Source organism: Paenirhizobium naphthalenivorans (assembly GCF_007992095.1).
Taxonomy (GTDB): domain Bacteria; phylum Pseudomonadota; class Alphaproteobacteria; order Rhizobiales; family Rhizobiaceae; genus Allorhizobium; species Allorhizobium naphthalenivorans.
The window spans coordinates 1-57,671 of sequence record NZ_BJZP01000028.1 but is presented as its reverse complement, the minus strand read 5'-3'; the positions used below and the strand labels follow the sequence as shown (position 1 = coordinate 57,671).

Genomic DNA, 57,671 nt, shown 5'->3' with positions numbered 1-57,671 from the left:
CAGGCCTCGGCAGAGGCGGCCGCAGCCTTCGGTGACGGCGGGCTCTATATCGAAAAGGTCATCACCAAGGCGCGTCATGTCGAGGTGCAGATCTTTGGCGACGGCGAGAATTTCGTCCATTTCTTCGAGCGCGAATGCTCGCTGCAACGCCGCCGGCAGAAGGTCTGGGAAGAGGCTCCCGCCTTCCTTCTGCCAGGGCCGATCCGCGAGGCGCTGTGCGAAAGCGCCGTGGCGCTTGCCCGTTCGGTGAACTATCGCGGCGCCGGCACCGTCGAGTATCTCTACGACGAGGACACCCAGGAATTTTACTTCATCGAGGTCAACACGCGCATCCAGGTCGAGCATCCGGTCACAGAAATGATCACCGGCGTTGATCTGGTGCAGGAGATGTTCAAGGTCGCTGGCGGCGCGCCGCTTTCGGTGCGCCAGGGCCAGATTGCCGTTAATGGTCACGCGATCGAGTGCCGCATCAATGCCGAGGATCCCGCTCGGGGCTTCATGCCATCGCCGGGACGGATCAATCAGCTGGTCGTGCCGACTGGCGAGGGGATCCGCTTCGATACGATGCTTTACGAGGGCTATACGATCCCGCCGTTTTACGATTCCCTGCTCGGCAAGCTGATTGTATGGGCCGAGACGCGTGATGCTTGCCTCGACAGATTGAAGACGGCGCTCGAGGGCCTTCAGGTGGTCGGCGTGCCGACGACGATCCCGTTGCATCTGGCGTTGGCCGGCGATGAAAGTATCCGTCGCGGCGATTATCATACACGGTTTCTCGAGACATGGCTTGAAACGCAATGCGCGCCGCAAGGCGCCCCGAAAGCGGAGGTTGCCTGATGCAGACCCGGTACACATTCGGTGGCGACGAACATCTGTTCGTCGAATGCAGCGATGAAATGTCGCTTGAGGCCTTCTTCAAAAGCCTGTCGATGGCTAATGGCGTGCGCGCAAGCGGGATAAAGGGTGTGACGGAAATCTGCCCGGCCAATGCCTCATTCCAGATCAAGTTCAATCCTGACATCATCCATCCAGACGATATCCTCAGAGAGGTCCAGACGATTGAGGGGGCAGCCGAAAAGGCCGAGCCGGTGATCAAGACCCGTATCGTCGAGATACCGGTCTTCTACAACGATCCCTGGACGCACGAGACTCTGATGCGCTTTCGCGAGCGCCACCAGGACCCGACAGGCACTGATCTGGAATACGCTGCCCGTATAAACGATTTCCCATCGGTTGATGACTTCATCGAGGCGCATTCCGGCTCGCCTTGGTTCGTGTCGATGGTCGGTTTCGTCGCCGGTCTGCCGTTCATGTACCAGATGGTCGAGCGTCAGCGGCAAATCGAAGTGCCGAAATATCTGCGACCCCGCACCGACACGCCACGGCTGACCGTCGGCCATGGTGGCTGCTTCGGTTGCATCTATTCGGTGCGCGGTGCGGGCGGTTATCAGATGTTCGGCATCACCCCGATGCCGATCTACGATCCGACCCAGACAACAAGCTATCTGCGAGACTTCATGGTGTTCTTCCGCCCCGGCGACATCGTCAAGTTCAAGCCGATCGGCCGCGATGAATATGATCAGGCTGTCGAGGAGGTCGACAAGGGCACGTTTGCCCCGCCGATCCGCGAGGTCCGCTTCGACCTCAGGGAATTCCAAAAGGACATCGACGGCACAAATGCCAAACTGGAGGGCATGCTCAATGGCCATTAAAGTTTTGCACCACGGATTGTCGACCACCATCCAGGATCTCGGGCGACCCGGCTATTTTCATCTTGGCATTCCGCTCGGCGGCGCCATGGACCGTCTGGCGCTGCGGGCCGCCAATATGCTGGTTGGCAATGATGAGGGGGCTGCCGGTTTCGAGGCCGTCTTCATGGGGCCAAAGCTCGAGTTCACTGAAGATGCTCTGGTGGCGGTGACCGGTGCCAATATGCCCGCTAAGGTCGACGGCGTTGTCCAGCCGGGCTGGAAGGCCTTCAAGGTCAAGGCCGGCCAGGTTTTGAGCTTCGACTTCCTGAAAACCGGTGCCCGCATTTACATTGCTGTTTCCGGTGGCATCGACGTGCCGCTGGCGCTTGGCAGCCGCTCGACCTATCCGATTGGCGCACTGGGCGGCTACAAGGGGCGTGCCATAGCCATCGGAGATGAACTGCCGGTCGGCGAGGGGTCTCTTGCGACCGAAGGTCGGGTTGTCGCGGAAGAGTTCCGGCGCAAGCCGGGCACGCCTGCCGAACTGCGCGTCTTGCCGGGTCTTTACTGGGACCGGCTGGCTGATGAGGCCAAGGAGAGCTTCTTCGCCGACGAATGGAAGGTGGCCCCTGAGGCCGACCGCATGGGCTATCGCTTCCGTGGTGGCAACAAGCTCTCCTTTGTGGAACGCAAGCAGCCCTTCGGTGCTGGCTCCGATCCGTCCAACATCGTCGACAGCTGTTACCCTTACGGCTCAATCCAGGTGCCAGGCGGCACAGAGCCGATCATTCTGCATCGCGATGCCGTTTCAGGCGGCGGATACTTCATGGTCGGCACCGTCATATCCGCCGATATGGATCTGATTGGCCAGCTCCAACCGCACACACCAAGCCGTTTTGTCAAGGTGACGATGGCCGAAGCGCTTGAGGCCCGCAAGGAGCGAGCAGATCTGCTCGACCGATTGAGGGCGTCCTTTCACTGACCGTCGCATTCAAGCCAATTACAAGAGGGAACGAACATGAAGACAGCATTGAAATACGCACTCGCCACCACTGTTCTTGCCATGGCACTCAATGCCCCGGCACGCGCCGACAGCTGGTATCCCTATCCGGCCCAGGCGATCGAGCCTCCTTTCTCCGCAGACGGCAAGTCGGTCGATGTCGACTACACACCGGTTGCCAAGGCCGAAAAGCCCTGGAATATCTGCGTATCCTTCCCGCACATGAAGGACGCCTACTGGCTGGGCGTTGATTATGGTGTGACAGAGCAGGCCAAGGACGCCGGCGTCAAGCTGAACGTCGTGGAAGCCGGCGGTTATACCGAGCTTGCCAAGCAGATAAGCCAGATCGAGGATTGCGTTGCCGGTGGTGCGCAGGCCGTGGTCATCGGGGCGATCTCCTTTGACGGCCTCAACAATCTGGTGAGCGAAATCACCAAGAAGGGCATTCCGGTCATCGACGTCATCAACGGCATTTCCTCGCCGGACGTGACGGCAAAGTCGCTGGTCTCCTTCTACACGATGGGTCAGGAAACCGGCGCTTATCTCGCCAAAAAGCACCCGGCCGGCAGCGAGCCGGTCAAGGTTGGCTGGTTCCCGGGGCCGGCTGGTGCCGGCTGGGTCGAGGCTGCCAACAAGGGCTTCCTTGAAGCGGTCAAGGGTTCTGCCGTTGAGGTTCTCGATCCGAAATTCGGCGATACCGGCAAGGAAGCCCAGCTGAAACTGGTCGAAGACGTGCTGCAGGCCGAACCTGATGTTCGCTACATCGCGGGCACTGCGGTGACTGCCGAAGCCGCCCAGGGCCTGATCCGCGAACGTGGCCTCAAAGGCAAGGTTGACCTTCTGGCTTTCTACATGACGCCCGGCGTCTATGAGGGGATCAAGCGCGGTTTCATCCTTGCTGCTCCGGCCGATTCCGTTGTCATTCAGGGGCGTGTCGCTGTCGACCAGGCGATCCGCGCGCTCGAAGGCAAGGAACTGGTCAAGCATGTCGGCCCGAAGATCTTCGTCGTTGATCCGTCGAATATCGCAACCGTGTCGCAGACCAACATCCTGCCGCCGGACGGCTTCAAGCCGGTGTTCTCGGTTAACTGATCGCCTGTTTCGTTAACAGGACCGGCCTCGGCAAGTGCCGCGGCCGGTCCCTATCAGGAGCCAGGTGATGTCCACATTCACACCGCCGCTCGTCCAGATGACGGGCATTTGCAAGACCTTTCCCGGCGTCAGAGCGCTGGACGGTGTCGATTTCACTCTTTTGAGCGGCGAGGTCCATGTCCTGTTCGGCGAAAACGGCGCCGGCAAATCCACTCTGATTTCCATTCTGTCCGGCGTCTATCCGCAGACCGAAGGCACTCTGGCAATTAAGGGGAAGACCGTTACGTTCTCCTCGGTCCATGACGCCAAGGACCATGGTGTCGCCGCCGTATTTCAGGAGTTCTCGCTGGTCCCGACGCTCAGCGTTGCCGAGAACATCTTTCTCGGTTCGGAACCGATGTGGGGCCCCTTCGTCGACAGAAAGGCGATGGTTCGCGCGGCAAGAGATCTGTTTGCAGGCCTCGACTTCCAGATCGATGTGCGTGCCAAGGTCGTCTCGCTCTCGCGCGCCGAGCAGCAGATGGTCGAGATTGCCAAGGCGATCCACTCGGATGCCAAGATCCTTATTCTGGACGAACCGACCGCGTCGCTGACGGAGCGGGAAACCGAAGCGCTGTTTCGGATCATTCGCGAAGCCAAGGCGCAAGGCGTTGGCATTGTCTATATCTCCCACCGCATTCAGGAATTCTCGACCGTCGCCGATCGCATCACCGTCCTGCGGGACGGCAAACTGATCGGCACCGTTGGCGTCAACGACCTGTCGCATGCCGGCCTGGTCGAGATGATGACCGGCCGTGCCATCGACGAGATTTATCCGCAGATCGCCAGCATTCCCGATGGAGACGTCGTGCTCTCCATCCGCGGCCTCAAGGCTTGGGGTGTGAATGGCGTCGACATCGACATCCGCGCCGGTGAGGTTCTGGGGATTGCCGGCCTGGTCGGCAGCGGAAAATCGCGCGCCTGGCGTGCGGCGCTGGGTATTATCCCGATGCAGGCCGGAAGCGTGTTACTGAAGGGCCGCGACGTCAGCGGTCAACCAACCCGTCGCTTCGTGCGTGACGGTGTTTTCTATCTACCGCCCGACCGCAAGAGCGAGGGATTGATGCTGGGAGCAACGACCCGTCAGAACATCAATCTCGGATTGCTCGACCGCGAGGATGTGTCGGGTGCCATGGGCGGGCTGTCGCCCCGGCGGTTGCGCGACCTGTCGGATGGCATTGGCCGGAAAGTCGATCTGGCGGATGCCTATATGGACCGCACGATTTCCAACCTGTCTGGTGGCAACCAGCAGAAAGCTCTGTTCGGTCGCGGGTTCGGTCAGGACTATGATCTTTACATCTTCGATGAGCCGACTGTCGGCGTCGATATGGGCACTCGAGCCGCTCTCTATCGTCTGATCAAGGATATTGCCGAGGCCGGCAAGGCTGTCGTGGTGATCTCTTCGGATCTGCCGGAGGTGATGAACCTTGCCCATCGACTGATCGTGTTTTCCGCCGGAACTATTTCCGCCGAGCTGTCGGGCGAAGGCATTGACGAACAGATCATTCTCAAGTCCTTCTTTTCCCATGAAAGGCAAACCGCATGACCACCGAACGTCTCGCCGCTCCGGCTATTGACGCCAAAGCTCCTTTCTCGCCGCTGGCGTTTGTCAAAAACCTGTTTGTCCGCGCAGGGGTTCTGCCGTTCTTTCTGGTCGCCGCCTTGGTCATCTTCGCCGTCGCATCCAGCCAGTTTCTAACCTTGCAGAACATCACCAACGTGGCGCGCCAGTCGGTCTATCTCATTCTGGTGTCGCTTGGCCAAATGCTGGTGTTGATCACTGGCGGCTTCGATCTGTCGGTGGGGACCTCCATTGCCATAACGTCGGTTGTCTCTGCGACCGTCATGGTCGCCTTGGTTGGGGTTTTCCCGGATGCCGTCTGGCTGGCGATCACCATAGGGCTGATGGCGGGCTTTGGTGCAGCTTTGGTCATGGGATCGCTCAACGGCCTCGGTATTGCTGGCTTCAGCGTCTCGCCCTTCATCATGACGCTCGGCGTGCAATCCATCGGCGCCGGTATCGGCCTGTTCCTGACTGGCGGCGTTCCGGTCTCCGGTCTGCCCTATGAATTTTCCGATTTCTTTGGCTTCGGGCGGATCTTCGGTGTGCCGGTTCCGGTCCTTGTGGCCATTCTTGCCATCATCGCCATGTGGGTGCTGATGAACCGGACGCGAACCGGTGCGCAGATCTATGCGATCGGCGGTAACATCAAGGCTGCCCATTTGTCGGGCATCAACACCAAGCGCACGTTGTTTGTCGCCTATATCATCTGCGCATTGTTGGCCTCGCTGGCGGGTATATTGCTCACGGCCAGGGTGGAAAGTGGCGAAACCAATCTCGGTGGTACGATTGCGCTGGAATCCATCGCGGCCTGCGTCATTGCCGGCGTCTCGCTTCGCGGCGGCATTGGCCGGGTGGAAAGCGTGGTGCTCGGTGCTTTCTTCATCGTCCTGGTGCAGAACGGCATGAACCTGATGCAGATCGGCTCCTACATGCAGATGGTGCTGCTCGGCAGCCTGCTGGTGCTGGCGGTCGTCATCGACCAGCTGCGCTACAAGATGCTGGTCGGCAATCGCTGACCAGCGCTCGGAGTACGCAGTCAGGGGGCAGTGTTCGCCCCCTTTTCAAGACGCTCGCGACCGGATTCCATCAGAGTGTGGGTCTGTGATCCAAGATAGACACAAACATGCCGAAACGTGTCGGCGGTCAGCCGGAGAAGTTGCCGCAGCCGGAGCCTTTCTTTCCGTCGTGTGAAAGAAACAGAACCGACAGGCCGATTAGCTTGGCAAGGTCCAAACCTCGTTCTTCGCCCAGCACCATCATCGCCGTTGCCCAGGCATCGGCGCTCATGCAGTCGCGTGCCAGAACCGTTACCGAAGCCGGCGAGGCTGCGAGTGGCATGCCGCGCCTGGGGTCCATAGTGTGGGCAAGCCGGCGATCACCGATCTGTACCCAATGGCGATAATCGCCCGAGGTCGCGACGGCCATGTCCGTCAACTCGATGATAGAATGGGGTGTGCGCTCGTGAAGATCGGGCTTCTCGACCGCAATCGCCCAACCGCTGCCATCCGGCTGCGAGCCAAGCGCGCGAAGTTCGCCATCAATGGCGAAGAGACCTGCTTCTATACCGTGCAGTCTGGCGGTTTCAGCAAGTCGATCAACACCGTAACCCTTGGCGATGCCGCTGAGGTCGAGGCGCATGTCGGCATGCTTGCGTGCTCTTCGATTGGTGGGATCGAGCTCCAGCATGTCATGGGCCGGGTTGCGGCGTGCGAGGCGGGCAGCCTTTATGGCGGCTTCGTCGGCTTCCGCACCACCGAAACCCCAGGCGGCGACGGCGTCGCCCATGCCGATGTCGAAGGCGCCGCCAGACGCCTCGCCGATGGCAAGGCCTGCCTGCAGCACCTTCATCAGTTGTTCGGGGAGGACGACCCATTCGCCGGAGGGCGCGGCGTTCAGGTGGTTGAGATCGCTTTCCGGCTTCCATGTGGACATCTGCCGATCGACCGTCGCGACGGCGTCCGCCATCGCGACGCGGACCTCGTCCGTTTCGAAGTCGCCTGGCATGTGGAAGAGCGCTGACCAGCGCGTCCCCATGGTCGGACCGTTCAGGGTATGGCGGGCGAGATCAGTAAACGTCTTCGGCATAGCGGCCCTCCGCTTTGAGTGTTGCGAGGCTGACACCCTGTGGCATCAGAATCTCGGAGAGAGCGGCTGCCACTCCTGCCGCCATGTCACGTCCTCCGCAGACGAGGACCTGACCGCCGGCAGCAATGAGTTTGCCGATCCGAGCCGCGTCCTTGCGCAGGATGTCCTGAACATAGGCGGGGTTCGCGCTTCGAGAGAAGGCCGTAGAGATGCCTGCCAGTCGACCATCCTCTTTCCAGTCCGATAGTTCTTCCGCATAGAGAGCGTCGCTCGCTGGGTGCCGAGTCCCGAAATAGAGATACATGGGTCGGTGCGCTTGGTTGGCACGGGCAAAGCCCGCAAGAGGTCCAATGCCGGTGCCCGCGCCGATCAGGATGACAGGTTTGCGGCCGCGTGCGGGCCTGAAGCTCAGGTTGGGGCGGACGAAGGCCGTCACCGTCTGCCCGGGTTCCAACGCGGTGAGTTGCCCGGAGCAAAGGCCGCCCGGCTGTTTGCGGACGCAGATTTCGAGGAAGCCGTCCTTTGTGCTCGAAGCAAGCGAATAGAAGCGGGGCACCTCGGAACCTTCGGGCACCACGCCGACCAGATCGCCGGCTTCGAACCAGGGAGACGCTTTGCCGGTTACGCGCTGCCAGAGCGAGGCCTTAGGCAGGGCAAAGCGCAGAATGGCGGTGGTCGCTTGAACACTTGCACCATAGTCGCGGCGAGAAAGCAGAGAAAACTCGCAGGTCTTCAGCTTGGCGGGCTGGTGGTTGAGCTCGAAGGCGAGCCCGAGCGCCTCTGCCAGACCACGACCCCAGCGGGAAAAATCCTGCGGCGACTGGCGATCCACAGTGTCGAACGGTAGCAGCATCTCCCAGCCTTTGCCCTCCGCCGCTTGAGTGATGTCGGCGGCGAAACCGCAATAGGCGGGGAAGCTGCGGTCGCCGAAGCCGAGAATGGCAAGCGAAAGCCCCTGCCGGACCGGTGTGTGCCGGAAGCGTTCCAGAAAGCCGCGTGCTGAGACTGGGGCCTCGCCGTCACCATAGGTCGCGGTGAGGAGGATGAGCCGTTTCGCCTTGGCCCACTGTTCAGGATTGAAGGTCGACATTGGCCCGACATGCACGTGAATGCCCTGTCCGGAGAGGGTGCTTCGCAGTGTCTCCGCGAAGCCCCAGGTCGTGCCACCCTCGCTGCCAACGAGGACGATGGTATCAGCCTCGCTTGCGGAAACGGACACCCTCTTCCGCTTGCCGCGGCCTTTGAGCCAGACGGCAAGGCCGGTCCAGCCGAGGACGGGAACGGCAAGCGCGGAGAGGCCGAGAAGCAGGCCGAGCCATGCCATGCCCTGACCGGTATGCAGCATGGTGAGAAAGCCGGTCAGGCGATCGACCCAGTTTGCCTCGTTCCAGGCGAGCAGGCCGCCGTTACCTTGGTCGATATAGCCCTCGCCAGCATCGGTCTTGAGCGTGAACGCGTCGGTAGCATCGCCGGCAGCCGGAAAGCTGAGGGAGCGGAATGTGTCTACCGGGGTCTCTTGCAATACGGTTATGGAGGCGACCGGAATGCCCGTCGCACCGCTCACCTCCGATGGAAAGGGTGGGGCGCCGGCACCTTCCGGTAAATAGCCGAAGGTTGCGGCGGTCATCCACAGCGCCGTCAGCGATGACAGAAGAAGGCCAGGCAGCGCGAGCCGTGAGATGATCGCATGAAGCTGTCCGTTGCCTGTCCCCTTGGCGGGCTTCAGGATATAGCGCCAGCCGCCTGCGCGGCGTGCCAGCAGGAAGAGGCCGGACAGGGTCAGCGTCAGCATCGCCGCCGCACCTCCAGCGACGACGAGCCGACCGGCATCGTCGAGAAAGAGCGAGCGATGCAGATTGGTGAGCCAACGCTGGAGAGCCGACGTGTCGGCGTTGCCGACCGGTGTACCCGTTGCAGGGTCAATGATCGACGATGCCGGCTGGTCGCCCTCGAAGTAGTATGCCGTGATGCGGCCGGAGGGAGTACGTCTGATCTGCTCCACCGAGGGCTCCGCAGCCTGGACCCGCGCGGCGAGTTCCGCGACGCTGATTTGCTGGGCGGCAGGGTTGATGAGCGCCTCGGAGGCCGGGAAGACCGAGAGTGCCGTACCGCTCAAGGCGATGACGGTAACAAGCACTGCGGCGATCAGCCCGAACCAGCGGTGGAGCGACCGGATCATGACAATTTTCCTTCGTGATTAACGCGTATAGGTGAAGTTGGCGATGTAGCGGCTGCCCTTGACCGCCTGACCCGATCCAGCCGAGGTCAACGGCACGACGATTTCGTTGGGGCTGTCACGCATGTCTTCGACGGCAGAGTCGATATGTAGTTCGTAGCCGGCGTCAAAAAGTGTGTCTGCCAAATCGAGCGTGATTTTCAGCGCGCGGCCGGAGCCGACGCTGGCTCCGGTGATACCGCTGATCTCCGAGGTGTTACCACCGGTGGCGCGATACCAGCCGCTCAGGTGCTCATAATATCGCGTCTTGCCGCCGGCCATCCACAGGCTGCCTGCGTATTTGCCCTGCGCGTCGGTTACGTAATAGGCCAGATACGCGCCGTCGCCGCCGTAGTTGCGCATGTTAGTGGTGAGGGTCACTTGGCCTGCAAGCGCGAGGCCTGGAATGGTGAGTGCCGTGGTGACGGCCAGCATGGCAAGAATGGATTTTATTTTCATTGTGTTTCTCCTTGGAGTGTTTCTGCCGGTCAGTTCATCTGAGCGCGCGGCTTGGAACCAGGCGTGAACAGGCCGTTGCTCGGCGGATTCGCGTTCTGCTGCATGGGTACACCGCGACCGCCACAGGCAGCATCACCGTCGTCATCATCCTCGTCATCCCCGCGGCAGTCATTGGCGGCGTAGCGGCCGTCTTCGGTGCCATACCGGCGATGCCCCTCATGGTGGCCTTTGCCCCGATGCTCGTCGTAATCCGCATTCACGACGTCGGTGGTCGCGCCATCGATTCTCAGCGCATGGAGAGGCAATGCCTGGCTGGCGAAAGCGGCAAGAATGGCTGCGCCGGCAACTGCGGCAAGAAGAAGCTTGCGATTAGTCATGGTGTGGTCTCCTTTGGGGGATTGGTAAGAACAGGGATCACCGGTGGCCGTGGTGTTCCTCGATTTCGATGACATCGAGCGTCACGGGATCAATCTTCGCTTCGAAGCGACGGCCGGTTTCGTCCGTGCCGTAAACCTCGTAACAGCCATCATCGATTTTGATGCGTCTCAGTGTCCAACCGCGCTCCTCGGCAAGTGCACGAACGGCCTCACGGCCTTTCCAGTCACGGGTTGGAGCATCGCAGTCTTGCCTTGCTTGGGCGGATGTTGCCGCCAGGATAGCAAGGGCCACGGCTGGCAGGATGCCGGTCTTCATCGTCGTTTCCTCTCGTTGTCGGACCCATAATTCATCGGATAAGCTGACCGTCGCCTGACAGGCGACAAGACTTTGCTTCAGCTTCCCGTAAGCTGGCTGGTGGACTACAGAAGAGGCAAAGGAAGGATTCCGGCATGAGAGTTTTGCTGATCGAGGACGACACGGCACTGGGGGCGGCCATCCGCGACCAGATCGTCGCGGATGGTCATTCCGTCGATTGGATGAAACGCCTCGATGAGGCGCGCGACGCGATCGCCTCGGCCGCCTACGATCTGGTGCTGCTCGATCTGATGTTGCCCGATGGCCTCGGTATTCCTTTCCTCAAGGTTTTGAGGGCGCAGGGCGATGTGACGCCCGTGATCATATTGACGGCGCTTGACCAGGTTTCCGACCGGATCGCCGGGTTAAACGCCGGCGCTGACGACTATATGGTCAAACCCTTCGACCTTGCCGAACTGTCCGCGCGCATCGGCTCCGTTGCCCGTCGCTACACCGGCAACCCGAACCCGATCGTCACGCTTGGACCGTTGGAGATCGACCTTGCAGCCCGTAGCGTCAGGCTGAGCGGCAAACCGGTCGTTCTGACTGCGCGCGAATGGGTACTGTTTGAAGCCTTCGTCCAAAGGCCCGGCCAGTTGCTTTCGAAAGCGCAGCTTGAGGAACGACTCTATTCATTCGACCAGGAAGTCGACAGCAATGCCATCGAGGTTCATGTGAGCCGATTGCGCAAGAAACTCGGCGCGCACGTGATTGAGACCGAGCGAGGACTGGGTTACCGACTGGGGCGTCCATGACGATTTTCACTTCGCTTCGGGCGCGCTTGGCGATTGCGCTGGGGCTTTCCGTAACCCTCTTGTGGCTGGCCGCCGCCGCCGTTACCGCGCATCGCGTCGGGCAGGATATGGAAGAGGTCTATGATGATGGTTTGAAGGCCACCGCGCAACGCATCTTACCTATTGCCCGGCACGATCTGCGCGAAGGGCATTCCAGCCACGAGTCTTCCGGGGACGATGATGCCGATGGCCGCGGCGAGCGCTCCGATGGGCAAGCCCGCTATGGGGAAGAGGTCACATTCGTCGTGCGCGACCGGATGGGGCGTGTTCTGCTTGCTTCAAGCGGAGCGGATCCCTCGATCTTTCCTCCGTTTGAGGAAAAAGGGTTTCTTCACACCGAGACGCACCAGCTCTATTACGACGTGTCCTCCGACGGGAAGCTGACCATCGCCGTGGCCGAATCACTGGATCAGCGGCGCGAATTGTCGCGCAAGATGTTGATTGGCCTGCTCCTGCCCTTGCTGGTGGTGATTCCATTAAGCCTGCTGGCGATCCTGTTGGCCGTGCGCCACTCGCTGCGTCCTGTGCGCGATCTGCAAAGGGGGCTTTCCCTTCGCGGTGCGCAGGATTTGTCATCTTTGCCGGATAACGGTCTGCCGAGTGAGCTTCGACCGATTTCGGCGGGCATCAATCAGCTTCTCGGTCGTCTGGCGGCTGCATTCCAGGCCGAACGAGCTTTCGCGGCCAACGTGGCGCATGAACTTCGGACACCTGTTGCCGGTGCAATCGCACAGGCGCAACGTATCCGTTCGGAGACAAAAGACAAACTGACGGCACAACGCGCATATGAGATCGAAACGACGCTCAAGCGACTCATGCGCATATCAGAGAAGCTCATGCAGCTTGCGCGTGCAGAAGGCGGACGGCTACGCGCAGACGAGCCCTCCGATTTGCGGCCGGTGCTGCGTATGATCGTTCAGGACTTTGAACGCGCCGGTGAGGGACGTATTGAACTGACCATGCCGGACATGCCAGTGCTGTCGCCGCTCGATCCTGATGCGGTCGGTATTCTATCTCGCAATCTCGTGGAAAACGCGCTGAAGCACGGTGCGCAGGATCGTCCCGTTGAGGTGATGCTTGATCGGGACGGCGTGTTGTGCATTGCCAATGATGGGCCGACCCTCCCGCCCGAAGCCATGGACAGGTTGATGCGCCGGTTCGAGCGCGGGAGCGGCAAGATCAGCGGAGCGGGCCTCGGGCTCGCTATCGTCAAGGTGATCGCCGATCGTGCCGGGGCGACTGTTGATGTTGTCTCTCCCAGATTGGCCAGAAGCGAGGGAGTTGAGGTGCGGGTGAGATTACCGGTCGCATGAGAGGGCGGATTCGGCCTGACATTGCGCCATTTCCCGCGTTGCCCAAATCGGCATCCGCCATCACAAGAGCCTTGCGAGTCGGTGGCATTATCCGCAGATACGCAGGATAGGCACGTAGGTTGGATCACTGCCAGTTGCGTGTGTCGGCGTTTTCCTCCCGCTCTGGCAACTTTGCCAGACGGCGGTTAGAAAGGGGCCAATCCAGAGGGAGGGCAATCATGGTAAATCCGATCGACGTGGCCGAGGACGACAAAGAACGGGCACCGCGCAGTCAAACCCTGGTTCGCGGCCTCGAGATCCTCGATGCGGTCGCCAATCAGCCGCGCACCATCGCCGAGATCGCCACCATGACCGGCCTGACCTACAGCACGGTGCACCGCATCGTCTCGGTCCTGCTTGAGCGCCGCTATCTCAAGGCGGAAAATCCGCGCGAATTCGCGCTCGGCGCGCGATTGATTGAGTTGGGATTTGCCGCCTATTCGCGCACGGATCTAGTCCGCGTCTCACGCGCCCGGCTGGAGGGACTGGCGCGTGAGACGCGGGATACTATTCATCTCGCACAGCTCGACGGCGGGGAGGTCTCCTATCTCGACAAGTTGCGCGGAACCCGCCCCGTGGAGATCAGTTCGCGTATCGGCGGGCGTAAGCCGGTGATCTCTACGGGCGTAGGTAAGGCTTTGATCCTTGATGAACCGGAGAGTGCGTTGCTGCGTCTCTATCAGCGCGACCACCATCTGCTGCCCGGAAACATGTCCGAAGCCGACTGGCTGGCGCAGATGGCGGCCTATCGCGCCGGGGGCTACGCCTTCGACCTTGGCGAAGACGAGCCGTCCATTCGTTGTGTCGCTGCGCCGTTGCGAGACGCGATGGGCCGCATTGTCGGTGCAATTTCGGTTTCATCCACCGTCGAATACATGGCGCCTGAGCGCATGCGAGACCTCGTGCCCGAGGTCCAGCGTGTCGCGCGTGAGATCTCCTCCGACCTTGGGGCGCGGGTCTGACGGATAGCGCCCCTTCGTCTTCAGAGTACCTTGCCGGGATTGAGAATCCCCTTCGGGTCGAGGTTTCTTTTCAGCTGCCGCAACATGGCAAGCTCGCTCTCCGAGCGGCTGTAGGACAGCCACGGCTTCTTGTGCAGGCCGATGCCGTGCTCGGCCGAAACCGACCCTCCATAGGTACGGATGATCTCATAGACCGTCTTTTCAATTCCATGGCCGGTCGGATCAACTCCGTCGATCGGCCCCGCCACCAAGTGGATATTGCTGTCGCCGGCATGACCGAAGAAGATTGTCTTAAGGCCCGGATAGGTTGAAAGCAGTGCCGCACGAATTTCGTCGACGCAATCGCCGATTCGGACAAGCGGTACAGATACGTCGAAATTGATTGTTGGCGCCCGGCGCGACAGTATCTCGGCAACACCGTCACGCAGGCTCCAGAAATTTTCGACCTCGCGTTGTGATTGTGCGATTACGGCATCCGCCAGCAATTCGGCTTCGAAAGCCGCCTCCAGCATGGCCTCGAAAACCGGACGGTCGCCATCTGCGTCGGCGCCCTGCATTTCGATCAGCGCATAGACCGGATGCTCCGGCGCGATCGGCGCGCGGTGGCCCGTCTCAGATAACACCGCGCGATAGTAGTCGTTCCACATCAGTTCGAAAGCCGTGACGCGTCCCGATAGCGCGCGCTGCGCATGGCGCAGCAGGTTCGCCGCCGCGGCGAAATCGGCGACTGCCACAAGCGCCGCATTGGCGCCGCCGACGCCTGGATGCAGCTTCAGGACAGCGCGTGTAATGATGCCGAGCGTGCCTTCCGAACCGATGAAAAGATGCTTGAGGTCGAGGGCCGCATTATTCTTCGGCATGCGGTTCATCATTGGCAGGATAGTTCCGTCGGCCAGAACGACCTCGAGCCCCAAAACCAGGTCTCGCGTCATGCCATAGCGGATCACGCGGTTGCCGCCGGCATTGGTGGCGATATTGCCCCCGATCTGGCAGGTGCCGCGCGCGCCGAGGTCTAGCGGGAACGAGAGGCCTGCTTCGAACGCGGCCTCCTGGATTTTCTGCAAGATGCATCCGGCGCCGACCACCATCAGGCCCGAGGCTGCGTCGATCTCCTCGATCTGATCCAGGCCGGAGAGGGACAGGAGTACAGCACCTTCGGAGGGGACTGCTCCGCCGGCCAGACCGGACCGTCCGCCTTGGGGTACGACCGGCGCGTCATAGGCATGGCAGAGGCGCATAACTGCCGCGACCGCTTGCGTATCCCGTGGTGTGACCAGAGCCATAGGTGTGCCGCCGCGCTCGTCGCTCCAGTCGCGCAAGGCGACCTCTGGAATGTCCCGTCCCAACTTGAGATTGGTGGACCCTAGTGCACGCTCGAGAGCGGTGATGAGACCGACGGATGAATTTTCAATGTTCATGGGACCTCCCGAGAGCCATAGTTGTACGCTTCCTGCTGCAATTTTGCACATATTGCAAATAGATTTTACTATTTGACAACAACGAATGCCTTTGCTTAATTCCCCGCGCTGGGGGAGGAGCGGAGGCACCCGCCTTGCGCTCGGGTCCATCACAGAGCCCGGCATGAGTCAGTAGAGAGAACCGGAAGCGGTCTCTCCGTTACAGGGAGGACAGAAATGTCGCTTACAAAAACCGCGCACTCCGTGCGCGCAGGTTTCGTCGCCGCTTTCGCAACGGCCGCACTCTTCGGCACCGCAGTGCAGGCCGAACCGGAAATCACCTTCCGCGCCGCCCATTCCTCGGCGCCGACATCGACGGGGCACAAGGCCTTTGAATTCCTCGACAAGGAGCTGCGTGAAAAGACCGGTGGCCGCATCGGCCTCGAAATTTTTCCGAGCTCGCAGCTCGGCGGCGAGCGCGAACTGGTCGAGAACGTCCAGTTCGGCAATGTTGATCTGACCTTCGTATCCTCGGCGCCGGTCGCTTCCTTCGCGCCCCAGTTTTTCGCCTTCGATATTCCGTTCCTCTTTCAGGATCGCACCCAGGCCTATGCCGTGCTTGACGGTGACGTCGGCAAGGAAATCCTGAAGTCGCTGGACGACAAGGGTATGGTCGGTCTCGCCTATTGGGAAAACGGCTTCCGTCAGCTGACCAATGCGAAGAAAGAAATCCGCACTCCGGCCGATCTCGCTGGCCTGAAGATGCGGACCATGGAAAATGAAGTGCATATCGCTGCATGGCGCGCCGAAGGCGCCAACCCTGCGCCGCTGGCCTTCAACGAGCTGTTCACGGCCCTGCAGCAGGGCACTTTCGATGCGCAGGAAGGCCCGATCAACCTCTTCTACGACATGAAGTTCAACGAGGTGCAGAAGTTCATCTCGAAGACCAATCATATCTATTCGCCGTGGCCGCTGCTTGCTAATCCGGACAAGCTCGCCAGCCTTAGCCCTGAGGATCGGGCGATCTTCGACGAGGCCGTCAAGGCAGCGACCGACTACCAGCGCCAGTTGGCCAAGGAAGCCGACGACAAGGCTGAAGCTGCGATGACCGATGTCAAAATCACCACGCTGACGCCGGAAGAGCTGAAGGCCTTCGCAGATAAGGTCACGCCGATTGTTGACCTGGTCAAGGAAAAGGCCGGCGCCGATCTCGTTGACCGCCTGCTGGCCGCCGCCGGCAAGTAAGGCATCGCGTTCTGGAACCCGGCGGCTGACCGCCGGGTTCTTCGTCGTCAAGCCCGGCTCATTGGCAATCACTGAACTGGCGCCCCGGGGTCCACTCTGGCGTGGCGCGGGAGGAGTTCATGCTCAAACTCATTGACGCGCATTTCGAGGAAGCGATTGTTGTGGCCCTGATGGCCCTGATGTCGGTTCTCATCGGAGTGCAGATCTTCATGCGCTACGTGATGGGGGCCTCGCTCTCTTGGTCGGAGGAGCTGGCGCGCTATTTCTTCATTTGGATGACCTATGTTGGCGTCGCCTATGCGGTCCGCATGGATGCTCATATCCGCGTGACGATGGCCACCGATCTGCTGTCCCCCTCGGGTCGACTGTTTGTTCGGATTCTCACCCATGTGATCTTCGGCGCCTTTGCCCTCTTTGTCATGTATCAAGGCTGGTGGATGGTCGAGAAGACCTTCCGCTTCGGTCAGAAATCGGCCTCGCTCGGCATTCCGATGGGCCTTATCTACTTGGCTCCCTTCTCCGGCTTCCTGCTCACGGTCCTGCGGCTTTTCCAATCGATCGTGCTCGACCTGCGTGGCGTACGGCAGGGATCGATGTCATGATTTCGCTGATCCTGTTCGGGCTTCTCGCCCTTTTGCTGGTGCTGTCGGTGCCGATCGCGATCTCGCTCGGGATCGCCTCGACGGTGGCACTGCTCGTTTCCGGCAAGGTTTCCGGTTCGTACGTGCCGCAAGGCCTTGTCACCTCGATCGACAGTTTCCCGCTGATGGCTGTGCCGTTCTTCATCCTGGCGGGTGACCTGATGGGCCGAGGTGGACTGTCGCAACGCCTGATCAATGTCGGGCGCATGTTCTTTGGCCGTTATACCGGCGGCATGGCGATCATCGCTGTCGTCACATGCATCTTCTTCGCCGCCATCTCCGGCTCGGGCCCGGCAACCGTTGCCGCCGTCGGCGCGATCCTTCTGCCCGCCATGGCAAAGGACGGCTACAAGCAGAGCTTCTCATCGGGACTGGTCGCCTGCTCCGGATCGCTCGGCGTTATCATTCCGCCGTCGATCCCCATGGTGATCTACGCGACGTCGGCCAATGTCTCGGTGTCGAAGATGTTCATGGCCGGCGTCATTCCCGGCTTGCTGATAGGCGTCTCGTTGATCGTATACGCGTGGCTGCAAGCGAGGAAGGATGGCCAGAGGCCTGGCGATTATCGCCCGACGCGGCGCGAAATGCTGGCCGTTCTCAACGATGCAAAATGGGCGCTCATGGTGCCGGTCATCATCCTTGGAGGCATCTATGGCGGCGTATTCACCCCGACCGAGGCCGCTGCAGTCGGCGTCATCTACGGCTTCGTGGTCGGCGCCTTCGTTTACCGCGAACTGAACCTCAAGGATCTCTACAAGATCTTCGCCGGCTCGGCGCTGACGTCGGCCACCATCATGTTGATCGTCGGCACGGCCACGATCTTCGGCCGGGCGCTGGCGATCGAGGGCGTGCCGGTCATGCTGGCCAAGTTCATCACGTCGACGGTGGACCAGGCCTGGTTGTTGCTGCTGGCGATCAACGTGATCCTGCTGATCGTCGGTACCTTTATGGAAACGATTGCGGCGATCATCATCCTGACGCCGATCCTCCTGCCGCTGGTAACCGCGCTTGGGGTCAGCGCCGAACACTTCGGCATCGTCATGATCGTCAACCTTGCCATCGGCATGGTCACCCCGCCGGTCGGCGTGAACCTCTTCGTCGCGTCGCGCGTTTCCGGTCTCACGCTGGAGACGGTGGTCAGGGGAGCGGTGACCCCGATGGTGGTGATGATCGTCGTGCTTCTGATCATCACCTATGTGCCGGCGGTCTCCCTGGCGCTCCCCGCCCTCTTCGGAATGTAATGCAAAGGATAGGAAAATGAGCAAGAAACTGCGGGCGGTCATCATCGGGCCCGGCAATATCGGCACCGACCTGTTGATGAAGATACAACGCTCCGATTGGGTCGAGCCGGTCTTCATGGTCGGAATCGATCCCGCGTCCGAAGGACTCAAGCGTGCCGCCGAAATGGGCATCAAGACCTGCGCCACCGGTGTCGACGGCGTGCTAGAGCATGTCCTTGCCGAGGACATCCGCGTTGCCTTCGATGCGACCTCGGCCTATGCACATGCGGAAAATTCGCGCAAGCTTAACGCGCTTGGTGTGATCATGATCGATCTGACGCCGGCGGCCATCGGGCCGTTCTGCATTCCGCCGGTCAATCTCGCTGACCACGCCAAACGGCTGGAGATGAACGTCAACATGGTGACTTGTGGTGGTCAGGCGACCATTCCGATGGTCGCCGCCGTCTCGCGTGTGCAGCCGGTCGAGTACGGCGAGATCGTCGCCTCCGTATCCTCCCGCTCCGTCGGTCCCGGCACGCGCAAGAACATCGACGAGTTTACCCGCACCACGGCTAAGGCGATCGAGAAGGTCGGCGGTGCGAAGCGTGGCAAGGCGATTATCATCGTCAACCCGGCGGAGCCGCCGCTTCTGATGCGCGACACCGTGCATGTCCTGACGGAGGGCGAACCCGACCAGGCTGCGATCACCGAGAGCGTCAAGGCCATGGTAGCCGAGGTGCAGAAATACGTACCCGGCTACAAGCTGGTGAACGGTCCGGTCTTCGACGGCAACCGCGTGTCGATCTATCTGGAGGTTGAGGGCCTTGGCGATTTCCTGCCGAAATATGCCGGCAATCTCGACATCATGACGGCGGCGGCCCTGCGCACCGCCGAGCTTTTCGCCGAAGAGGCCGCAAAGGGCGTCCTCACCCTACCCGCCCGCGCCTGAGGAGACCAAGATGAGCATCGAAGGACGCAAGATCACCCTTCACGAAATGAGCCTGCGCGACGGCATGCATGCCAAGCGTCACCAGATCAGCACTGAGCAGATGATCGAGATCGCCAAGGCGGCCGACGAAGCTGGCATGCCCTGGATCGAGGTGACCCATGGTGACGGCCTCGGCGGCGCTTCCGTCAACTACGGTTTTCCGGCCTCGACCGACGTTGAATATCTCTCCGCCGTCATTCCGCACATGAAGAAGGCCAAGGTCTCGGCCCTGCTTCTGCCGGGCATCGGCACGGTGGACACGCTCAAGGAAGCCATGGATGCCGGCATTTCCGGCGTGCGTGTCGCGACTCACTGCACCGAGGCCGATTGTGCCGAGCAGCACATCACCTATGCCGCCAAAACCGGTCTCGATACGGTCGGCTTCCTGATGATGGCGCATCGCGCCAGTCCGGAAAAGCTGGTGGAGCAGGCGCTGCTGATGGAAGGCTATGGTGCCAATTGCGTCTACTGCACGGACTCCGCCGGTCACATGCTACCTCGGGACGTGACCGACCGCGTCGCCGCTATCCGCGCCGCGCTGAGGCCGGAAACCGAACTCGGTTTCCATGGCCATCATAATCTCGGCATGGGCATTGCCAATTCGGTCGCAGCCGTGGAAGCGGGTGCCAACCGCATCGACGGTGCGATCGCCGGCCTCGGTGCTGGCGCCGGCAATGCCGCCACCGAACTGTTGGTCGCGGTGTTTGAACGCATGGGCGCCGAAACTGGCGTCGACCTGTTCAAGATCATGGACGCCGCCGAGGACATCGTTGTGCCGATGATGGACCGTCCGATCAGGGTCGATCGCGGCTCGCTGGTGCTCGGTTACGCTGGCGTTTACTCTTCGTTCCTGCTGTTCGCCGAACGCGCCGAGAAGCGCTATGGCATTCCTGCACGCGACCTGTTGTTGGAACTGGGCCGGCGCGGCATGGTCGGCGGTCAAGAAGACATGATTGAGGATCTGGCACTAACGATGTCGCGCGCCAAGGCGTGAAGCGGGAAAGCTAGAACTCGGGGGCAAGGTTAACCTTGTAACAAGGAAGATGCGCATTGGCTGATTTATGGCCTTGCCCCCGCAATAGCTTTGGTCACGAAAATGACCGCGCCCTTTTCAGTCGGGGAGGCTTTGAATACGCATCCGCGAAATCGGTCTTCCGCAATGAAGTAACGGTATGGATAGCCCCGATCAAAGATCGAAATCCGCTTAAGTCCATGTTTCATGAACCAACGCCGTCGGCAGGGAGTTGTCGACGGACAGATCCGTGAAGAACCGTCGGCAACGGACATGGATGATGTCCGTTGCCGAAGCTGTCATCGTTGTTTCCGGATCCAGTGGCCTTGCCAAACGGCCGGATGAAGAATTCAGGCTGCGTACTTGGCTTGTACGCTTCCGCTCGACCTGTCGTATTCATCCAGCTTGAATATCGCGACCATTCTCGACAACTCCGTCGCTTCCTGTGCCATGGAATGGCTAGATGCGCTTGTTTCCTCGACCATGGCAGCGTTCTGCTGTGTCATCTGGTCCATCTGGTTTACGGCCGTATTGATTTGGTTAAGTCCTGTGGACTGTTCTTGCGTCGACGAGGCGATCTCGTTCACAAGGTCGGCGATGTCGGTTATCTGCTTGACGATAGCGCGCAGGGCGTTTCCGGTTTGGTCAACGAGCTGAACCCCCTGTTTGACCTGATGCGACGAGGTGGTGATCAACGTCTTGATCTCCTTGGCGGCATTGGCGGAGCGCTGGGCGAGCTCGCGTACCTCCTGCGCAACGACAGCGAAGCCCTTGCCGGCTTCGCCCGCGCGAGCGGCTTCGACACCGGCATTGAGAGCCAGCAGATTGGTCTGGAAGGCGATATCATCAATAACGCCGATGATCTGGCTGATCTGGCTGGATGATTGTTCGATTTGTGCCATGGCGTCGGTCGCGCTTTCAACAACCGTACCAGAATCCTCCGCCTCAGAGCGTGCATTCAATGCGGCTGTGGCAACTTGGTTTGCACCTTCGGCAGTCTTTTTCACGGTGGCCGTGATTTCGTCGAGCGCGGCAGCTGTTTCCTCCAACGAGGCGGCTTGCTGTTCCGTTCTGCGCGACAAGTCGTCGGCGGCGCTGCTGATCTGCCCAGAGCTGTCGCGCATGCTGGTGATGGCATTCGTGACCCCGACCATCGCTGCCTGGAGTTTGTCGGCGGCAGCGTTGAAGTTGGCTTTGAGCGGTTCGGCCTTGGCGGTGAACTGCGTCGTGATCCGATGGGCGAGGTCACCCTTTGCCAATGCGGCCAGCGCCTCACTCAAGGCGGTGATCGCGACGCGGTCGTCCTCGGCGTCCTGCGCTGCCTTCTGTTGCATCAGTATCTGCTCATTGACATCCGTGAGTGAGCCGCAGGCTCGAATGGTCACGCCATCGGGCTGATGAACGCATCCTCCCGTTGCGCGGAACCACCGGTAGGAGCCGTCGCGCACCTTGAGTCTATAATTGATGTCGTAGCGCGCCTTGCCCGTCTTATCCTCAAGATGTTTGCCGAAGGCTGCAAAGGTTGGCGCCACGTCATCCGGATGCAGTCTATCCGACCAGGAACTAACTACATTTGGGAATTCTGCGTCGCTTTCATAGCCGACCATACGGCGAAACTCAGCCGACCAGGTCCATTTGCTTTCGGGATGCATGGCATCGCCATTGATTAGAAGTGCTTCCCAAAGCCCAACACCTGAGGCCTCATCCAACAGCCCTGAACGTTCGCGAACTGCCTTGAGTTGAGCTTCCAGCTCATCAACCTTCTTGGACGAACGTGTGTTAAAAATCGCCATTTGACAGTCCCTTTAATACCGTAGAAGCGAGGTGCCGAGTATATTCCGAGGCTGGGTACGCCTCCTTCTTCAAATTTAGCTAAAAGTGGTTAAGGTCTTCTAAATGAAGTCTATTTCCCGCGATCTTCGTGTATGAAAGATGCTTTCGGCCTCGGACTGTCGGGTGGAGGTCAATACCGGCGCAAGGCAAGTAGGAGTCGGCCAGTGTCTCCGGGTTCGGCGACATTCAGAACGTTATAATGCCGCTTTCAGGGATTAGCCGTGTGGCCTGCCACCGGTTGCCGGCATAAGAAGCATGGAGCTTGCCACCCGGTTCCGTCCTTCATGCTTGGCTTCGTACAGGGCACGATCCACGGCCATAAGGAGACCTTCCGGCATCACTATCCTGCCGCCAACGCGGGAAAATGCAGTCGCAACGCCAGCACTGATCGTAACAATCCCATTACCTTCATGATTGTCTTGATTGGGTATTTTCAGAGCTTCGATAGATCGCCTCAGTCTCTCGGCAATCTTAAGTGCGCCTTCCTGATCGGTATCCGGCAGGACAACAGCAATTTCCTCACCGCCATAGCGAGCCACGAGATCGGCAGGACGAGTCATGAGGGATTGGGTGGTCTGCGCTATAGAGCGGAGACAGTCGTCTCCGACTTGATGCCCATACCGGTCGTTCACCCCCTTGAAATGATCGATATCCAGAAGAATCAGAGACATATGGCCATGGTTGCGCAGGCAGCGTTGCCATTCGTTTTCCAAGACCTCATCGAATTTGCGACGGTTTGCAATGCCTGTGAGCTTATCTTGAAAAACCATCTGAGCGAGTTCATCCTCCAAACGTCTACGTTCGGAGACATCTCGCATTACGACAACCATGTCACCGGACGACGATGAGTCGCGGATAAGGCTGGATGAACCCTCCATCCAAGCCCAATCGCCGTCCTTGCGCTTTACCCTGAAGGATATCTGTTCTCTTGAAGAGCCTGCAACGAGGTGCAGTATTGAAGCCTTGATCCGGGGCAGGTCATCGGGGTGCAAGAGGTTCTCTTGGTGTAGAAGCATCTCATCGGGCATCCACCCTACAACAGCTTTTGCAGAGGGAGATACATATCGAAGTCTCAAGTCCTGACCGACTTGCAAAATTATATCGCCGCTGTGTTCCGTCAGTATCTTGAAGTCCACCGGCGTAGGTTCTTTTGTCGCGGCACGACTCCCAAATAGCCTTCGAAGGAAGTTCTTCATTTTCACATCCCGCCTTTATTCCCATCATCTCAGCATACTTCTGTTTATGATGCGTGAAGTCGGTATCTGGGCATTCCAGATTGATTGGCTGCGACGGCAGGTATGACCTGATTCGGCTTCGTTTATCGAACCTGGCTCAACGGAACGGTCCGCATAGCTTCTGTGCGAAGATCAGCTTCGCTCCACCGTGTTGTGACGCCTTTCTGTTGCTTATAGCGTTTCTCGGAGGATTTCGTAAGGCGCTTTTCCTTTGAATGCTCCGTGTGGTCTTGCCGAGTTGTGGATGCGCGCCCCGCTCATCGAGTCTTGCGTAGAGATCGACACCCACTGTATGGGAAAGGCGCTAGCAAGACTCTTGTTCGTCCGCCCGGTGCTAACGTTCGACCTTTCCGTTAAGCTGGGCAAACACCGGTTTGATACGGGCATGGCGAATGGGTGCTGGTCATGTTGCCCTTTCATACCAGCAGGATGATGCTCACCAGCGCCGCCAATAGGACCACCGACAGCGCAATCGCAATGCGTGTGGCTCTTACGGCCCTATCCTTCTCCCACCAGTTCGTCGGCTTGATTCCCTGCACAAAAAATGTCGTCATCCCCGCCAGATTTACACAAATCAAATTTACCAGAAACAGCACGAAGGCCCCCATGGCCAAGGTAGGATGTCCGCCGCCGAACAGCAGGCCGGACGTCACTAGCGGCGGCAACAACGCCACCGCGACCATCACGCCGATCAACGCAGTCGGCACCCCCGTCGTGAACGCCAACGCGCCCGCGCAGCCTGACGCCAATGCCAGCACGATGTCGCCCAGCCCCACCCGGGTGCGCGACGCCAATTCGAGCAATGTCGGGTCCACGTCCAGCATCACGCCAATCAGCACGGACAATGCCAGCGCCGCCATAACGCCTACCGTCGCCGTCCAGAACCCCTGTCGAAGCAAGGATAGATCACCCAACGTAATGCCTAGCGACATCGCGATGTTCGGACCGAGTAGCGGCGCAATAACCATGGCTCCGATGATGACTGCCACGCTGTTGTGGCTCAGCCCAATGGCCGCCACCACCGTGGATAGCACCACGATCGCCAGATAGGTCCGCGACAATCGCGCGCCGTTCTTGATGTCCTCGTACAACTCCTCGCGGCCGATCCGCTGGGGCATTTCTTCCTCCGGCGTCATTTGTTCAGGCGTGGCAGCCGCTTCCGTTTTCGGCTCCGACTGGGCGCGCGGCAACGTCGCTTCGACAGGCAGAATCACCACCCGGTTGCCTTCCATGCTGGTGTAGCGCTTCTCCAGCAAATCCAGCACCGTTTCGCTCCGCTCCACATCCAGAAGGATGCGCAGGAGCACTTCCTCGTCCCCTAATCGGATCTGTCGATATTCAAGTACCTTGCAATCTTTGAGAAGCTCGCGGATGTCGGCGCTGTCCTTCTCCTGCAGCACCATCTCGAGCAAGCGCAGGGCCATCGGATCTCACCTCTTCGATGCGCAGTCGGACCTAGCCATCACCGTATTTCTATCCGCTTCAATAGCTCCCATACCGGCAGCGCCGTTAGGCCGCCGACAACGCCACTCAGATAGCCCGGTATGTCCGTGCTGAAGATCCATCGCCACAAGAGGCCGGCGACGAAACTCGTCACCAGCATGGTCACAACCGTAATCAGCAATCGCTGCCAAAGCGGCATATCATCACTCCCTGGTCTATCTGGGTTCCATCACGAACGAACTATTGGCACACACGTCCAGCATCTTGCCAAGCCTTCAGGCAATGGTTTCGGATAACTTGCCGATCTCCGCTGTGAGCGCCATCGCCAGCGGTTTCGGAACGTTACTCGGGCCGTGGCACACGGTGGTGGTTTTCGAAATCTCCAGATCACGGCAGCGACATCGACGAACAGGCTTGCCCTCGAGTGTTCAAGCATTGGTCACGCCATGGTCTTGGATGAACTGACGCGAGCCGGCCACGCCGGTTCTGTCCTCTTTTTTTGGGCGAGGAAACAGCACACCTTGGCGAGGCGGTGGCGAAATGGTGTTTCTTCAAACAGCGACCTCCGCCATCCCCCTTCATCAGATTAGAGCCGGCCTGTGAACAGTAGGACGAGAACGACGATCAGGATGACGCCGATATCGCCCATTACCGAAGCCGTAGCCGCTGCTGAAGCCGTCAAGCATGAAGATGACCAGTAGAATGACAAGTATTGTTCCAAGAGGCATGGTCTTCACTCCAAGGACGACGCCAACCGGCTGTCGGCAAACCGGGCATTCCATTTCTGAACCGATGCCTCGAAACCTTCGCTTTCATGTCCTAGGGCATCACCGGCGAAAGCCGAGTCGCCTGCGATGCTCTATCTATTTGTTTTTACGCAATTCTGGACGAAAAACCGCTACACACTTTTGCTGGAATTGCTCTAGACGATGGCTCGTAGGGAACTACCCAGGATAGTCAAGCCTACTTGGTTTCGACAGTAATACCGCTCCTTCCAACGTTCATCTCAATGCTACTCGTCTTCTGACGCTCTTGGAAGAAATAATAGCTCAAGACCAAGATGGCGATAACGAGCGCGCCGATGAAGAGGTAGAGAGGGTTGCGTTCATGACCGGGCCACTTCCATCATTGGGCGATACAAGTTCATCGTCGGGCAGTGCCTGCGGACGCGGTCGCTTTGCCTTCAGCGGGTGAAAATCGCCGCCAGCTGAGCCGTCCCGATCAAGCGCTTGCATGCGCGCGCCCGAGATCCGTCTGACGCAATGGAGCGACAGCATGGACAGACCGACAAAGATCAAGATTCGTTGGAGACTTGAGCCATGCGCCCTATCTTCCGTCGCACGCCGGACATTTTTGGTTACCAGTTCTGACTCTGGTTTCTGCTCCGTGCGCGTTGATGGCCGACAAAACCCTTTTGTTCAACCGTAGGGATTTGCCGGCGGCTGTGGTTCTGGCCTTATCGCCGTTCGCTGCGGAGGTCGCCGAGGGCGCGCATTGCCGTGACATTGCCGGTGGCAGCGGCGGCCTCGAAGATTTTGATTGCGTCCGCGACCATGCCGAGGTTCTGATAGGCATAGCCGCGCAACACCATTAGATCGATAGGCTCCGGCTGAAATTGGGCCCGCTGGTCGAGAAAAAGCAGCGCTTGCCTGTAGCGCCCCGCGTCGAAGGCATTGGTCACGCGCTTGGATAGGATCGCCGTTTGTAGTTCAGCGGCGCGTGACGGCGGCAGTGGTGCCCGCGCCGCAGCCACTGCAGCATTGTCGGCCAGGCCGAGCCGCAGATAAGCGAGCGACTGGCCATAGACCCCATCCGCGCGAGTTTGGCCCACGCCGCCTATGGCGACCTCGAAGCTATCTATGGCTTCCAGGGGACGATTCTTGTCCATCAGGCACCAACCGCGAGTCAGCGCTGTCTGCGGGGACAGGGTGCGCGGGTCCAGGGTATTGCTGCAACCGCGCCTCGCCGCGCCTCGCCGCGCCTTGCCGTCGGGAGCGGCGGTCAGACCAGTGGACGCGTCCGCCGCGCCACCGATCGCGGCGATGCGCGGTGAGCGATCTTTCCACTGTCGCTTGATTTCGGACACCCGTAGGGTGTTTTTCAGCTGATAAAGGGTAAGCGCCAGACCGTAGGCGGAGGGCTCGTCGTCGGGCTTCCAGGCGAGTGCGGTTTCGAACCAGCCGGCCGCTGTCGGCATTTGGTCAAAGGTGCGGGCATACCAGCCGAATTCTTGGGCCGTGGTGGCATCCTTCTGAACAATGACCTCTGCGGCAATGCGCGCCAGGATGGTCTCATCGAGAATGAGCGGCGGCTGTCGCGCCATCAGTCTGGCAGTGGCTGCGAGATAGGTCGCCTTAGTGTCGTCGGTTGCGTGTCGCAAAGCATACATCGCGTCCTCGGCCTCTTGCGGCTTATCCTCTTCAAGCAGCGTCAGGGCAAGGCCTTGCGAGGCTGCGGCCGTGTATTTCTTCGTGCGCGACGCGCGGAAGGACTTTTCTGCCTCCGCGATCTGTTTATGGCCGAGTTGGTACCAGCCAAGCAGGAGCAGGTCTGAAGCATCGCCAGTGGTTGTAGCAAGTTGCTCCAGGCGCGTGACCCAACTCGGGTCAATCACCAATTTTGGGTCCTCATTGGCATCATTGACGAAGCGGCGGGCGAGGTCGTTGCGAATTGCCTCAAACTCGCCGGCCCCGTCGATGCCCCTTCTTTCGTAGCTGAGCAATTGCTGCACCGGCTTGTAACTTAGAAGCTCGGCAGCCTTCTGCATCGTGGCCAGCCGTTCGGCCTGCTCGGTGCAGTTTTGCAGTATGTAAGCGAAGGTTTCGACACTGCGGCTCTCGCGGTCGGTTTTGACGAAGGCTTCCGCTACCCGCCAAAGCACGTCCATCTCGGCGCAGGTCAGCAGGACCGGCGTCTGAGCGGCGATATCGATGACGGCCGAATACTGTTTCATTTCCGAGGAGTTGACCAAGCGAGTTCGGGCTTCGGCGATGTCCAGCCGCTCGAGCAGGTCGGATGGCGGCTGCCAATTCGGCTCGTTGCTCTGACGTTCCGTGATCTTTCCACGCAACTCGGCGAAACTGCCGTCAGCATAGAGCTTCCACATCGCTTCCAGTTGCGTATCGTTATTGGTTGGAATCGCGAGCGGGTCGGCCGGCGGCACCCAATTAGGATAGAGCGCCTGCAGGCGGGCGATCTCGACCTTGAGCCGCTTGGTGTCGCCATGGCTGGCAAAATAGCGCAGGGCGCTCTCGTCAACCACTGGTCGGCTCGATGATGCCGCCGGTGCCGGCTGGCCAGCGGGTGCCTGGCCAGCCGGCGACTCCGCTTGCCCGACCGGTTGCGCTGGAGCGGAAGGCTGGATGGTCGCAGGCGTTTCGGCATCATTGCCGGCCTGCGCTTGTGCAATGATGTCGCTGCCGGCCGCGCTTGCATTTCTGGCGACGGTAGGTGATTGGCGGGGTAGCTCCGGTCTTTCGCTAAGGCGGGCGGCGATTGCAGCGGCATCGCCTGACTGTTCAACCGCACCAGAATCGCGCGGTTGGTCGATGCCGAAGAGCGGTATTTCTCTCAAGTTGAGGCCGTGCTCTACCGCAATGGTGAGCACTGATACAGCAACTGCCATGGCGATGGCCATCAAGAAAGAGTTCAAAGACACTCCGGGTGTTTCTCCGCGACAAATGCCAACCCCAAGAGTTGCAGGGTTGAGGGATAGTAAAGAGCTGGCGTAAAACGCTGGCTCGACTGCGGCAGTTGTGCTCCATCGACTACACACGCCACAATATGGTTGATTATGCGGTAACCGGGATCCGGCAGCGCCTCCTTGGCGGTACCTGTCGAAAGGTCGATGGTGGCTGGCGTCCTGTCGGCGGTGGTCATGCCCTCAGCAAGGCGCGCCAGCAGCGGTTTATCTTCTATACCGGCGCGCATCAGGTAAAGCGGGATGCGGATGGAATTGTAGCCGAACTCCTTTTCGAAGCCGAACGCCGGCTTGGGCGTTTCCGACAGGCTGACCCAATCCGCCGGCAGCCGGCGCGGGCCGAACTGCATGATCGCGTGCAGGCCCTGCCCGTCGCGGAAAAGCTTCGACCAGGCATCGGAGGGCGCAAGCGCCGCCATCACCGGGATCGCCTCATAGATCCAGTAGGAGGGGTTGACTACCGGTCCATCCTTGCGCTGGGAAACGGAAAAGCCGTCGGTCGCGGGCAGCAGCAGTGTCCGTCCTTTGGAGGTGACGACGACCTCTTTCAGCAGTGTGCGGGCGATCTTGGCGGCAATGCGAAGATAGTCGTCGCGGTGCCAGGCATAGCCCGCAAGCGCCAGAGAGTAGGCAATTAGAACATCGCCGTCGCTGGCATTGTTGACGTCGCTTACATGGGGATGGCTGGCCGGATCCCAGCGCCAGGCGGCAAGTCCATCATCGCGCACCATCAGTTCGGTGCGGGTGAAATACCAGATCTGTTCGAAGTCGTCCGGGCTGTTCGCCAAATAGGCGAGCAGCAGTCCATAGCCTTGCCCCTCACTGTGGCTGATATTGCCGTTGGCGTTGTCGACGATACGGCCGTTTTCCTCAAGGAACATCCGCTTGTAAGCCGCCCAGTTTTCTGGTTCCACACCCGGCTGCACCGCTGCGGCGGCTGGAAAACCGATGACGGAGGCAAGCAGTCCTACGATCAATCGACGTGAGGCTTTCATTTTTGTCTCCCGAAGACGGCGAGTAGCCAGCGGGTGGTGACGCCAACCAGCAGCGCCAGAACGACCAGCAGAAAAGCGTAGAAAAGAATGTTCGTCGACAACCAGTTCGCCGCGATCAGGCGGTAGTTGGCCAGTGCCCATGGCTGCGTCCCGAAGAAAGTGAGCCGCGTTTGGGTGATGGCCTGCACTTTGCCAGTCTCGGCCGAATAGGTGGTGATGCGGCCGGACACGTCGGACCAGTTGGCGATTGTGGTAAGGGCGTTCAGTCCCTGGCGCAGGTCCTTCGCCGAGGGCGCCGTCACCAGCGTCCATTCGGCGGTGCCGTTGGGACTGACACCTTGGGCGATCATTGTGGTGATCGAATTGGATGGCTCGAAGATGGCCGGTTGCTGCGGAATGAATTGCAGCGAGTTGAGAGAGATGTCGAAATTGCGCAGCGTCCACTCTTGAAATGCGGTAATCCGGCCACGCCAACTGTCGCCCGTGACCCGCGATCGCCAGCTGTCGAAAATGGCTCCGGTATCAGCATCGGTGGCTTGCACATTGGCGGCCGGCCGCCACTCGGTCACGGCCGAGGAGGAGATGTTGAGCTGTGACAGCAGTGTGGGCGCTAGCTGCGAGATCGGCCCGATGAATATGGCATTGTGGTTGCCGACGCTGCTGATGGAAGTGGTGATGTCAAGCGAGATTGGCCGACCTGCTGCCATCGCGATCTTCGCCAACAACGTGGCCGACGCCGACAGCATATCGGCGTCGATGCGGTTCATGTAGAGCGAGGTTGGCAAGGCGCCCTCTCCATAGGGGAAACCCAACCAAGACATTGCCGCTAGATTCGGCCGCTGGCCGATTCGCGCGAAATCGGGCATGTGGAACTCAGAGGTGTCGAAAATTGCAATACGGGCGGTTCTCGAAGCGGGCGCTCCCGGGGCGCAGGTGATGTCCGCCTGGGTGGTAACGTTGGCCTCGATGTCGATATGATTGAGGCCCGGTTTGAAATGGCGCATCGTGACAAGGATCGGCAGGTGGCGGAAAATGCCACCATCTCTAGCGGTGATCGCCTCGGTCGAGGCGATCTGGCCGTTGACATAGACGTCGATATGACTGCCGGGCAGCACCGCGTCCGAATAGGCTGCATCAAGCAGGATCGTGGCTTGGCCATAAGCGTTGGCGTAGAAATCCGCAGGCACGGCCACATTGAAGCCGGTGCGCAACCGCCGGCCGGAAAACTCGATGGTCTTTGGGCCGAGTTCCGCGAAGGTGAGCCGGCTGTCTGAGAACAGTATAGGCGCCTCGGGCTCACTCCAGTGCTTGGTCATCACGGTGGCGCGCAGAACGGTACTTGCCCTGTCGACGGGGCTCACCAGAGTGTCAATGGCCGTGCTGATCGCCTGCCATGAGGGCCCACTGATGAGCAGCACCGGTGCGCCACCGTCGGGCGCTGCAATGAAGGTCGCGAGCGGTCCGTTTTCGACTGCAGTGGGCAGTGCCGACAGCAGCGATCGCAGTTCGACGGCGGTGCCGACGAATATGCGCAGCCTGCCCTGTCCGTCCGGCGGTGTGCTGGCGGTGGTGAAGGAATAGCGCTGACCCGGCATCCCGCTTAGCAGCGCCAACCCTTGCACCAGACGCAGCAGCGGTTGTGTGGTGCCAGATTGCTCGAGCGCGGGCACCACTAAGTCGAACTGCGTTGCACCCGTCTGGTCGAGGCCCACAGCCCTGATCGCGTCCGTACCCGGTAGCGCGAATTTGTCCGCGGTGTCGAAGCTTAGATAGGTTGCTGTCGCATCGACATTTGCCCAGAGTTCGTACGTGGAGTCGATGCTACAGTCTGTGCGATGGCGCAGATCCGACTGCAGGGTCAGCAGATTGGTGCCGGGCTGGAGAAGGTTCGGCGGAATGGTGAAAGGTATAGTTGAGACCGCGTCGGGGGAGCCGACTGCTTCTTGACCGACCAATTGGTTGTTGACGAAGACGGACAGCTCGGAGGCCTCCGGTGCGACGACCACGGCGTTCCGGTAGCCGATATTGAGCTGTGCCCGGCTGGCCGCCTCCTCCTGTGTCAGGTAAACTGACCAAGACTTCCTGTCATATTCACCCTCGAAGGTCATCTGCGGGAAGGGTGCGATGTAGCGCGTGGTTGTGCCGGAGGACGTCTCCACCGCCGCGCCTGTGCGCCTTGCCTGCGGATGCGACAATGGCCGCGCGCCGGCAGCCGGCGGCAAAGCATTGGGGGCGGGCGGGGATTGAGGTTGGGGCTGAGGCTCAGTTGGTGTCATCGGCAGCCGCACGGGCGGAACGTCGACCGGCCGCTCGCGTGACATGTCGAAGGGGGCTACCTGGGCGCAGGCGATCGCGGGTGTCCAGATGCTGATCAGGGCGACGGAGAGCAGTCGTCTCATGCCTGAACTCCCTCTGCCTGCTTAGTTTTTTCGGCCTCGCTTTCCGGGCGTAGGCTGCGGAACAGGTACACCAGACCGCGGCTGGTCTGGTAAGCGGACAACGATAGGAACTGGAGGGTTCCTCTGATGACACCAGGGTTGCGGCGACGGGATTGCTGGAATTGGGTCCACTGGTCGGCGTTGGCGAAGATGAGATCGGCAATCATGCGGTGGTCGTGTGCTGAGGTCGGTGCGTATTTGCAACCGATGCGAGTCAGTTTGTCCGCAGTCTGGATGTCGCGAATATTGACGGGAAGAGTCGCCATTTCGGTATCACCGTCAATCTGGAAACGGATCAACGCATCGGATCCTCGGTCGATGGCATGCAGCTCGTCGTTGAAGACGCGCAACGCGGCGCCGTTCACGGAGACATTTTCGATCCAGCCGTCATGCCAGACATCGTTAAGTTGGATCTGACAGCGCCGCTGTACTTGGACGCGGCGGGAGGACTGGCGCTCGCCGCGCTCCGAAACGGCGCCAAGCGCGCAGCCGGAAAGAATGAGGTTGAACACGTTCCAGCCGCCGACCACGAGCGTGATGTCCGCCTTGTATGGCTCGGCGTAGACCCGGTAGATGGTAAGGGCGAGGGCTATGATCTGCACAGCAAAGATGACGAAGAAAGGGCGGCTGATCTCGGACAGCCGGCTGACTTTGATGCTCTCGTCCTTGGCGGTAACCTTGAAGCTCGGCTTCCTCGGATTTATCAACGCCGAGGTGACTGCTGGCAGAAGATGTATGGTCTGGACGTATTCGTAAAGTTCGGAGATCCAGGGCCAGCGAAACGAGCCGAACAGATAGTTCTGTATCATTAGATTCACAAGCATATATGCCAGTGTATAGGCGAGGAATTCGCCACCCGAAGCGGTAAAGATCTTCAGGTCGAAAAAGAGATAAAACAGCGGCGCGAAGAGGAACATCGTGCGCGAAAAGGGGAATAGCCAGAACAGCGTCGATGACATGTAACAAAGGCGCTGGGCGACGGTCAGGCCACGTTTCAGCGGTGGGAAACGGAACATCAGGATCTGTATCATGCCCTGCGCCCAGCGGCTGCGTTGACCGATGAAGCTTGCAAAAGTCGCCGGCTGAAGACCGGCGACCAGCGGTCTGTCGACATAGACGCTATTCCAACCGCTGGCATGCAGTTCCAACGCGGTCTCGCAATCCTCGGTGATGCTGATTCCGCTGAACCCATGCGTGGTTTCCAGCGCTTCGCGCCGCAGCACCGCCGCCGAACCGCAGAAGAATGATGCGTTCCACTTGTCGAGCCCACGTTGGATGATGCCGTAAAACATCTCGTTTTCGCTTGGCATGTGCTCGAAGGTCCGCAGGTTGCGTTCGATCGGATCCGGATTGATGAAGAAATGTGGTGTCTGAACCAGAAAAAGCTTCGGATCATCGGCGAAGTAGCCGACCGTTTCGGTGAGAAATTCGCGTGCTGGCGCGTGATCGGCGTCGAACACGGCGATGAGTTCTCCGGTTGAGTGTTTCATGCCATTGTTGAGGTTGCCGGCCTTGGCGTGTTCGTTGCGCTCGCGGGTAAGGTAACGCACGCCGAGTTCTTCACAGAGTTCGTGCAATTGTGTATATCGCGCGACTGCCGTCTTTGCCTCGACGAGATTGTTCGAGTTCCGCTTCTGATCGGTGCCGCCATCGTCGAGTAACCAGACCTGAACCTTGTCGTGTGGATAATCCATCGCCTTGGCGGCCGACAGCGTATTCGCCAGCAGAGTCGCGTCTTCATTGTAGGTCGGCACGAAGACATCGACTTGCGGGATCTGCTCAAGCGTTCCGATCGTGCGGAACGGGCGGGAGGGCAGCGGCATGGCAACGACGAACAGGCTCAGTAGCAGCATCATCACGTTGTAGATTTCCGCTAGATAGAGCAGAAAACCAGGGATGAAGTCTTGTGGCTGGTTTAGCGGCGGCAGGGTGCTGGTGGTCCGCCAGTAGACATAGCGTAGGATGATCGTCATGCCTAAGGCGAGCGCAACCAGCCGCCAGGTTCCTGTGGCTTTTAGCATTTTTATTGCTGCCATGATGGAGAACACGACGAAGCCAGCGATCAACTGCGTCTGCATATTGACCGGCAGCGTGACCGTCACCAGCAGGCAGGCCAAAACGACCAACCAAATCAGAGTGGTGCGTATTCCTGCAAATACCATTGTTCCTCTGGTTCTTTTCACGAAAACGCCATCAGGCGCTGCCGAGTCATCGAGGAGGCTTAGTACTATGGGCAGTCGTTACCGGCGGTGCTGGCCACTCAATTGGGCAAGGGCACGACCGGCAGTGCGCTTTGGGTACCGTAAACCATTGGGGGCAATGGAACAAGTGGACCGCTCTGTGGTTGAGACTCAGTGGGCCGCTGATCTGGATTTTTCCGAACCGGTGGAGGTTGGGGACTGTCGCTTTTCGGCACGTCGGCGGGCTTTCGCACTGGCTGCGGTGCCGGGACACGGGCTTCAGCTGACACGGGATAGATCGGATGATCCAGAGCACCGACGGTTTGATTGGCACGCGCGGCGGGGCCATAGGGATTCCAGCTTTTGCCGCTGAAAGCGCCAACGATGGTTAATCCGTACATCGTCTCCAGCAACTGCTGTTCATTGGCAAGACTGTCGCAGAGCCGCAGTCTGATCTGGATGAGGCCGAGGTTGCTCAGTGCGCTACGTGCTTCGCCGTTTGACCGGATCTGCTGCCAGCCATAGATGCAAACGTCACCGTTGTTGCTGGTGCCCGAGGCATAGGCGAAGGGACCGTAGTTATTTTGGAGGTATAATGGCGAACGTCGCATGGCGATGCCGGGCAGATCGCGCCGCATCTCACGCAGGATGGTGGTCTCCGGTTTCAACGCCGGCGAAAGCAGGCGTCCATTGCTGGGGCTTCCCGAAGATGTACCGACGAACTGTACTTTGATCGCGTTCTGCCCGTTCACCGACGATGTGGTGTGCAGTGCGATAATCTGTTCGGTGCCATTGGCATAATTATTCTCGATGACCCCGACGATCGCTGGTCCACCCGGTGGCGGAAATACCAGCGCGCTTGTTCTCGCAACCTGCTCCGCCGCTGTATTGCGCATGACCGTCCCGCCCGTCCCACAACCAGTGAGCAGAACGAAGGACGATAACATCAATGGGACTGTTAGCAATCGCATCTTACAGGCCATCACCTTCCTACCTACGGTAAGGCCTCTGCCGACTACCGGGCTCAGGTTACACAGGCTAGATTGACAAGCGTAATCGATTGTTAACCATATTTCGACTTTTAACTAACATGCAATCATGCGGTGCACGAAAGGGCAGAGAGATCTGGCGACTTGTCCGCAGATGCTGCCGGGCTTTTGCCTTGTTCCATGAGGTGCTCTCCGGAGCTTTGGTGCATCTCCGCCCGGAGCACTGAATAGCCCTGCAGTCTGGGTCAGCGAGAAGAAGCCATCGTCAGCCTGAAGCGCTTGAGCGAAACAAGGAAGAAGAGCGCACTCAATCCGACCATGACCACCAGGTCGACCCAGACCGTTTCCAGACCCGCCCCACGATAGAGGATGGCTTGAGCAAAGGCGACGAAATGCGTTGACGGAGACGCCTGCATGATATTCTGCAACCAGACAGGCATGCTCTCCATCGGTGTGATGCTGCCCGACAGCAGATTCATGATGACCAAAACCGGCAGTGCCAGCAGCCCGAATTGTGGCATCGAGGTCGTGAAGGTGGCCAGAAGAATGCCAAGCCCGGTCACGGAGACCAGATAGAGAACCGATCCAGTGACAAACAGCGGGATCGAACCGGCGACCGGAACGCCCAGAAGCGTCTGGACCACCAGCCAAAGCGACAGCACCGCCGCGATGATGATGGCCAGGCCGTTGGCCCAGATCTTGGCCACCATGATTTCCGACGGACTAACCGGCATCACCAGGAGATGCTCGATTGTGCCATGCTCGCGTTCCCGGATCAGGGCCGCGCCGGTCAGCAGCACCGACAGAATGGTGATATTGTTGATGATCTGCATGACGGACGAAAACCATACCGAATTCAGGTTCGGATTGAATTTCGGCGTTACCACCAGATTGATCGGCATAGCCGTTGTGCTGTCGTCGCCGGATACGAATTTCGCGACTTCCTCGCTGATGATCTGCTGTAGGAAGACTGCGCCGTTACCGGCCTGTGCCATGGCCGTAGCATCGACGTTCAACTGGATTTGTGGTTGCCGCCCCGCCAGAACATCGGCTTCGAAACTCGGAGGGAAGGACAATACGAAAACATAGCGCCCGCTATCCATCATGCTATCGACCTGATTGGCGGCGATTGGTTCGGGAGCATTGAATGTGGGGGGCAGGATAGCACCCAGAATACGCCCGGTCAGAGCCGAGCGATCATAATCCACGTAAGCAACGGAGGCATTGGCGACCTCCAGCTTGGCGCCGGTTGCCACCGAATACACAGCAAGGGTGAATACATAAAAAATGAGAATGATCAGGGCCGGATCGGCGCGCAGGCTGCTCAGTTCCTTGAGGCCGAGGCGGAAGACGTTGGAGAGCCATTGCTGCATGTCATCTCTCCTGTTTCTTTAGCGCCAATATCGACACGGCGATAAACAAAACCGCAAAGCCTGCCAGCATCACGTGGTTTGGCCAGAGTTCCGAAAAGCCGAGGCTTTTCGTGAAGGTTCCGACACTGATCTGTTCATACCAGGCCGAAGGAAAAGCGACGCCGATCAACCAGCCGCCGCCTGACAGTGACGATACCGGCACGATCAGACCAGAGAAGTTGACGGCCGGAATGATCGCGATGACCGCCGCCGCGAACGTTGCGGCCACCTGTGTTCGCGTGAAAGCCGAGATCAGCAAGCCAAAGGCGGTTGTCGCCAATACGTAGAGCAATGTGCCGGCCAGGAGTGCCATGACCGAACCTTTGATAGGTACGCCGAAAATAATGTAGGATACGATAAGTAGTGTCAGAAAACTCACCAGTGCGATGGCGACATAAGGCAATTGCTTGCCCAGGATGAACTCTGTGCGTGTAACCGGCGTCGAACGGAAGTTGGCGATTGATCCCGTTTCCTTTTCGCGCACGACCCCCATGGCAGCCATCATCGAGGGAATCAGCACCAGCATCAGCATGATGACGGAGGGGATCATCGAGAAGACGCTCTCGAAGGATTGGTTGTAGCGAAACCGCGTCTCGATACTGGCTGCGGATGTGTCGATGATGCGACCATAGGTTTGCGCGATCTGGGCTTCCATATAGGCCTTTTCCAGACCGAGCAGATAGCCGCGCATGGTTTCGGCTCGAAACGGCATGGCGCCGTCGACAGAAATACTGATCTCGGGCCGATGGCCAAGCAGCATGTCGCGGCCAAAATTCGGAGGGACTTCGATCGCAATCGCCAGTTCCGCACTCTTCATGCGCGCTTCGAGTTCGGCAGAGCTGTGCGCCGCAGGTTGTTCCGCAAAGTAGCGCGAGCCCGAGAAACTCTCCAGCAGCTGTCGGCTTTCGATGCTCTGATCGCGGTCGTAGACGGCATAGGGCAGGGATGTCACATCAAATGAAATGCCGTAGCCGAACGTCAGCATCAGGATGATCGGACCCAAAAAGGCGAAGGTCAAGCGCAGGGGATCACGCAGGATTTCCACCGTTTCGCGGCGCGCGAAAGCCCACAGGCGGGCCGGATCGAAATCCCTGTGTCTCGTGGTCGCCGAGGCGTGGACAGCATCCTCCAGATTGGTGGGCAGCGGCGTCGCTTCATCCTCTGCGGCGCCCGACGCTGCGCGAAGATAGCTGACAAAGGCATTTTCCAGATTGCCCGATCCTTTGTCCCTCGCCAGATCAGCCGGCGCGCCGATGGCAAGCACTTTGCCCGCATGCATGAGCGAAATCCGGTCGCAGCGCTCGGCCTCGTTCATGAAGTGTGTGGAAACGAAAATGGTAACGCCGTGGTTGCGCGAAAGGTCGATGAGATGTTGCCAGAACGCATCCCGTGCGATCGGATCGACGCCTGAGGTCGGCTCGTCGAGAATGAGGATCTCCGGGGCATGGATGATGGCGACGGCAAGCTGCAGTCGTTGCCGGATACCCAGCGGCAAAGAGTCTGGACGCTTGTCGGCATCGTCGAGCAAGTCAAATGTGGTCAGCATCTCGGTGACGCGGGCCGCGCGTGTCTCCACTGGCAGCCGGTAGAGTTCGGCGTGCATCTCAAGATTCCTGCGGACCGTCAGTTCGCTGTAGAGTGAGAAGGATTGCGACATGTAGCCGACCCGTTGGCGGGTCGCCATGTCGCCGGCATCCAGTGGCTCGCCGAACAGCAGGGCCTTACCTTCACTTGCCGGCAACAAGCCGGTCAGCATCTTCATCGTTGTCGTCTTGCCGCAGCCGTTCGATCCTAGGAAACCGAAAATCTCGCCTCGCTCGATCTGGAAGTCGACGTGGTCGACCGCGACAAAATCGCCAAACCGGCAGGTCAGCCCCTGGGCCTCGATGGCAGGCGGCCCATCGTTATGCTGGCGCGGCGGCACAACGACGTTGTGATGCCCTTGCCGTTCGGTCTCTGGCAAGAGGGCGACAAACGCCTTCTCCAGAGTCGCCTCGCCCGTCTGGTCACGAATTTCAGCTGGTGTGCCGGTTGCGATTACTCTGCCGGCGGATATGGCGGCAAGCCAGTCGAAGCGCTCGGCCTCCTCCATGTAGGCGGTGGCGACGATAACGCTCATGGTTGGACGCTGTTTGCGGATTTCGTCGATCAGCTCCCAGAACTGCCGGCGCGACAACGGATCGACACCCGTGGTCGGCTCATCGAGGATCAGCAGATCGGGGTCATGGATCAGCGCTGAACAAAGCGACAGCTTTTGCTTCATGCCGCCCGAGAGCTTTCCGGCGGGTCGGTTGGGAAACTGGCTGAGACCGGTGGCCCGTAAAAGGGCGTTGATGCGGGCACGGCGTTCGCCTTCGGATTGGCCGAACAGGCGACCGAAGAAGTCGAGGTTTTCAAAGACTGTGAGCGTCGGATAGAGATTGCGGCCGAGCCCCTGCGGCATGTATGCGATGCGATGGTTGCAGGCTCTCAGGTGATTGCCGTCCCGCATGTTGCCATCCAGGACGATCACATCGCCGCTTTGCAACTCTTTGACTCCGGCGATCAAGGCCAGAAGCGTCGATTTCCCGACGCCGTCCGGTCCGATCAACCCTGCCATACAGCCCGCGGGGATTGTAAGCGTCACATCCTGTAATGCCGGGATTGTACGGTATCGGTGGGTAACCGACGACAGGCGAGCGACCGCGGCACTGGTCATTGCGGCAGCTTCACCGCAAGTGTGTCGGGCCAGGTCTTTGTATCATCAACGCGGACATAGCCGACGCCAGCCACACCAGCTTTGGCCTGTTCCTGGTATTTTTCCAGCAGCTTAGGAGGAATCGTGAGCTTGATCTTGAACATAAGCTGTTCCCGCTCATCACTGGTCTCCACCGTTTTCGGTGTGAACTGCGCGGTGCTCGCGACAAATGTCACCGTGGCCGGAATAACGTATTGTGGGATCGGGTCGAGAATGATGCGCGCTTCCGAACCGATTGGCAGAAGACCGGCTTCCGCAGCGGGCAGGTATATTGTCATGTAGATGTCGGTTAGGTCGGTCAACGTCACAACCTTACCGCCTGCAGCAACCACTTCACCGGCCTTTGCGAGGATGTACTGAACTCGGCCGCTATGGGGGGCCGTCAGGTCGGCATCGGCCCTGACACTGTTGAGGCGATCCACCGCGGCATTGGCGGACGCGATCGTCGCTGTTGCCAGATCGATACCGGCCTTGGCGGCCTCCACGCCAGCCTGCGCGGTGGTCATTGTGGTCTTCACCTGTTCAAGCTGTTCCTGGGACGCATGCCCACCATCGGCCAGCGCCTGGATCCGCGCCAGCGTTGATGTGGCAAACGTTAGCTCGGAATTGCGCTGGTTGAGTAAAGCTTCTGCCTGGAGCTTTTGCTGCTGTGCCTGCACGACCGCAGCTTCGGCCTGATGAAGCTGGGCGTCGATTTCGACCGCATCCATCTGCGCGACAAGATCGCCCTCTTCCACCCATTGTCCCTCGGAAACGAGGATCTTCGCGATGCGGCCGGCCAGCTTGGTCGAGACATCGATGCGCTCGGCTTCAATGCGCCCGTTGCTCATGGCAAAACCAACCGGAATTTCGTCCTTTTGTGTGGTGACCCAGTAGGCATAAGCGCCTCCCGATATCACGATCAGGACGGCGGCGATTAGGCCATATTGTTTCCATTGCATCATTCCATTCCCCAATTCTAACGACCATTTGCCGGTCCGACCCTCCCACACTCAGTCTGCTGGAGGCCAGTTCGCACAGGCTGGAAGTCTCTTTGCCAGATGCAGTGGCGTAACAGTGAGTCCGGCCCCACACAATCTCTCATACATTTAGGGTCCGGCGCTCGTCACGACCTTGATTAAAATCAAATTGTCGATCTGCCAAATAGTCTGTTGCGTTGGTGCATCATGATGGTTCATGCGGATGTTAGGGAATGAACTCAGAACTGGGGAACTCCAACTCCCGAGGTCCAGTGCGCGGTCCCCTGAGGCATCTTCCATGCGTCAAGGGCTATATTGGCTGCCGTCCATGTCTTGTTGATGAACACGAGTCGCGCTGGATTAAGATCAAATTTTTCGTCAAGCCAGCGCTGGCGAAGTTGCTGGGCGTCTAGTCGCGCTTGCTCTATAGCGTGGACGGTCCGAGATCGTTGTCCGCCTCCAGTGAGTGCCTAGGCGTAATCTCAATTGCACCAATCAGCAGCTTGAAGTTGATTGATTTAGATGATTCCCTGAACGGCTGCCGTTTCATTCGAGCCATCAAATGTCCGCGCCCAGGGAACGAAACACTGCGCGATATTGCTGTGCTGCCTTGTCCCAAGAATAAGTTCGAGCCCGCTCCAACCCTTGCTTTGAAAGCCGTGCTCGTAGTTCCGCATTGTTGGCGATCTCGATCATACCCTTTGCGATGGCGGCCTCCGAGTTTGGATCAACCAACAAAGCGGCGTCACCGGCAATCTCCTGTGTCGCTGTCGCTGCGGCAGTCAGGACCGGTGTATTGCAGCTCATCGCCTCGATGATCGGTAGACCGAATCCTTCGTAGAGCGAAGGGAACAGGAAGGCTTCTGCGCCGGCGAGCAGTGGCCCCATGTGCGCTTCATCGACATAACCAATGAGCTTCGTTCGCGGCGCATCGGGAATCGATTCCATGTCGCCGAAAACATGTGCCCGCCCAAGGTTGCCCGACACCACAAGCCAGACATCGTCCGGAAGTTGATCTTGCGCATGTGCCCATGCCCGCAGCGTCCTTGCAAGGTTCTTACGCTTGTCAGCTGTCGCCTGCAGCAGAAGGTAGCGTTTCGGCAGGCCAAGTGAAACGCGTGTCGCGGTGACCTCGCAGTCTGGATAGGGACGGAAATGGTCGCTGACGCCGTTCGGGATAACATCGATCCGGCTCTCGTCCACACCCAGTGTCGCAGCAATCCTTTGCCGCGAAAACTCTGAAACAGTAACGATACGCGCGACACGTTTTACCAGTGCTGGCATCAACGTCTTGTAAAATGCGGCAAAGGAGCCGGAGAAAAATTCGGGTACGTCCAAGAATGCGACATCATGGAGTGTGACTATCTGCTGCCCCTTGAATATTGGACCAGTAGCAGATGGCGACCAAAGTAATTGGCCTCTTGCCCGCAGTGGGAGAATGAACTGCTCCCACATATGGCCCTTCATCCCTCCCAGTGGATGTCGGGGCGCGAGTTCCGTCAAAGGACCCAATCGCTTCAAGATTTCTGCTGTTACCCTTTGCTGGCCGCCCATCGCAAATTTTGTAACACGCGCATTAACTGCCAGTTTCATTGTTGCCACCTCCATCGCACCTTTAGCGAATATTGCTGAAGTGGCCATTAGCACAATCTCTCGTTGATCCGGAACTGCAGAGCCCTGACTGATTCAATTCTTCAGGGAACAGCTCGGAAGTTTCGTCCACTCAGTGCGTGGCAAAGCCAGTCAATCTTTGGGGATTGTCCATGATTTCAACGACAGCGGTCCATAAATGATAGAGTGAACTCGCGGGGATTGTCTTGGCTGTCGACTTTCCTTGCGTGTCCAGGCGGTCGTGCCAACAGCCATCGGGTGCGTTGGCAAGGTAGGACTTGAAAAGAGACTGGGCGACAGCCTCCGCATTTTGCCGGTCCCCGTCGTCGCCCAGTTCGCGATATTGCATCAAGAATGCCTTCAGCATTTCTGCTTGCGGCCAAAGGCACCATCCGGTTCGGGCAGATCCTCATAGCTCTCGGTAGCTGTCCACCAGCCGTTGTATCCTGCAGCATGTTGAGATCGCTGCACGCAACACCCCTGTCTCTGGTTTTGATTTTTCGAAGCTACGCGAATTTAAATTGTTGTTTTTCCTAAGTTCATGTTTCTCTAGTGTTGCCCGACTGGTGAAAGGAAGCTGGCATGAGCGACTGGGTGAACTGGGGGGCGCCGCAAAAGCGGCCGAGCCGCTACGATGTGTTGTTCGAGCCGGTGAAGATCGGCCCGGTCACGGCCCGCAACCGGTTCTATCAGGTGCCGCATTGCAACGGCATGGGTTATCGGGACCCGACGGCGCTTGCCCATATGCGAGGCGTCAAGGCCGAAGGTGGTTGGGCAGTCGTCTGCACCGAGCAGGTCGAGTTTCACTACTCGTCAGAGATTACCCCATTCATAGAGCTTCGCCTTTGGGACGAGCGCGATATTCCCGCGCTTTCGCGCATGGTCGACAAGATCCATGAGGGCGGGGCGCTTGCTGGTATCGAGCTTGCCTATAACGGCATGAATGGCCCCAATCTCTATTCCCGCGAGGTGCCGATGGGACCGGCGCATCTGCCGGTTGCGACCTTCACCTATGACCCGGTTCAGGCGCGGCGCATGGATGCTGAGGACATCCGCAATGTGCGCAAATGGCATCTGGAGGCGGTGAAGCGCGCCAAGCGTTGCGGCTTCGACCTCATCTATGTCTATGCCGCCCATTCACTAGGCTTTCTGCACCACTTCCTGTCACGCCGCTACAACCAGCGCACCGATGAATATGGCGGCGGGATCGAGAACCGCATCCGGCTCTTGCGGGAAATCACCGAAGAGACCAAAGCGGCGGTCGGCGACACGTGCGCCGTGCCGATCCGCATCTCGGTTGACGAACTGATGGGCGAGGGCGGCCTCTACAAGGAAGAGGTCGAGGACATGATCGGGCTGATGGCTGATCTGCCGGATCTCTGGGATGTGACGCTGGCTGGCTGGGAAAACGACAGTCGCACCTCGCGCTTCGCGGAGGAAGGTGCACAGGAGCCCTTCATCATGGGCGTCAAGCGGCTGACCTCAAAGCCGGTGGTTGGTGTCGGACGCTATACCTCCGTGGACCGCATGGTGAGTCTCGTCAACAAGGGCATTCTCGACATGATCGGCGCGGCCCGCCCTTCGATTGCCGATCCCTTCCTGCCCAAGAAGATCGAGGAAGGTCGTTTCGACGATATCCGCGAATGTATCGGCTGCAACATCTGTGTTTCCGGTGACTTCACCATGTCGCCGATCCGCTGTACCCAGAACCCGACTATGGCCGAGGAATGGCGCAAGGGCTGGCATCCGGAGAAGGTGCGCAAGGCGAAGTCCGCCAAGCCGGTGCTGATCGTCGGCGGCGGCCCCGCCGGGCTGGAGGCGGCCCAGACCCTTGGAAAGCGCGGCTATTCCGTGACACTGGCCGAGGTTGGCACCGAGCTTGGCGGCCGGGTTCTCAAGGAAGCCAAGCTGCCGGGGCTTTCCGCCTGGGTCCGGGTGGCCGATTACCGCAAGCTGCAGCTCCATCAACTGGCCAATGTCGAGACCTATTTCGACAGCCGGCTGACCGCCGATGACGTTCTCGCCTTCGGCATTCCGCGCGTTGCCATCGCGACAGGCTCGACCTGGCGCAAGGATGGCGTCGGTCATCATCACACGGTCGCGATGCCGATTTCCGACGGCGCGCAGGTGCTCAGTCCCGGCGACATCATGGACGGACGCATGCCTTCCGGCAAACGCGTGCTCATCTGGGATGACGATCATTATTACATGGGCGGCGTGATGGCCGAACTGATGGCCGAGAAGGGCTATGATACGGTTTATGTCACGCCGGCTTCCGAAGCCTCGACCTGGACCCGCAATACAATGGAGCAGCACTTCATCCAGAAACGGCTTCTCGAAAAGGGTGTGACGATCCGGAGCTTCACCGCGCTTGACGCGATTGGCGTCGGCGAAACGGTTCTGTCTTGCACCTTTACCGGCCGACAGGAGCGGATCGCGACTGACGCCGTTGTGCTGGTCACCGCGCGGCTGCCAAACGAGGACCTGTTCCTCGATCTGCGGGCGCGGCAGGCGGAATGGGCGGACGCGGGCATCGAGAGCGTGACCGCCTTCGGCGATGCGCTGGCGCCGGCAACCATTGCTCATGCGACCTATGCTGGCCGCCGCTATGCTGAGGAACTCGACGGCGAGCCGCTGGTCGAGGGCGCCCTGCCGTTCAAACGCGAAATCACCGAACTCCTGCCACTCGACTGAGGAAACATCATGCTGCCTTTCAAACTGGATATGGACCGTATCGCGCTGGATCCTTGGGGTTCGCCGGAGGATATCGGCGCGACCACGGTCGACGGTCCGATTTTGGTTGCCGGAAAACTGCTGTTCGGCAGTTTCGATACGCCGGTTTCGGGCGGTCTCTACAGTGCCACCAAGGGCAAATACCGGGTCACCTATCCGTTCCATGAACATGCGACACTGCTCGATGGCGAACTTGCAATCACTGACGAGCAGTCCGGCGAAACTGTGGTCTATGGCCCCGGTGACAGCTGGATCATCGCCAAGGGAACCGCCGTACTCTGGAATATCCGTTCGCCAATGATCCGCAAGAGCTATCTGGCGACCACGGTCGACCTGTGATCGCGCAATGTCCCATGTCCCTGCCTTTGACATCCTCGACCGCCTGATCGCGTTTCCATCCGTCAGCCGCGACGGTAATATCGACCTCATTCGGTATGTTTCTGCTCTGCTGGCGGATGCTGGAATCGAAAGCCGGTTGTTTCCCTCGGATAGCGGCGACCGGGCGTCACTGTTTGCGACGGTTGGACCGGAGGGGCCGGGGGGCATTGTGCTCTCGGGGCATACCGATGTGGTGCCGGTCGACGGACAGGACTGGACCCACGATCCCTTTCGCCTCACCGATCTGGATGGCCGTCTCCATGGTCGCGGCACGACCGACATGAAGGGTTTCGTGGCCTGCGCGATCGAGGCTTTGTTGGCGGCGAAGTCTAGGCCACTCATCCGGCCACTGCATCTGGCGCTTTCCTATGACGAGGAGATCGGCTGCGTCGGAGTGCGTCCCATGCTGGCGGAACTCTCCAAAGCTGGACTTTGCCCGGACTGGGTGCTGATCGGCGAGCCCACGTCCATGCAGGTCGCGTCCGGACACAAGGGGAAGCTTGCGGCGCGCGCTTCCTGCTGCGGCGCCGCTGCCCATTCAGCTCTGGCGCCGACGGGACTCAACGCCATTCACTTGGCGGCGGATTTTCTCGCCGAGTTGCGCCTGCTGCAATCGGACCTTGCTGATCATGGGCCGCGCGACGACGACTATGACATTCCCTATACCACTATTCATGCAGGGGTGATCAGGGGCGGTACGGCGCTCAATATCGTGCCGGAACACTGCCTGCTCGATTTCGAGATCCGCAATATTGCCGCCGACAATCCAAAGCGGTTGCTCGACCGGCTGTTTGAAAAGGCGGAGACCTTGTCGCGGGGGGCACGGCAGCGGTTCCCGTCGACCGGTATCGCAATCGAGGTCATCAACGATTATCCGGGGCTGGCCATATCTTCCAACGAGGCGGCGTTGGCACAAGCCCTCGCGCTGGCAGGCTCCAACCGTAGCATCAAGGTCGCCTTCGGCACCGAAGGCGGACTGTTTTCCTCTGCGCTGGATGTGCCGGCTGTGGTTTGCGGACCGGGCAGCATGGATCAGGGGCACAAGGCCGACGAATATGTCGAACGCGCGCAGATCGACGCCTGCCGTGTCATGCTGGCTCGCCTGACTGAGGGGCTTGCGGCCTGAGTTTTCTCAAAAGGGCCAATAGGCGCCGAAGTCAGCTTGAGCGGATCTCCAAGACTGCAGGTTCGGAAAAGCAAAAGCAGACTTTCCAAAACAAATAATTTCTTAAAGCTGCCGCGGCTGCCAACAATGCCGCCAGATGTGTCGTTGCATCCGCCGAATTAGCCAGAGTGCCAGAGAAGGATCCGGAAATGTCAGTTGAGAAAGTGGAAGCACTTATTGTTGGCGGAGGGCAGGCCGGACTGGCAATGAGCGAGCATCTTGGCAAGTGCGGCGTGCCTCACCTCGTGCTGGAGCGCCACCGGATCGCCGAACGCTGGCGCTCGGAACGCTGGGACTCGCTGGTTGCGAATGGTCCGGCCTGGCATGACCGTTTCCCAGGCATGGAATTTCCCGACGTCGATCCTGATGCCTTTGTCGCGAAGGAAAAGGTTGCCGATTATTTCGTCGCCTACGCAGACATGATCTCCGCCCCCATCCGCTGCGGCGTGGAGGTGAAGTCGGTGCGCCGAAATGCGGATGGTCCGGGCTTTCGTGTCGAGACATCGGACGGTGTGATCGAAGCCAGCTATATCGTTTCCGCCACCGGAGCTTTCCAGCATCCCGTCATCCCGGCCATCGTTCCCGAAGGTGTGGTGGCTACGCAGATGCACTCGTCCGCCTATCGCAATCCGGATCAGTTGTCTGAAGGTGCGGTGCTGGTGGTTGGGGCGGGATCTTCGGGGACGCAAATCGCCGATGAACTGTTGCGGGTCGGACGGCGCGTCTATCTCTCAGTCGGGCCGCACGACCGTCCGCCGCGGAGCTATCGTGGCCGTGACTTTGTCTGGTGGCTGGGAGTTCTGAACAAATGGGATGCTGAGGCCATGCCTGGTTCGGAGCATACGACAATCGCGGTCAGCGGCGCTCATGGCGGGCAGACGGTCGACTTCCGGCGCCTGGCGGCGCAGGGCATGATGCTGCTTGGAAGGGCGGAGACGTTCAAGGATGGTGTGATGCATTTCGCGCCGGATCTCGCGAGCAACATTGCGCAAGGGGATGCCAATTACCTGTCGGTGCTGGATGAGGCCGATGCCTATATTGCCCGCAACGGTCTTGATCTTCCGCAGGAACCCGCGGCCCGCAAGATCGATCCGGACCCGCAATGCGTGACCGATCCGATACTTGCACTCGATCTGGTCAGTGCGGGGATAACCACGATCATCTGGGCGACAGGCTTTTCCGTCGATTATAGCTGGCTCAAGGTCGACGCCTTTGACGAAAACGGTGCACCTAAACACCAGCGCGGCATTTCTGCTGAGCCGGGGGTCTATTTCCTCGGCTTGCCCTGGCAGACGCGGCGTGGATCCTCTTTTATCTGGGGTGTTTGGTATGATGCCAAATATCTGGCGGACCACATCGCCAAGCAGCGAAATTATCTGGCCTATTCGAGCTCCAGGCAACGCGAGACCGAAAATGCGTGAGCGGGTTTAAGGGCGGGCGAGGGCGGGTCAGCTCAAGTGGTGTCCCTATCCAAATCCCCCCACAATCCTTGACCACACTTCTTTTTTTTCGGTCCTGAAAACCACACAAACGGAGAGCCAGATGGCCCATACACGCATCCGCCCGTTCAATACCAAAGACACCTATCCAGAACAGAAGCTGGACAATGATCTGTGCCAGGTCGTTGTCGCCAGAGGGAGCATCGTTTTCGTGCGCGGCCAAATCGGCCAAAACCTCGATACCTCGGAAAATGTCGGTGTCGGGGATGTCGAAGCCCAGGCCGAGCAGGCGATGTACAACATCAAGATGCTGCTGGGTGAAGCCGGTTCGCAGCTCGACCACATCACCAAGATCACCATCTACCTCGTTGATCCGCGCTATCGAGAGACGGTCTATCGCGTTGTTGGCAAGTGGCTAAAGGGCGTTTTCCCGGTCTCGACCGGGATCGTTGTGTCGGCGCTGGCCCGTCCGGAGTGGCTGGTCGAGATCGACGTCACCGCCGTCATTCCGGAGTGACGCATCATGACCTTCTCCATTTCCGCTCGGTGCCCTGAGACGGGCGCTATGGGGATCGCGATCTCCTCTTCGTCGCCTGCCGTTGCCGCACGCTGCGCCCATGCGCGGGCCGGCGCAGGCGTCGTTGCGACGCAAAATATCACCGATCCCTCGCTCGGTCCCAAGGGGCTGGATCTTCTGGCCGGCGGCATGAACGCCGAGGCGGCGCTTGCGGGATTGCTGGCGGACTATCCGGCAGCACCCTGGCGCCAGGTCGTGCTGCTTGACGGGCAGGGCAGGGCCGCGATCCATTCAGGCGAACACACGCTCGGGATCCACGCGGTGGCGACGGGCAAGGACTGCGCTGCTGCCGGAAACCTGCTTGCCAACGATGGCGTTCCGGCAGCGATGGTCGCAGCCTTCGGGATGGCCAAGGGTAGCCTTGGCGATCGTCTTCTTAGCGCCATGCATGCCGGCGTTGCCGCCGGCGGGGAGGCGGGCCCGATCCATTCGGCCGGCCTCTACATTGTGCGCGATGTCTCCTGGCCGATCGCTGACCTGCGCATCGACTGGGCGGAAGATGATCCGATCGGCGCCCTCGAAGACCTTTGGGCGCTCTATGAACCTCAGCTTGAGGACTATGTGACCCGCGCCCTCGATCCGACGGCGGCACCAAGTTATGGCGTGCCCGGCGACCTTTGACGATTGCAAGGAAGATTGATGATGGTGGAACTGGCCAAGCACGACTGGAAAAAGGAAGCCGCGTCGATCCGGTTGCGCGACAAGGCGTTTATCGATGGAAAACCGATTGAGGCGCAGTCGGGTGAGACCTTCGACTGCGTCAATCCAGCAACCGGAGTCGTTTTGACCCGGGTTGCCGCTTGCGGGGACGCCGATATCGACCTTGCCGTGCGTTCCGCTCGTGCGGCCTTCGAGGATGGCCGCTGGTCAGGCAAGTCTCCGGCCGAGCGCAAGGCCGTGCTGTTGAAACTTGCCGATCTCATTCGCGCCCATATGACCGAACTGGCACTGCTTGACAGTCTCGATATGGGCAAGCTGGTGATGGACGCAGCCACCGTCGATGTGCCGGGCTCGGCGGCGATCTTCCAGTGGTATGCCGAGGCGATCGACAAGATCTATGATGAGGTAGCACCCACCGGGCCCGGCAATCTTGCCATTGTTCGCCGGGAACCGCTTGGTGTCGTTGGCGCGGTCGTGCCATGGAACTTTCCGCTCGATATGGCCACTTGGAAATGTGCGCCGGCGCTTGCCATGGGCAATAGCGTTGTCCTGAAACCGGCGGAACAATCGCCGTTGTCGGCGCTTCGGCTGGCCGAACTCGCCATCGAAGCCGGTCTGCCGGAAGGCGTGCTGAATGTCGTCCCGGGCTATGGCGAAGTGGCCGGCAAGGCGCTTGGTCTGCATGCAGACGTGGATTGCATCACATTTACAGGCTCGACGCTGGTGGGCAAATATTTCCTTGGCTATTCCGCCCAGTCGAACATGAAGCAGGTCTGGCTGGAATGCGGCGGCAAGAGTCCCAACCTGATCTTTGCCGATTGCGAGGATCTGGATGCCGCGGCCGACATGGCGGCTTTCGGCATTTTCTTCAATCAGGGGCAGATCTGCTCAGCCAATTCGCGGCTGCTGGTCGAGCACCCGATCGCCAAGGCTTTTCTGGAAAAAATGGTCGAGCGCGCCGCCCGTTACGTGGCCGGAAACCCGCTTGATCCGCGATCGACCATGGGGGCCATTGTCGATGAAGCACAGACCCGCCGCGTCATGTCTTTTGTCGATCATGGCAAAAAGACCAGCCGGCTTGTCTGTGGTGGCGAGCGGATCAGCATCGATGGCAATGGTTGCTTCATCCAGCCGACGATCTTTGCTGATGTGGATGCTGACGACCGCCTGTCGCGGGAGGAGATCTTCGGGCCGGTTCTGGCTGTTTCGACTTTCGATAACGAGGAGGAAGCCGTGTTCCGGGCCAATGACAGCATGTACGGATTGGCCGCGTCGGTCTGGACATCGAAGCTGTCGCGTGCGCACCGACTTTCGGAAAAGTTGCGAGTGGGTACGGTTTCGGTCAACACTGTCGACGCGCTCTCGCCGATGACGCCGTTCGGCGGTTTCAAGCAATCGGGGATAGGTCGGGATCTGTCCTTGCATGCCTTCGACAAATTTAGTGGACTCAAGACGACTTGGATCAAATATTAGGGTCCGCAAATAGGACCCGATCGTATGCGCTTTACGCTAAGACAGCTCGAGTATTTCATTGCCGCCGGAACGACCGGCAGCATTACCCAGGCCTCGGAGCGCATCAACATTTCCCAACCGTCGATCTCGACGGCAATCTCGCAGCTCGAACAGGAGCTGGATGTCCAGCTCTTCGTCCGTCATCACGCGCAGGGTTTGTCGTTAACGCCGGCCGGCCGCACGATGCTGCTGGAGGCCAAACGGTTGGTCGAACAGGCGGAATCGCTCTACGGGGTCGCCTCCGAGGCGAGCGAGGAGGTGCGCGGTCAGTTGAATGTCGGATGCCTGACGACACTGGCACCGATGATCCTCCCTGAACTGGCGCTCTCTTTTACTTCGGCTTTTCCGAGGACCACGATCCGCCCTCAGGCCGATCACCAGGAATTCCTACTCAACGGCTTGCGGCGGGCGAATATCGACGTTGCGGTGACATATGACTTGCAGATCCCGGATGACGTTGAATTCACACCGCTCGTCGACCTGCCTGTTCATGCTCTCGTCGGTGAAACCCATCCCTTAGCGCGCCAGTCGGCTGTGACCTTGCCTGAACTGGCGGAACTGCCGATGGTCTTTCTCGATCTGCCATTGTCCAGCGAATATTTCATGGCGCTCTTCATGAAGGATGGGCTGCAACCCAATATAGCCTTTCGGTTGTCGCATCCTGATGTGATCCGAACGATGGTCGCCAATGGTTATGGCTATACGCTTGCCAATGTGACGCCCCGCTCCGATACCGCGCTGGACGGGCGCAAGGTCACGCGGGTTCGGCTGTCGGGCGATCACCGCCCGATGACGATTGGTCTTGCGACGCTGAAATCGCTTCGCAAATCGCGCATGCTGGCTGCGTTTTCCAATCACGCGCGGTCCTTCATATCAGATGCCTATATCCCCGGCATGATCGCGCCGAACATGGCGCAGAAACGTCGTTAGGAATTGGGAGACTGTCTCAATACTGCTTAGTTTCAGCCTAAGCAAAATCACCGAAAATGATTGTTTTTCCGACGAATGAAGCGTGCTTTGTTTTACCGTCAGGCCACAAGGCTGATCGGCAAAAGGGTGCGAAGCCTTCAGGCGGGCGCCGCCCCATGCGAAATTTCGGACAGGATGCCCATAGAGGCCATCTCAAGAATAGATAAGGGAACGCGATGACAATGACATTTTCAAAGCTTCGTAAAGCTGCTCTGGCCGCCGGTGTCGCCATGCTTGCCGCCTCTGCCTCGACCGCGCAAGCCGGCTCAATGAAGCTCGGCATGACCACCTGGGTCGGCTATGGCCCCCTCTTTCTCGCCCGCGACATGGGTTATTTCAAGGAAGGTGGCCTTGACGTCGAACTCGAGATCATCGAGGAATCCTCGATGTACATGGCAGCCGTTGCGGCCGGCCAGTTGGATGGCAATGCCTCGACGATCGACGAGATCATGAAGTACCGCTCAGCGGATGTCTGCTTCAAGTCGGTTTACGCTCTCGACGACAGCCATGGCGGCGACGGCGTTCTGGCGCCGAAGGGCGTCAAGGACCTCACCGGCATCAAAGGCATGGAAGTTGCCATGAACGAGGGTTCTGTCTCGCAGTTCTGGTTCAACATCCTGCTGAGGCAGGCCGGCATGACTGAGGCCGACGTCAAGATCACCAATATGACAGCCGATGATGCCGCTGCCGCCTTCATGGCCGACCGCATCCCCGTTGCCGTTACTTGGGAACCGCACCTGACGCTCGCCAAGCAGGCTGACAAGGGCCAGGTGCTGATCGATAGCTCCAAGACACCGGGCGCTATCGTCGACGTCGTGGCCTTGAACTGTGATTACATCGAGAAAAATCCCAAGGATGTCGCCGCTCTGGTCGCTGGTCTCTACAAGGCCAATGAGTTCATCAAGGAAAACCAGGACAAGGCCTATGAAGTCATGGCCAAGGGTGTTGGCGGTTGGCTCGAGGATCCCAAGGAGTTCGCGTCTTCGGCCGCTGGCGTGAATTTCTATGGCAAGGACCGGAACGCCGAATTCTTCGCCGGCGGCGACGAGGGCGAGGCCGGCAAGCTGATCAAGCTTGGCAGCGAAATCTGGGGCGGTTTCGGCAAGCTCAAGATGGATATCAAGTATGGTGACCTTGTTGATACGCAATTCCTCGACATGAAATAGCATCATGGCTGAAGGCGCCGTGGGCGGCGCCTTCTCCTTTGCCGGCGGAACGCATGGCGGCCGTCCCCATACCGATGATCTTTCCTTGTCGCCCGCCACTTTCGGGTGAAGGAACGGAGCAAGTCTTGAGCGACAATTCCCTCTTCAAAACAATCCGCACGCCATTCAGGCCGATTCCCCGCAGCCTCGCTGCCACATTGAGCATTCTCGTCTGGGTGCTGGTCATCGGCGGTTGGTTTGGCCTCACCTATTCCGGCGTGGTGAAGGAAATGTTCCTTCCAACGCCTCAGTCCGTGCTGGCGACGACCTACAAGATGGCCGCTGACGGCACTCTGTGGGTCCACGTACTCGCCAGCGTTCAGGTGGTATTGATCGGTTTCATCGTGTCGAGCCTCGTTGCTGTCCCGCTCGGGCTCACGATGGGCACCTATCGGATCGTTCAGGCTTTTCTCGATCCGCTGGTCAATTTCATCCGCTATCTGCCGGTAACCTCCTTCGTGCCGCTCTTCATCCTGTGGATCGGTATCGGCATCGAGCAACGGGTCGCCGTCATCATTTTCGGCATCTTCTTCCAGCAATTGGTGATGATCGCCGACAGCGCCCGCAACGTCCCGCGCGACCTGGTCAACGCCGCCTACACGCTGGGCACCCGCCGCGTCGACACGGTCATGCACATCGTCTTTCCGGCCACCCTGCCGAATGTGCTTGATGTGCTCCGCGTGACGATGGGCTGGGCCTGGACCTACCTCGTGGTGGCGGAACTTGTCGCCGCTCGCAGTGGTCTTGGCTACATCTCGCTGAAGGCCATGCGCGGTTTCCAGGTCGATGTGATCTTCATGGCGATCGCGATGATCGGCATTCTTGGCCTGTTTACTGACCAGTTGTTCCGGATCGTCCGCCGCTTTTCCGCCCCCTGGGCCAACTGAGGATTGCGCATTTCATGTCTGCCGCCAAAATCTCCACCAATCCCATCAGCTCAGATATCAGCATCGACAAGGTCGTGCTGCAATATGGCAAAGGCGACAACGCCGTGCTGGCGCTGGATGGAATTTCCTTTCATGTCGAGCGCAATGAATTCTGCGTCATCGTCGGTCCCTCGGGCTGCGGCAAGTCAAGCCTGCTCTATCTGATCGCGGGCCTTGAAGACCGTTCCGGCGGCATGATCACCGTTGGTGGCAAGCCCGTCGTTGAGCCGGGCCCGGATCGCGGAATGGTCTTCCAGGCCTATACGCTGTTTCCTTGGCTGACCGTTGCCCAGAACGTCGAATACGGACCGAAGCGCAAGGGTATAGCCCCGGCCCAGCGCAAGGATATCGTCGATCATTTCCTGACTGAGGTCGGCCTGGCAAAATTTGCCAATCATTATCCGTCGCAGCTTTCCGGCGGGATGAAGCAGCGCGTGGCGATCGCCCGCGCGCTGGCCAATGATCCAGAAGTTCTGCTGATGGACGAGCCCTTCGGCGCGCTCGACAGCCAGACCCGCCACAGCATGCAGAAGCTCTTGCTCAAGGTCTGGGAGCATTCCAAAAAGACCGTGCTTTTCGTCACCCACGATATCGACGAGGCGATCTTGCTCGCGGACCGAGTGCTGGTGATGTCCGGCCGTCCGGGGCAGATCAAGAAGGTAATCCCGGTCAACATCGCGCGCCCACGCAACATGGACCTGGTGATGGAACCGGATTTTATCGCGATGAAACGCGAGATTCTGGAACTGCTGAAAAACGACGATGACGACGATCACTGAACATCCGTAGTCATGCCTGCCGCTGACTGGCGGCCATTCGCGATAGCCGGAGAGTACGAGGTGAGAGTGTGGAAAACGCGGAATTCGACTATATTGTCATCGGCGCCGGTTCTGCCGGTTGCGTTTTGGCAAACCGGCTGAGCGCCAACCCGCAAACCAGTGTCTGCCTGATCGAAGGTGGTGGCAGCGATAACAGTATTCGCGTGCGGGTGCCCGCCGGTATCTTGTCGCTCTACGGCAATCGGCAGTATGACTACGGCTATATGGGCGTTCCGCAACCGGGTCTGAACAATCGGAAAATCCCGGTCAATCGCGGCAAGGCGCTGGGCGGCTCCAGCACGATCAATTCCATGGTCTATATCCGTGGCGCCGCACAGGACTATGATGAATGGGCTGAACTCGGTTGTTCCGGCTGGTCCTATGCGGATGTTCTGCCCGTCTTCAGGTCTCTCGAACGGAACATGTTGTCGCAGGACCCGGACTATCATGGCTTTGACGGAGAACTGCTGGTTGACAATCCGCGGGATCCGAATACGGTCTCGAAAATGTGGGTGGAGGCCGGCAAAAGCGTAGGACTGCCGGAAAACGACGATTTCAACGCGGCCAGCCAGTTGGGCCTCGGCGTCTACAATGTCACCCAGGACCGCGGCGAACGGTTCTCGGCCTATACCGCCTTCGTCAAACCGATCCGCAGCCGCTCGAACCTCACCGTTCTCACAAATGCCGAAGTGCTCGATCTGTCGGTGGCTGACGGTCGGGTTGCCGGCGTCAACGTGCTGATGGATGGCGGGGTGAAGAGGCTTGGCTGCCGCGGCGAAACGATTCTTAGTGCCGGCGCCATCGGTTCTCCGCGTATTCTGCTGGCCTCCGGTATTGGCCCGGCCGGCGAACTCGCCGACGTCGGTGTGACGCCGCTGCTTGACCTGCCCGGCGTCGGCAAGAACTTGCGCGACCATATCGATGGGATGATCACCGTGCGATCGGCCAGCAGCAAGACGCTCGGATTGTCCGTTCAAAACCTGCCATCCATGCTTGCCGCACCATTTCAGTATTTCATCCGTCGCAAGGGCATGCTTTCGACCAATTACGTCGAGGCTGGCGGTTTTGCGAAGACGAAATATGCAGGCGATGTCCCGGATATCCAGTTCCATTTCGTGCCTGGCTATCGCAGTCATCGCGGTCGGCTGGTCGAATATGGCCATGGCTACGCCGTGCATACCTGTGTGCTGCGCCCCAAAAGTATCGGCGAACTGACGCTCGAAGCCAATGGTGGCCATCGCAATGTCAGGATAGACCACCGTTTCTTCAGTGACGAGCGGGATGCGCTGACACTCGTCGAAGGGATCAAAGTCGCGCGTTCGGTCTTGGCGTCCCCGGTCTTCAGCGAGATCCGTGGGCCGGAAATTCTGCCAGGCCCGGATGTCGGCAGTGACGATGAAATCCTGGCCTATCTGCGCGCCGAAGCGCTGACGGTTTATCACCCGGTCGGCACAGCCAAAATGGGAAAGGACCCGATGGCGGTGGTCGATCCATCAAGCCTCAAGGTGAGGGGGATTGCGAATCTGCGTGTCGCAGACGCGTCTGTCATGCCGACGCTGATTGGCGGCAATACCAACGCGCCGTCGATGATGATCGGCGAAAAGGCGGCGAAGATGATTGTTCACGGCTGAACTCGGCGCCGGCAGCCAATCAAAAGCGCATCTCAATCGCTACCTGGTCCAAAGGCGGGGCGATTTTGACGTTTGGCATACCCACACAGGGCAACCTCTATCACGCCGACGCTTGCTAAAGTCATCAGACTGCGCTGAAATATAAGCTTGCGCTTCAAGGATGGGCGGGTTTCGTTGCGAATATCATCCCCAAAAGCGGGGTCGGTTCTCATTGGCGATTACTATTAACGAAGCCGAAGGCCGATCGTGCGACAATTGCGATCGCATGCGAGGGACATGGCTGGCTCAGCCAGCTATTGTTCGCGACTGAACGGATGATCTTATGCCCTCCACCAAAGATGAACGTCGCCTTGCGAAGGTGGTCACCTTTTTCCTGAATGCCAGCCGGCATTCGCTCGTCGTCAATACGTTCTCCTACACGATCAATTTTGGTCTCCAGCTTGTTATTCAGCTCGGCTTCTTCATGTTGATTTCCCGAACGCTGGGGGCTGAAGGCTATGGTGTGTTCGTCACCATAACCAGCGTTTCAGTGATCGCTGTCATCCTCATTGGGGTCGGTAGCGAATACCTGCTTGTGCACCGTGTTGCCGTCGATCCCCAGCTTTTTCCGGTCTACTTCGGCCATGCGCTGATCATGATGGCGGTAACGTTCCCGCTTGTGGCAATTCCTACCGTCGTTGTGCTGCGCCAGATCGTTGGTGATGCAATTGGTCTGCTGCCGCTTGTTGTCATCATTTTGACGGATCTCATATTCACGCGCCTGAACGTGCTTGCGGCTCAAGCTTATATGGCCTTCGACAGAGCCAACAAGCAGCTTGCGATCAACGTAATGATGATGCTGTCCAAACTCGGCTTCCTCGCGGTTGCGGCTTTCTTTGGGGGGCTAACGGTGTCGACCTGGGCCTGGTGGTATTTCGCAGCTGGCGCGCTTTCCGCCAGTGTTGCGGTGGCAATGGTGCTGCGCGATCTCGGTAGACCTGTTTTTACCATCGTGCGCAAGGACCTGGGACTGGCGAGCCTCTATTGCCTGGAGTTTCTGTCCGTCGGGAGTATGAAGGATCTGGACAAGCCGGTTATCATGCACACGCTTGGAGCGGAGGCAGGCGGACAATATGCGGCCGGCTTCCGCATCGTCGATGCGGCGTCCGCTCCGGTCAGAGCATTTCTCTATGCAACCTACACACGGCATTTTCGGCATGCTGCCGGGGGACGAAACAGCAGCCTTGCCTTCGGCGTAAAACTGCTGCCCATCGCCGTCGGGCTGGCCTTGCCGGTCGCTGCCGGCTTGTTCATTATAGCGGATTACATTCCGCGGGTTCTAGGCGCGGATTTCAACGGCACGCCGGAAATCGTCAAAGCGCTTGCTTTTTATCCGCTCTTGATGGGGTTGTCCGGAATTGGTGCCGATCTCTTGCGGGCACTCGGCCATCAAAGAGTGCGCATGGCACTGCTGATCATCTCTAGTCTGGCGCTTGTTCCCGTTGTCTGGATCGGCATAGGCTATGGTGGTCTGGTCGGAGCGGCATACTTTCGCCTTATCCTACAAACCGCGCTCACCCTTTTGACCTGGATGACGATCCTGCTTTTCAAGCCTCAGCCCAGGAGTGATGTCAGCAACCGCTGAAGGGATCCTCCGGG

At 59.4% G+C, this 57,671-nt stretch carries 46 protein-coding genes and 1 pseudogene (1 of these 47 running past the window's edge); 27 read left to right on the top strand and 20 right to left on the bottom strand.

Annotation, left to right across the window (positions count from 1 at the left end):
• From RNA01_RS19860 to RNA01_RS19835, 6 genes are all read left to right on the top strand, one after another.
• Positions 1-837: the 3' portion of an acetyl-CoA carboxylase biotin carboxylase subunit gene (locus RNA01_RS19860; RefSeq protein WP_147181898.1), read on the top strand. The gene continues 549 nt to the left of window position 1, outside the view; the window shows 837 of its 1,386 coding nt (coding positions 550-1,386); its start codon lies off the left edge, out of view; it ends in the stop codon at positions 835-837.
• Positions 837-1,712 (top strand): 5-oxoprolinase subunit B family protein, encoded by an 876-nt coding sequence (locus RNA01_RS19855; RefSeq protein WP_147181897.1) that lies wholly within the window; start codon positions 837-839, stop codon positions 1,710-1,712. The genes RNA01_RS19860 and RNA01_RS19855 overlap by 1 nt, the downstream gene beginning before the upstream one ends.
• Positions 1,702-2,673, top strand: coding sequence for a 5-oxoprolinase subunit C family protein (locus tag RNA01_RS19850; RefSeq protein ID WP_147181896.1), 972 nt, complete (start codon positions 1,702-1,704; stop codon positions 2,671-2,673). Before RNA01_RS19855 ends, RNA01_RS19850 begins: the two co-directional genes overlap by 11 nt.
• A gap of 36 nt (positions 2,674-2,709) precedes the next feature.
• Positions 2,710-3,783, top strand: a complete 1,074-nt coding sequence (gene torT / locus RNA01_RS19845) for a TMAO reductase system periplasmic protein TorT (RefSeq protein ID WP_147181895.1) — start codon at positions 2,710-2,712, stop codon at positions 3,781-3,783.
• A 67-nt stretch (positions 3,784-3,850) separates the two neighbouring features.
• On the top strand, positions 3,851-5,368 hold the full coding sequence (locus RNA01_RS19840) for a sugar ABC transporter ATP-binding protein (protein ID WP_147181894.1): 1,518 nt from the start codon (positions 3,851-3,853) through the stop codon (positions 5,366-5,368).
• Positions 5,365-6,402, top strand: a complete 1,038-nt coding sequence (locus RNA01_RS19835; RefSeq protein ID WP_147181893.1) for an ABC transporter permease — start codon at positions 5,365-5,367, stop codon at positions 6,400-6,402. The genes RNA01_RS19840 and RNA01_RS19835 overlap by 4 nt, the downstream gene beginning before the upstream one ends.
• Before the next feature lie 127 nt (positions 6,403-6,529).
• On the opposite strand, the gene RNA01_RS19830 is transcribed toward RNA01_RS19835, so the two are convergent.
• Genes RNA01_RS19830 through RNA01_RS19810 form a run of 5 tightly spaced genes read right to left on the bottom strand, consistent with a single transcriptional unit; the run spans position 6,530 to position 10,838 of the window.
• Positions 6,530-7,471, bottom strand: coding sequence for an FAD:protein FMN transferase (locus tag RNA01_RS19830; protein ID WP_147181892.1), 942 nt, complete (start codon positions 7,469-7,471; stop codon positions 6,530-6,532).
• Positions 7,452-9,650: a PepSY domain-containing protein gene (locus RNA01_RS19825; protein WP_147181891.1), complete on the bottom strand. Its 2,199-nt coding sequence runs from the start codon at positions 9,648-9,650 to the stop codon at positions 7,452-7,454. The genes RNA01_RS19830 and RNA01_RS19825 overlap by 20 nt, the downstream gene beginning before the upstream one ends.
• A gap of 18 nt (positions 9,651-9,668) precedes the next feature.
• A complete protein-coding gene (locus tag RNA01_RS19820; protein ID WP_147181906.1) occupies positions 9,669-10,139 on the bottom strand; it encodes a DUF2271 domain-containing protein in 471 nt (156 codons plus the stop codon).
• 35 nt (positions 10,140-10,174) lie between these two features.
• Positions 10,175-10,522 carry a hypothetical protein gene (locus RNA01_RS19815; protein WP_147181890.1) on the bottom strand — a complete coding sequence of 116 codons (348 nt, stop codon included), beginning with the start codon at positions 10,520-10,522 and terminating at the stop codon, positions 10,175-10,177.
• A gap of 37 nt (positions 10,523-10,559) precedes the next feature.
• Positions 10,560-10,838 carry a PepSY domain-containing protein gene (locus RNA01_RS19810; protein ID WP_147181889.1) on the bottom strand — a complete coding sequence of 93 codons (279 nt, stop codon included), beginning with the start codon at positions 10,836-10,838 and terminating at the stop codon, positions 10,560-10,562.
• Between the two features lie 134 nt (positions 10,839-10,972).
• On the opposite strand from RNA01_RS19810, the gene RNA01_RS19805 reads away from it, so the two are divergent.
• From RNA01_RS19805 to RNA01_RS19795, 3 genes are all read left to right on the top strand, one after another.
• Positions 10,973-11,632: a response regulator transcription factor gene (locus RNA01_RS19805; RefSeq protein ID WP_147181888.1), complete on the top strand. Its 660-nt coding sequence runs from the start codon at positions 10,973-10,975 to the stop codon at positions 11,630-11,632.
• Entirely contained in the window at positions 11,629-12,984 is a 1,356-nt protein-coding gene (locus RNA01_RS19800) for a sensor histidine kinase (protein WP_147181887.1), read from the top strand. The genes RNA01_RS19805 and RNA01_RS19800 overlap by 4 nt, the downstream gene beginning before the upstream one ends.
• A gap of 218 nt (positions 12,985-13,202) precedes the next feature.
• Positions 13,203-13,985, top strand: a complete 783-nt coding sequence (locus RNA01_RS19795; protein ID WP_147181886.1) for an IclR family transcriptional regulator — start codon at positions 13,203-13,205, stop codon at positions 13,983-13,985.
• A gap of 20 nt (positions 13,986-14,005) precedes the next feature.
• Here RNA01_RS19795 and RNA01_RS19790 read toward each other — a convergent pair whose 3' ends face one another.
• Positions 14,006-15,403 (bottom strand): FAD-binding oxidoreductase, encoded by a 1,398-nt coding sequence (locus RNA01_RS19790; protein WP_147181885.1) that lies wholly within the window; start codon positions 15,401-15,403, stop codon positions 14,006-14,008.
• A gap of 216 nt (positions 15,404-15,619) precedes the next feature.
• Between RNA01_RS19790 and RNA01_RS19785 the strand changes: the two genes are divergently transcribed.
• The 5 genes from RNA01_RS19785 (at position 15,620) to dmpG (ending at position 20,470) form a co-directional block, all read left to right on the top strand.
• Positions 15,620-16,627, top strand: coding sequence for a TRAP transporter substrate-binding protein (locus tag RNA01_RS19785; RefSeq protein WP_147181884.1), 1,008 nt, complete (start codon positions 15,620-15,622; stop codon positions 16,625-16,627).
• A 119-nt stretch (positions 16,628-16,746) separates the two neighbouring features.
• Positions 16,747-17,229: a TRAP transporter small permease gene (locus RNA01_RS19780; protein WP_147181883.1), complete on the top strand. Its 483-nt coding sequence runs from the start codon at positions 16,747-16,749 to the stop codon at positions 17,227-17,229.
• Positions 17,226-18,509 (top strand): TRAP transporter large permease, encoded by a 1,284-nt coding sequence (locus tag RNA01_RS19775; RefSeq protein WP_147181882.1) that lies wholly within the window; start codon positions 17,226-17,228, stop codon positions 18,507-18,509. Before RNA01_RS19780 ends, RNA01_RS19775 begins: the two co-directional genes overlap by 4 nt.
• A gap of 16 nt (positions 18,510-18,525) precedes the next feature.
• On the top strand, positions 18,526-19,437 hold the full coding sequence (locus RNA01_RS19770; protein WP_147181881.1) for an acetaldehyde dehydrogenase (acetylating): 912 nt from the start codon (positions 18,526-18,528) through the stop codon (positions 19,435-19,437).
• A 10-nt stretch (positions 19,438-19,447) separates the two neighbouring features.
• The gene (gene dmpG, locus RNA01_RS19765; protein ID WP_147181880.1) at positions 19,448-20,470 is read left to right on the top strand and encodes a 4-hydroxy-2-oxovalerate aldolase; all 1,023 of its coding nucleotides are present in this window, start codon (positions 19,448-19,450) and stop codon (positions 20,468-20,470) included.
• A 368-nt stretch (positions 20,471-20,838) separates the two neighbouring features.
• Here dmpG and RNA01_RS19760 read toward each other — a convergent pair whose 3' ends face one another.
• The 14 genes and pseudogenes from RNA01_RS19760 to RNA01_RS19690 form a co-directional block, all read right to left on the bottom strand.
• Positions 20,839-22,281 carry a methyl-accepting chemotaxis protein gene (locus RNA01_RS19760; RefSeq protein ID WP_147181879.1) on the bottom strand — a complete coding sequence of 481 codons (1,443 nt, stop codon included), beginning with the start codon at positions 22,279-22,281 and terminating at the stop codon, positions 20,839-20,841.
• 255 nt (positions 22,282-22,536) lie between these two features.
• Complete coding sequence (locus tag RNA01_RS19755; RefSeq protein ID WP_147181878.1) at positions 22,537-23,517, bottom strand: GGDEF domain-containing protein; 981 nt, start codon at positions 23,515-23,517, stop codon at positions 22,537-22,539.
• Positions 23,518-23,972: 455 nt separating this feature from the next.
• Positions 23,973-24,980: a TIGR00341 family protein gene (locus tag RNA01_RS19750; protein ID WP_210245786.1), complete on the bottom strand. Its 1,008-nt coding sequence runs from the start codon at positions 24,978-24,980 to the stop codon at positions 23,973-23,975.
• A gap of 38 nt (positions 24,981-25,018) precedes the next feature.
• Positions 25,019-25,198, bottom strand: a complete 180-nt coding sequence (locus RNA01_RS19745) for a hypothetical protein (RefSeq protein WP_147181877.1) — start codon at positions 25,196-25,198, stop codon at positions 25,019-25,021.
• A gap of 1,257 nt (positions 25,199-26,455) precedes the next feature.
• Positions 26,456-28,651 (bottom strand): cellulose synthase, encoded by a 2,196-nt coding sequence (locus RNA01_RS19735; RefSeq protein ID WP_147181876.1) that lies wholly within the window; start codon positions 28,649-28,651, stop codon positions 26,456-26,458.
• Positions 28,648-29,694 (bottom strand): family 8 glycosyl hydrolase, encoded by a 1,047-nt coding sequence (locus RNA01_RS19730; protein ID WP_147181875.1) that lies wholly within the window; start codon positions 29,692-29,694, stop codon positions 28,648-28,650. The genes RNA01_RS19735 and RNA01_RS19730 overlap by 4 nt, the downstream gene beginning before the upstream one ends.
• Positions 29,691-32,093 (bottom strand): cellulose biosynthesis cyclic di-GMP-binding regulatory protein BcsB, encoded by a 2,403-nt coding sequence (locus RNA01_RS19725; RefSeq protein ID WP_147181874.1) that lies wholly within the window; start codon positions 32,091-32,093, stop codon positions 29,691-29,693. Before RNA01_RS19725 ends, RNA01_RS19730 begins: the two co-directional genes overlap by 4 nt.
• On the bottom strand, positions 32,090-34,294 hold the full coding sequence (gene bcsA / locus RNA01_RS19720) for a UDP-forming cellulose synthase catalytic subunit (protein WP_147181873.1): 2,205 nt from the start codon (positions 34,292-34,294) through the stop codon (positions 32,090-32,092). Before bcsA ends, RNA01_RS19725 begins: the two co-directional genes overlap by 4 nt.
• A 98-nt stretch (positions 34,295-34,392) precedes the next feature.
• Positions 34,393-35,208: a cellulose biosynthesis protein BcsN gene (gene bcsN, locus RNA01_RS19715; protein WP_170253565.1), complete on the bottom strand. Its 816-nt coding sequence runs from the start codon at positions 35,206-35,208 to the stop codon at positions 34,393-34,395.
• A 338-nt stretch (positions 35,209-35,546) separates the two neighbouring features.
• Positions 35,547-36,674, bottom strand: coding sequence for an ABC transporter permease (locus tag RNA01_RS19710; RefSeq protein WP_147181871.1), 1,128 nt, complete (start codon positions 36,672-36,674; stop codon positions 35,547-35,549).
• Between the two features lies 1 nt (position 36,675).
• On the bottom strand, positions 36,676-39,411 hold the full coding sequence (gene rbbA / locus RNA01_RS19705) for a ribosome-associated ATPase/putative transporter RbbA (protein WP_147181870.1): 2,736 nt from the start codon (positions 39,409-39,411) through the stop codon (positions 36,676-36,678).
• Complete coding sequence (locus RNA01_RS19700) at positions 39,408-40,442, bottom strand: HlyD family secretion protein (protein ID WP_235916791.1); 1,035 nt, start codon at positions 40,440-40,442, stop codon at positions 39,408-39,410. The genes rbbA and RNA01_RS19700 overlap by 4 nt, the downstream gene beginning before the upstream one ends.
• A gap of 525 nt (positions 40,443-40,967) precedes the next feature.
• Positions 40,968-42,050 (bottom strand): glycosyltransferase family 4 protein, encoded by a 1,083-nt coding sequence (locus RNA01_RS19695; protein WP_147181869.1) that lies wholly within the window; start codon positions 42,048-42,050, stop codon positions 40,968-40,970.
• An 82-nt stretch (positions 42,051-42,132) separates the two neighbouring features.
• Positions 42,133-42,393 (bottom strand): annotated as a pseudogene (locus RNA01_RS19690) (AGE family epimerase/isomerase); the annotation flags it as partial.
• 209 nt (positions 42,394-42,602) lie between these two features.
• On the opposite strand from RNA01_RS19690, the gene RNA01_RS19685 reads away from it, so the two are divergent.
• The 13 genes from RNA01_RS19685 (at position 42,603) to RNA01_RS19625 (ending at position 57,657) form a co-directional block, all read left to right on the top strand.
• Positions 42,603-44,714 carry an oxidoreductase gene (locus RNA01_RS19685; RefSeq protein WP_147181867.1) on the top strand — a complete coding sequence of 704 codons (2,112 nt, stop codon included), beginning with the start codon at positions 42,603-42,605 and terminating at the stop codon, positions 44,712-44,714.
• A 9-nt stretch (positions 44,715-44,723) separates the two neighbouring features.
• Positions 44,724-45,092, top strand: a complete 369-nt coding sequence (locus tag RNA01_RS19680; RefSeq protein ID WP_147181866.1) for a cupin domain-containing protein — start codon at positions 44,724-44,726, stop codon at positions 45,090-45,092.
• Between the two features lie 7 nt (positions 45,093-45,099).
• Positions 45,100-46,257, top strand: coding sequence for an acetylornithine deacetylase (gene argE, locus RNA01_RS19675; protein ID WP_147181865.1), 1,158 nt, complete (start codon positions 45,100-45,102; stop codon positions 46,255-46,257).
• 188 nt (positions 46,258-46,445) lie between these two features.
• Positions 46,446-47,717 carry a flavin-containing monooxygenase gene (locus RNA01_RS19670; RefSeq protein WP_147181864.1) on the top strand — a complete coding sequence of 424 codons (1,272 nt, stop codon included), beginning with the start codon at positions 46,446-46,448 and terminating at the stop codon, positions 47,715-47,717.
• 121 nt (positions 47,718-47,838) lie between these two features.
• Positions 47,839-48,252, top strand: coding sequence for a RidA family protein (locus RNA01_RS19665; RefSeq protein ID WP_147181863.1), 414 nt, complete (start codon positions 47,839-47,841; stop codon positions 48,250-48,252).
• Positions 48,253-48,258: 6 nt separating this feature from the next.
• The gene (locus RNA01_RS19660; RefSeq protein WP_147181862.1) at positions 48,259-48,933 is read left to right on the top strand and encodes a DUF1028 domain-containing protein; all 675 of its coding nucleotides are present in this window, start codon (positions 48,259-48,261) and stop codon (positions 48,931-48,933) included.
• 21 nt (positions 48,934-48,954) lie between these two features.
• Complete coding sequence (locus tag RNA01_RS19655) at positions 48,955-50,445, top strand: aldehyde dehydrogenase (RefSeq protein WP_147181903.1); 1,491 nt, start codon at positions 48,955-48,957, stop codon at positions 50,443-50,445.
• A gap of 24 nt (positions 50,446-50,469) precedes the next feature.
• Positions 50,470-51,414, top strand: coding sequence for a LysR substrate-binding domain-containing protein (locus tag RNA01_RS19650; RefSeq protein WP_147181861.1), 945 nt, complete (start codon positions 50,470-50,472; stop codon positions 51,412-51,414).
• A gap of 221 nt (positions 51,415-51,635) precedes the next feature.
• Positions 51,636-52,619: an ABC transporter substrate-binding protein gene (locus tag RNA01_RS19645; protein ID WP_235916790.1), complete on the top strand. Its 984-nt coding sequence runs from the start codon at positions 51,636-51,638 to the stop codon at positions 52,617-52,619.
• 125 nt (positions 52,620-52,744) lie between these two features.
• Complete coding sequence (locus RNA01_RS19640; RefSeq protein ID WP_235916788.1) at positions 52,745-53,545, top strand: ABC transporter permease; 801 nt, start codon at positions 52,745-52,747, stop codon at positions 53,543-53,545.
• 14 nt (positions 53,546-53,559) lie between these two features.
• Positions 53,560-54,363, top strand: coding sequence for an ABC transporter ATP-binding protein (locus RNA01_RS19635; protein WP_147181859.1), 804 nt, complete (start codon positions 53,560-53,562; stop codon positions 54,361-54,363).
• 68 nt (positions 54,364-54,431) lie between these two features.
• Positions 54,432-56,033, top strand: coding sequence for a GMC family oxidoreductase (locus RNA01_RS19630; protein WP_170253563.1), 1,602 nt, complete (start codon positions 54,432-54,434; stop codon positions 56,031-56,033).
• A gap of 322 nt (positions 56,034-56,355) precedes the next feature.
• Positions 56,356-57,657: a lipopolysaccharide biosynthesis protein gene (locus RNA01_RS19625; protein WP_147181857.1), complete on the top strand. Its 1,302-nt coding sequence runs from the start codon at positions 56,356-56,358 to the stop codon at positions 57,655-57,657.
• The last annotated feature ends 14 nt before the right edge of the window (positions 57,658-57,671 follow it).

Excerpts from the sequence above, each read along its gene's own strand:
- RNA01_RS19855 (WP_147181897.1), top strand. The coding sequence starts at position 837 with ATGCAGACCCGGTACACATTCGGTGGCGACGAACATCTGTTCGTCGAA.
- RNA01_RS19850 (WP_147181896.1), top strand. The coding sequence starts at position 1,702 with ATGGCCATTAAAGTTTTGCACCACGGATTGTCGACCACCATCCAGGAT.
- torT (WP_147181895.1), top strand. The coding sequence starts at position 2,710 with ATGAAGACAGCATTGAAATACGCACTCGCCACCACTGTTCTTGCCATG.
- RNA01_RS19840 (WP_147181894.1), top strand. The coding sequence starts at position 3,851 with ATGTCCACATTCACACCGCCGCTCGTCCAGATGACGGGCATTTGCAAG.
- RNA01_RS19835 (WP_147181893.1), top strand. The coding sequence starts at position 5,365 with ATGACCACCGAACGTCTCGCCGCTCCGGCTATTGACGCCAAAGCTCCT.
- RNA01_RS19830 (WP_147181892.1), bottom strand. The coding sequence starts at position 7,471 with ATGCCGAAGACGTTTACTGATCTCGCCCGCCATACCCTGAACGGTCCG.
- RNA01_RS19825 (WP_147181891.1), bottom strand. The coding sequence starts at position 9,650 with ATGATCCGGTCGCTCCACCGCTGGTTCGGGCTGATCGCCGCAGTGCTT.
- RNA01_RS19815 (WP_147181890.1), bottom strand. The coding sequence starts at position 10,522 with ATGACTAATCGCAAGCTTCTTCTTGCCGCAGTTGCCGGCGCAGCCATT.
- RNA01_RS19810 (WP_147181889.1), bottom strand. The coding sequence starts at position 10,838 with ATGAAGACCGGCATCCTGCCAGCCGTGGCCCTTGCTATCCTGGCGGCA.
- RNA01_RS19805 (WP_147181888.1), top strand. The coding sequence starts at position 10,973 with ATGAGAGTTTTGCTGATCGAGGACGACACGGCACTGGGGGCGGCCATC.
- RNA01_RS19800 (WP_147181887.1), top strand. The coding sequence starts at position 11,629 with ATGACGATTTTCACTTCGCTTCGGGCGCGCTTGGCGATTGCGCTGGGG.
- RNA01_RS19795 (WP_147181886.1), top strand. The coding sequence starts at position 13,203 with ATGGTAAATCCGATCGACGTGGCCGAGGACGACAAAGAACGGGCACCG.
- RNA01_RS19790 (WP_147181885.1), bottom strand. The coding sequence starts at position 15,403 with ATGAACATTGAAAATTCATCCGTCGGTCTCATCACCGCTCTCGAGCGT.
- RNA01_RS19785 (WP_147181884.1), top strand. The coding sequence starts at position 15,620 with ATGTCGCTTACAAAAACCGCGCACTCCGTGCGCGCAGGTTTCGTCGCC.
- RNA01_RS19780 (WP_147181883.1), top strand. The coding sequence starts at position 16,747 with ATGCTCAAACTCATTGACGCGCATTTCGAGGAAGCGATTGTTGTGGCC.
- RNA01_RS19775 (WP_147181882.1), top strand. The coding sequence starts at position 17,226 with ATGATTTCGCTGATCCTGTTCGGGCTTCTCGCCCTTTTGCTGGTGCTG.
- RNA01_RS19770 (WP_147181881.1), top strand. The coding sequence starts at position 18,526 with ATGAGCAAGAAACTGCGGGCGGTCATCATCGGGCCCGGCAATATCGGC.
- dmpG (WP_147181880.1), top strand. The coding sequence starts at position 19,448 with ATGAGCATCGAAGGACGCAAGATCACCCTTCACGAAATGAGCCTGCGC.
- RNA01_RS19760 (WP_147181879.1), bottom strand. The coding sequence starts at position 22,281 with ATGGCGATTTTTAACACACGTTCGTCCAAGAAGGTTGATGAGCTGGAA.
- RNA01_RS19755 (WP_147181878.1), bottom strand. The coding sequence starts at position 23,517 with ATGAAGAACTTCCTTCGAAGGCTATTTGGGAGTCGTGCCGCGACAAAA.
- RNA01_RS19750 (WP_210245786.1), bottom strand. The coding sequence starts at position 24,980 with ATGGCCCTGCGCTTGCTCGAGATGGTGCTGCAGGAGAAGGACAGCGCC.
- RNA01_RS19745 (WP_147181877.1), bottom strand. The coding sequence starts at position 25,198 with ATGCCGCTTTGGCAGCGATTGCTGATTACGGTTGTGACCATGCTGGTG.
- RNA01_RS19730 (WP_147181875.1), bottom strand. The coding sequence starts at position 29,694 with ATGAAAGCCTCACGTCGATTGATCGTAGGACTGCTTGCCTCCGTCATC.
- RNA01_RS19725 (WP_147181874.1), bottom strand. The coding sequence starts at position 32,093 with ATGAGACGACTGCTCTCCGTCGCCCTGATCAGCATCTGGACACCCGCG.
- bcsA (WP_147181873.1), bottom strand. The coding sequence starts at position 34,294 with ATGGTATTTGCAGGAATACGCACCACTCTGATTTGGTTGGTCGTTTTG.
- bcsN (WP_170253565.1), bottom strand. The coding sequence starts at position 35,208 with ATGCGCAATACAGCGGCGGAGCAGGTTGCGAGAACAAGCGCGCTGGTA.
- RNA01_RS19710 (WP_147181871.1), bottom strand. The coding sequence starts at position 36,674 with ATGCAGCAATGGCTCTCCAACGTCTTCCGCCTCGGCCTCAAGGAACTG.
- rbbA (WP_147181870.1), bottom strand. The coding sequence starts at position 39,411 with ATGACCAGTGCCGCGGTCGCTCGCCTGTCGTCGGTTACCCACCGATAC.
- RNA01_RS19695 (WP_147181869.1), bottom strand. The coding sequence starts at position 42,050 with ATGGCCACTTCAGCAATATTCGCTAAAGGTGCGATGGAGGTGGCAACA.
- RNA01_RS19685 (WP_147181867.1), top strand. The coding sequence starts at position 42,603 with ATGAGCGACTGGGTGAACTGGGGGGCGCCGCAAAAGCGGCCGAGCCGC.
- RNA01_RS19680 (WP_147181866.1), top strand. The coding sequence starts at position 44,724 with ATGCTGCCTTTCAAACTGGATATGGACCGTATCGCGCTGGATCCTTGG.
- argE (WP_147181865.1), top strand. The coding sequence starts at position 45,100 with ATGTCCCATGTCCCTGCCTTTGACATCCTCGACCGCCTGATCGCGTTT.
- RNA01_RS19670 (WP_147181864.1), top strand. The coding sequence starts at position 46,446 with ATGTCAGTTGAGAAAGTGGAAGCACTTATTGTTGGCGGAGGGCAGGCC.
- RNA01_RS19665 (WP_147181863.1), top strand. The coding sequence starts at position 47,839 with ATGGCCCATACACGCATCCGCCCGTTCAATACCAAAGACACCTATCCA.
- RNA01_RS19660 (WP_147181862.1), top strand. The coding sequence starts at position 48,259 with ATGACCTTCTCCATTTCCGCTCGGTGCCCTGAGACGGGCGCTATGGGG.
- RNA01_RS19655 (WP_147181903.1), top strand. The coding sequence starts at position 48,955 with ATGGTGGAACTGGCCAAGCACGACTGGAAAAAGGAAGCCGCGTCGATC.
- RNA01_RS19650 (WP_147181861.1), top strand. The coding sequence starts at position 50,470 with ATGCGCTTTACGCTAAGACAGCTCGAGTATTTCATTGCCGCCGGAACG.
- RNA01_RS19645 (WP_235916790.1), top strand. The coding sequence starts at position 51,636 with ATGACATTTTCAAAGCTTCGTAAAGCTGCTCTGGCCGCCGGTGTCGCC.
- RNA01_RS19635 (WP_147181859.1), top strand. The coding sequence starts at position 53,560 with ATGTCTGCCGCCAAAATCTCCACCAATCCCATCAGCTCAGATATCAGC.
- RNA01_RS19625 (WP_147181857.1), top strand. The coding sequence starts at position 56,356 with ATGCCCTCCACCAAAGATGAACGTCGCCTTGCGAAGGTGGTCACCTTT.